The 46,581-nt window shown below is 43.3% G+C and carries 46 protein-coding genes; 26 read left to right on the top strand and 20 right to left on the bottom strand.

Annotation, left to right across the window (positions count from 1 at the left end; translation table 11 throughout):
- Positions 1-839: 839 nt before the first annotated feature.
- The gene (locus tag BCU75_RS17020) at positions 840-1,904 is read right to left on the bottom strand and encodes a bifunctional transcriptional activator/DNA repair enzyme AdaA (protein WP_102474529.1); all 1,065 of its coding nucleotides are present in this window, start codon (positions 1,902-1,904) and stop codon (positions 840-842) included.
- A gap of 216 nt (positions 1,905-2,120) precedes the next feature.
- Here BCU75_RS17020 and BCU75_RS17015 point away from each other — a divergent pair, with 216 nt between their 5' ends.
- Positions 2,121-3,044: a DMT family transporter gene (locus BCU75_RS17015; RefSeq protein ID WP_102474528.1), complete on the top strand. Its 924-nt coding sequence runs from the start codon at positions 2,121-2,123 to the stop codon at positions 3,042-3,044.
- Between the two features lie 51 nt (positions 3,045-3,095).
- On the opposite strand, the gene BCU75_RS17010 is transcribed toward BCU75_RS17015, so the two are convergent.
- Complete coding sequence (locus tag BCU75_RS17010) at positions 3,096-3,434, bottom strand: hypothetical protein (protein ID WP_102474531.1); 339 nt, start codon at positions 3,432-3,434, stop codon at positions 3,096-3,098.
- 244 nt (positions 3,435-3,678) lie between these two features.
- Here BCU75_RS17010 and BCU75_RS17005 point away from each other — a divergent pair, with 244 nt between their 5' ends.
- The 5 genes from BCU75_RS17005 (at position 3,679) to BCU75_RS16985 (ending at position 6,910) form a co-directional block, all read left to right on the top strand.
- A complete protein-coding gene (locus BCU75_RS17005) occupies positions 3,679-4,512 on the top strand; it encodes an AraC family transcriptional regulator (RefSeq protein ID WP_102474530.1) in 834 nt (277 codons plus the stop codon).
- Between the two features lie 130 nt (positions 4,513-4,642).
- The gene (locus BCU75_RS17000; RefSeq protein ID WP_102474527.1) at positions 4,643-5,377 is read left to right on the top strand and encodes an AzlC family ABC transporter permease; all 735 of its coding nucleotides are present in this window, start codon (positions 4,643-4,645) and stop codon (positions 5,375-5,377) included.
- Positions 5,374-5,703 carry an AzlD domain-containing protein gene (locus BCU75_RS16995; protein WP_102474526.1) on the top strand — a complete coding sequence of 110 codons (330 nt, stop codon included), beginning with the start codon at positions 5,374-5,376 and terminating at the stop codon, positions 5,701-5,703. The genes BCU75_RS17000 and BCU75_RS16995 overlap by 4 nt, the downstream gene beginning before the upstream one ends.
- A 46-nt stretch (positions 5,704-5,749) precedes the next feature.
- A complete protein-coding gene (locus tag BCU75_RS16990; protein ID WP_102474525.1) occupies positions 5,750-6,055 on the top strand; it encodes an NIPSNAP family protein in 306 nt (101 codons plus the stop codon).
- 81 nt (positions 6,056-6,136) lie between these two features.
- Positions 6,137-6,910, top strand: a complete 774-nt coding sequence (locus tag BCU75_RS16985) for a ribonuclease H family protein (protein WP_102474524.1) — start codon at positions 6,137-6,139, stop codon at positions 6,908-6,910.
- 206 nt (positions 6,911-7,116) lie between these two features.
- Here BCU75_RS16985 and BCU75_RS16980 read toward each other — a convergent pair whose 3' ends face one another.
- Entirely contained in the window at positions 7,117-8,265 is a 1,149-nt protein-coding gene (locus BCU75_RS16980; RefSeq protein ID WP_076676883.1) for a glycosyltransferase, read from the bottom strand.
- 294 nt (positions 8,266-8,559) lie between these two features.
- On the opposite strand from BCU75_RS16980, the gene BCU75_RS16975 reads away from it, so the two are divergent.
- The 5 genes from BCU75_RS16975 (at position 8,560) to BCU75_RS16955 (ending at position 12,624) form a co-directional block, all read left to right on the top strand.
- On the top strand, positions 8,560-9,486 hold the full coding sequence (locus BCU75_RS16975) for a glycosyltransferase family 2 protein (RefSeq protein WP_102474523.1): 927 nt from the start codon (positions 8,560-8,562) through the stop codon (positions 9,484-9,486).
- Positions 9,487-9,502: 16 nt separating this feature from the next.
- Positions 9,503-10,939, top strand: coding sequence for a lipopolysaccharide biosynthesis protein (locus BCU75_RS16970; protein ID WP_102474522.1), 1,437 nt, complete (start codon positions 9,503-9,505; stop codon positions 10,937-10,939).
- A gap of 139 nt (positions 10,940-11,078) precedes the next feature.
- Positions 11,079-11,396: a hypothetical protein gene (locus BCU75_RS16965; protein ID WP_102474521.1), complete on the top strand. Its 318-nt coding sequence runs from the start codon at positions 11,079-11,081 to the stop codon at positions 11,394-11,396.
- 130 nt (positions 11,397-11,526) lie between these two features.
- Positions 11,527-12,141, top strand: coding sequence for a LysE family translocator (locus BCU75_RS16960; protein ID WP_102474520.1), 615 nt, complete (start codon positions 11,527-11,529; stop codon positions 12,139-12,141).
- A 48-nt stretch (positions 12,142-12,189) separates the two neighbouring features.
- Entirely contained in the window at positions 12,190-12,624 is a 435-nt protein-coding gene (locus BCU75_RS16955) for a GNAT family N-acetyltransferase (protein WP_102474519.1), read from the top strand.
- Positions 12,625-12,669: 45 nt separating this feature from the next.
- On the opposite strand, the gene BCU75_RS16950 is transcribed toward BCU75_RS16955, so the two are convergent.
- The 4 genes from BCU75_RS16950 to BCU75_RS16935 all read right to left on the bottom strand — a co-directional run bounded on the left by BCU75_RS16950 (position 12,670) and on the right by BCU75_RS16935 (position 15,957).
- Positions 12,670-13,137 (bottom strand): DUF3429 domain-containing protein, encoded by a 468-nt coding sequence (locus tag BCU75_RS16950; protein WP_102474518.1) that lies wholly within the window; start codon positions 13,135-13,137, stop codon positions 12,670-12,672.
- Positions 13,134-13,679 (bottom strand): glutathione peroxidase, encoded by a 546-nt coding sequence (locus BCU75_RS16945; RefSeq protein WP_102474517.1) that lies wholly within the window; start codon positions 13,677-13,679, stop codon positions 13,134-13,136. Before BCU75_RS16945 ends, BCU75_RS16950 begins: the two co-directional genes overlap by 4 nt.
- A gap of 97 nt (positions 13,680-13,776) precedes the next feature.
- Positions 13,777-15,099, bottom strand: coding sequence for an ABC1 kinase family protein (locus BCU75_RS16940; protein ID WP_102474516.1), 1,323 nt, complete (start codon positions 15,097-15,099; stop codon positions 13,777-13,779).
- Between the two features lie 471 nt (positions 15,100-15,570).
- Positions 15,571-15,957 (bottom strand): thiol-disulfide oxidoreductase DCC family protein, encoded by a 387-nt coding sequence (locus tag BCU75_RS16935; RefSeq protein ID WP_102474515.1) that lies wholly within the window; start codon positions 15,955-15,957, stop codon positions 15,571-15,573.
- A gap of 160 nt (positions 15,958-16,117) precedes the next feature.
- Between BCU75_RS16935 and BCU75_RS16930 the strand changes: the two genes are divergently transcribed.
- Both BCU75_RS16930 and soxR read left to right on the top strand, forming a co-directional pair.
- Positions 16,118-16,675 (top strand): DUF1439 domain-containing protein, encoded by a 558-nt coding sequence (locus BCU75_RS16930; protein ID WP_102474514.1) that lies wholly within the window; start codon positions 16,118-16,120, stop codon positions 16,673-16,675.
- 315 nt (positions 16,676-16,990) lie between these two features.
- On the top strand, positions 16,991-17,431 hold the full coding sequence (soxR, locus tag BCU75_RS16925) for a redox-sensitive transcriptional activator SoxR (RefSeq protein WP_076676861.1): 441 nt from the start codon (positions 16,991-16,993) through the stop codon (positions 17,429-17,431).
- A 32-nt stretch (positions 17,432-17,463) separates the two neighbouring features.
- Here soxR and BCU75_RS16920 read toward each other — a convergent pair whose 3' ends face one another.
- On the bottom strand, positions 17,464-18,234 hold the full coding sequence (locus BCU75_RS16920) for a carbohydrate deacetylase (protein ID WP_102474513.1): 771 nt from the start codon (positions 18,232-18,234) through the stop codon (positions 17,464-17,466).
- 76 nt (positions 18,235-18,310) lie between these two features.
- Complete coding sequence (locus BCU75_RS16915) at positions 18,311-19,651, bottom strand: 6-phospho-beta-glucosidase (protein WP_102474512.1); 1,341 nt, start codon at positions 19,649-19,651, stop codon at positions 18,311-18,313.
- A 102-nt stretch (positions 19,652-19,753) separates the two neighbouring features.
- On the opposite strand from BCU75_RS16915, the gene BCU75_RS16910 reads away from it, so the two are divergent.
- The 3 genes from BCU75_RS16910 to BCU75_RS16900 all read left to right on the top strand — a co-directional run bounded on the left by BCU75_RS16910 (position 19,754) and on the right by BCU75_RS16900 (position 21,613).
- Positions 19,754-20,638 carry a LysR substrate-binding domain-containing protein gene (locus tag BCU75_RS16910; protein WP_102474511.1) on the top strand — a complete coding sequence of 295 codons (885 nt, stop codon included), beginning with the start codon at positions 19,754-19,756 and terminating at the stop codon, positions 20,636-20,638.
- Positions 20,639-20,714: 76 nt separating this feature from the next.
- Positions 20,715-21,095 (top strand): VOC family protein, encoded by a 381-nt coding sequence (locus tag BCU75_RS16905; protein ID WP_076676853.1) that lies wholly within the window; start codon positions 20,715-20,717, stop codon positions 21,093-21,095.
- A 98-nt stretch (positions 21,096-21,193) separates the two neighbouring features.
- Positions 21,194-21,613: a globin gene (locus tag BCU75_RS16900; protein ID WP_102474510.1), complete on the top strand. Its 420-nt coding sequence runs from the start codon at positions 21,194-21,196 to the stop codon at positions 21,611-21,613.
- Positions 21,614-21,705: 92 nt separating this feature from the next.
- Here the strand turns inward: BCU75_RS16900 and BCU75_RS16895 are convergent, their stop codons facing one another.
- On the bottom strand, positions 21,706-22,473 hold the full coding sequence (locus BCU75_RS16895) for a hypothetical protein (protein WP_102474509.1): 768 nt from the start codon (positions 22,471-22,473) through the stop codon (positions 21,706-21,708).
- A 138-nt stretch (positions 22,474-22,611) separates the two neighbouring features.
- Between BCU75_RS16895 and BCU75_RS16890 the strand changes: the two genes are divergently transcribed.
- Entirely contained in the window at positions 22,612-23,001 is a 390-nt protein-coding gene (locus BCU75_RS16890; RefSeq protein WP_076676847.1) for a DUF4345 domain-containing protein, read from the top strand.
- A 9-nt stretch (positions 23,002-23,010) separates the two neighbouring features.
- Positions 23,011-24,513 carry an arylsulfatase gene (locus BCU75_RS16885; RefSeq protein ID WP_102474508.1) on the top strand — a complete coding sequence of 501 codons (1,503 nt, stop codon included), beginning with the start codon at positions 23,011-23,013 and terminating at the stop codon, positions 24,511-24,513.
- A 121-nt stretch (positions 24,514-24,634) separates the two neighbouring features.
- Here BCU75_RS16885 and BCU75_RS16880 read toward each other — a convergent pair whose 3' ends face one another.
- From BCU75_RS16880 to BCU75_RS16865, 4 genes are all read right to left on the bottom strand, one after another.
- Positions 24,635-25,666 (bottom strand): LacI family DNA-binding transcriptional regulator, encoded by a 1,032-nt coding sequence (locus tag BCU75_RS16880; protein WP_076676843.1) that lies wholly within the window; start codon positions 25,664-25,666, stop codon positions 24,635-24,637.
- Between the two features lie 296 nt (positions 25,667-25,962).
- Positions 25,963-27,039, bottom strand: a complete 1,077-nt coding sequence (locus tag BCU75_RS16875) for a porin (protein WP_102474507.1) — start codon at positions 27,037-27,039, stop codon at positions 25,963-25,965.
- A gap of 199 nt (positions 27,040-27,238) precedes the next feature.
- Positions 27,239-28,255 carry a nuclear transport factor 2 family protein gene (locus BCU75_RS16870; protein WP_102464394.1) on the bottom strand — a complete coding sequence of 339 codons (1,017 nt, stop codon included), beginning with the start codon at positions 28,253-28,255 and terminating at the stop codon, positions 27,239-27,241.
- 162 nt (positions 28,256-28,417) lie between these two features.
- Positions 28,418-29,713, bottom strand: coding sequence for an MFS transporter (locus tag BCU75_RS16865; RefSeq protein ID WP_102474506.1), 1,296 nt, complete (start codon positions 29,711-29,713; stop codon positions 28,418-28,420).
- Positions 29,714-30,061: 348 nt separating this feature from the next.
- Between BCU75_RS16865 and BCU75_RS16860 the strand changes: the two genes are divergently transcribed.
- Positions 30,062-31,603: a sodium:solute symporter family transporter gene (locus tag BCU75_RS16860; RefSeq protein WP_102474505.1), complete on the top strand. Its 1,542-nt coding sequence runs from the start codon at positions 30,062-30,064 to the stop codon at positions 31,601-31,603.
- Positions 31,604-31,646: 43 nt separating this feature from the next.
- A complete protein-coding gene (locus BCU75_RS16855; RefSeq protein ID WP_102474504.1) occupies positions 31,647-33,017 on the top strand; it encodes an L-serine ammonia-lyase in 1,371 nt (456 codons plus the stop codon).
- A gap of 131 nt (positions 33,018-33,148) precedes the next feature.
- On the opposite strand, the gene BCU75_RS16850 is transcribed toward BCU75_RS16855, so the two are convergent.
- Positions 33,149-33,634 carry an Lrp/AsnC family transcriptional regulator gene (locus tag BCU75_RS16850; protein WP_102474503.1) on the bottom strand — a complete coding sequence of 162 codons (486 nt, stop codon included), beginning with the start codon at positions 33,632-33,634 and terminating at the stop codon, positions 33,149-33,151.
- Between the two features lie 120 nt (positions 33,635-33,754).
- Between BCU75_RS16850 and BCU75_RS16845 the strand changes: the two genes are divergently transcribed.
- Entirely contained in the window at positions 33,755-34,354 is a 600-nt protein-coding gene (locus tag BCU75_RS16845) for a LysE family translocator (protein WP_076676830.1), read from the top strand.
- Positions 34,355-34,542: 188 nt separating this feature from the next.
- Here the strand turns inward: BCU75_RS16845 and ahpF are convergent, their stop codons facing one another.
- Both ahpF and ahpC read right to left on the bottom strand, forming a co-directional pair.
- A complete protein-coding gene (gene ahpF / locus BCU75_RS16840; RefSeq protein WP_102474502.1) occupies positions 34,543-36,135 on the bottom strand; it encodes an alkyl hydroperoxide reductase subunit F in 1,593 nt (530 codons plus the stop codon).
- Between the two features lie 227 nt (positions 36,136-36,362).
- Positions 36,363-36,920: an alkyl hydroperoxide reductase subunit C gene (ahpC, locus tag BCU75_RS16835; protein WP_004736364.1), complete on the bottom strand. Its 558-nt coding sequence runs from the start codon at positions 36,918-36,920 to the stop codon at positions 36,363-36,365.
- A 485-nt stretch (positions 36,921-37,405) separates the two neighbouring features.
- On the opposite strand from ahpC, the gene BCU75_RS16830 reads away from it, so the two are divergent.
- Positions 37,406-37,897, top strand: coding sequence for a VOC family protein (locus tag BCU75_RS16830; protein ID WP_102474501.1), 492 nt, complete (start codon positions 37,406-37,408; stop codon positions 37,895-37,897).
- A gap of 136 nt (positions 37,898-38,033) precedes the next feature.
- On the opposite strand, the gene BCU75_RS16825 is transcribed toward BCU75_RS16830, so the two are convergent.
- On the bottom strand, positions 38,034-39,248 hold the full coding sequence (locus tag BCU75_RS16825; protein ID WP_102474500.1) for a 4Fe-4S binding protein: 1,215 nt from the start codon (positions 39,246-39,248) through the stop codon (positions 38,034-38,036).
- 358 nt (positions 39,249-39,606) lie between these two features.
- Here BCU75_RS16825 and BCU75_RS16820 point away from each other — a divergent pair, with 358 nt between their 5' ends.
- The gene (locus tag BCU75_RS16820) at positions 39,607-40,059 is read left to right on the top strand and encodes a septal ring lytic transglycosylase RlpA family protein (RefSeq protein WP_102474499.1); all 453 of its coding nucleotides are present in this window, start codon (positions 39,607-39,609) and stop codon (positions 40,057-40,059) included.
- Between the two features lie 93 nt (positions 40,060-40,152).
- Here BCU75_RS16820 and BCU75_RS16815 read toward each other — a convergent pair whose 3' ends face one another.
- The gene (locus BCU75_RS16815; protein ID WP_102474498.1) at positions 40,153-41,769 is read right to left on the bottom strand and encodes an endonuclease; all 1,617 of its coding nucleotides are present in this window, start codon (positions 41,767-41,769) and stop codon (positions 40,153-40,155) included.
- Positions 41,770-42,739: 970 nt separating this feature from the next.
- On the opposite strand from BCU75_RS16815, the gene nrtS reads away from it, so the two are divergent.
- The 3 genes from nrtS to BCU75_RS16800 are packed head-to-tail and all read left to right on the top strand — an operon-like array spanning position 42,740 to position 44,680.
- Positions 42,740-42,979, top strand: coding sequence for a nitrate/nitrite transporter NrtS (gene nrtS / locus BCU75_RS16810; protein ID WP_102474497.1), 240 nt, complete (start codon positions 42,740-42,742; stop codon positions 42,977-42,979).
- Positions 42,980-42,981: 2 nt separating this feature from the next.
- Complete coding sequence (locus tag BCU75_RS16805) at positions 42,982-43,896, top strand: methyl-accepting chemotaxis protein (protein ID WP_102474496.1); 915 nt, start codon at positions 42,982-42,984, stop codon at positions 43,894-43,896.
- A gap of 52 nt (positions 43,897-43,948) precedes the next feature.
- Positions 43,949-44,680: an EAL domain-containing protein gene (locus BCU75_RS16800; RefSeq protein ID WP_102474495.1), complete on the top strand. Its 732-nt coding sequence runs from the start codon at positions 43,949-43,951 to the stop codon at positions 44,678-44,680.
- Positions 44,681-44,813: 133 nt separating this feature from the next.
- Here BCU75_RS16800 and BCU75_RS16795 read toward each other — a convergent pair.
- A partial coding sequence (locus BCU75_RS16795) for a VolA/Pla-1 family phospholipase (protein WP_102474494.1) occupies positions 44,814-46,581 on the bottom strand: 1,768 nt, incomplete at its 5' end.

Here is a 46,581-nt window from a genome sequence, read left to right as displayed (position 1 = left end):
AACTAGGTTTGCGACAGAACCTCAAAACATAAACTGACATCGGAGTGTGTACGCATAACTACATCTGATGGTCGTTCATTTCACATAAATGTTAGAGCTGACTTAAATAAGCAATACATTAGTATTAGTAAAACAAAGCACGATATTGAGCGGTACAGTGCTCTATGTAAAGAGGAATCATTTGTTTATGACACCTCCAAACGAAGTGGCAACATTAAAGTTTACGTTAAAACGCCACGACAAATAGCAAGAGTCATTGACGCTTTCTTTCATGAAGGGTTATGAGTTTAAACTATAGATGAATAGGTATCCAGCCATTGGATCTTTGCGCATTACGCAATGAAAGATTAAGGTTGCCTGAACCATCAAAGCTGGATATGGAGCTAAGTGATTTTGCCATCCTCTGGCTAATTCGTGTTTTGTTAGTGCTTGTAGTGATACGCTGAACTTGTCACTACATTAGAGGCTTTGCAATACCTCAAATTATCCGTTACATGCTAATTTAGCGAAGTCTGTATCTCATTCCTGTCCAGAAACGCGTTACAGAGCTGAGCCTTGCACGATTTATAAGACCTCAGTTAGCTGATATTTATGTGGTAATTTTACAACGCTTGATTTCAATATCGGTTAAAATTTGCAGGCTTTTGGTGCAATCTTATGCGAATTAATACTGCAATTTTTTTCTTAACTATTTGAAAGTGCCTTTGAGTTATGCTGACTTATGTTGCAAGCATCACATAAAAGAAGCCGCTCTTAATGAGCGGCTTTTTGCTATCTGAAGCTTTTTAGCGGCGACTTCTCGGTGCTATTTCAGATGGGTCTTCAGTTCGTTGTAGATCTTACTTGTCTCGTGCCAATCGCTCTTTATCTAACAGGGCTCGTTTACGTTCCAATCCCCAACGGTATCCACCTAGCTCGCCATTGCTTCTCAGAACGCGATGGCAAGGTATCAGCACGCCAATTCGGTTTTTACCACAAGCTGATGCTACCGCTCGAACGGCTTTTGGTTTGTCGATCTCATCGGCTACTTCACTGTAGCTCACAATATCGCCTTCTTTGATGCTCAATAAAAACTGCCATACCTTAATCTGAAATGCAGTACCTCGAATATCCAGTGGCAAATCAGGCCTTGGGGCGCCTTGATTGATGTGCTGATCGAGTGCTTCTATCCAGAAATCCAACTCGGGCGTATCTTGTGAAGCCGAAATTGTTAGCTCAGCTTTTGGGAATTCGCTACTTAGCTGCTCTAATAGCGCAGGTTCATCGTTACCAAATTGAACGAAGCAGACGCCTTTATCGGTCGCAGCCATCATCATGAAACCGAGTGAGGTTTGGCGGCATGCATAATTGATCGTTTCGCCAGCGCCTCCTGCTCGATAGGCTTTTGGTGCCATGCCGATGTTGCGAGTTGCTTCTCCATAGACACGGCTGATTGAGCCAAACCCAGAGGCGTAGATGGCATCGGTTACGCCGTCCCCTTGTTTTAGAGAGCTCTTGAAGTGACGCATTCGAACGGCATCTTGATACGCTTTAGGCGACACTCCGAATGCTTCTTTGAACAGCCTTTGTAATCGTGAGGGAGATAACTCCGCAATTTCACCTAAGCTAGAAAGTGTGAGTTTCGCATCAGCGTGCGTTTCAATGTGGCGCGCAACTTCTACCAATTTTTCCACTCGAGAGTTTCCCGGAAAAGGGTGGCAGCGTTTGCATGGCCTGAAGCCTGCCAACATCGCCATTTCAATGCTTTCAAAGAACCTCAAGTTCTCAGGTTTTGCAGGCCTCGCAGAACATGATGGCAAGCAATAAACACCCGTAGTGATAACACCATAGAAAAATTGCCCTTCGAAAGATTTGTCTCTGACGGCTATCGCTTTTCTCATTTCGAGTTCTGGTGGCATTGGCATGGCTTAATCTCTACTTAGTTACTGGTCTATCATTATCTAACCGCATGTTCGGTGATGGTTCCATCCGTTTCTTGCTGACTAATTTTATTATAAGCACTTGAGGCTCAATAGCGCTTGGATTGAACAATATAGATATAACGCAAAAATCGGATGTTTTGTATTTCTGTGGGTCGCTAAGATTGATCACATACCAATTATTAGAGAGTGAACTGAACCATGACATCGACTATTAATATTTCAATGAACGCTCGTGTGTGGGCAATGCTGATTCTTCTTTCCATGTTATGGGGGGGATCATTCTTCTTCGTTGGTGTTGTGGTTACCGATCTTCCTCCGTTAACTATAGTCGTGCTCAGAGTAGGAATTGCCGCCATCACTTTGTGGATTATTGCTTTGATGATAGGGCTTCGCCCGCCTAAAGAGTTGCGTGTTTGGGGAGCTTTTTTAGGAATGGGTTTACTCAATAATGTCGTCCCGTTTGCGCTTATCGTATGGGGGCAAACTCAAATCGCGTCTGGGTTAGCATCGATCCTTAACGCAGCGACACCGATCTTCGCGGTTGTGGTGGCAGGAATACTATTACCTGATGAGCGTGTAACACCGCTAAAACTTGTGGGTGTCGGCATTGGTTTTGTTGGTGTGGTTGTGATGATAGGGTTGCCTGCTCTGAGCGGAGGTGGCAGTTTAATTGCTCAGTTAGCTATCATCGCGGCTGCTTTGTCATACGCTTTTGCAGGCGTGTACGGTCGTCGATTCAAAACTATGAAGATCAATCCGATTATCACAGCGGCAGGGCAAGTGACAGCATCAACGATGGTTTTAACCCCTGTTGCGTTAATGGTGGATGGTCCACTTGATGTGGTAGCAATGAGCGGAGATACATGGGCGGCTATCGCTGGGCTTGCAGTTTTATCGACAGCGGTCGCTTATGTTCTGTACTTTAAAATTCTAGAACTGGCAGGTGCGACCAATGTGCTACTCGTTACTTTGTTAGTGCCTGTTTCCGCCATCTTGCTTGGTTCTCTATTCCTCAATGAGTCTTTAGAAGTGATTCACTTTGTTGGCATGTTGTTGATCGCTATTGGCTTGTCGGCCATCGATGGAAGATTGTGGCGCCGTATTAAACTGGCGAAGGTTTGAGTGGTATATCGTCTCCAATCTTCACTACAAAGCCGTTTTTAGTAAACGGCTTTAATTCGCAGGCAACACAACAGCAGACGCTTCTTCCTCTGAATTTTCTTTGTCTTCTACTTGTTCAGCAACCCAATCAATCGTCTTTGTTAGATAAAGCTTATTGGTTTCGGTATCACACCAACTTTTTGATAATCCTCTTCGATTAAATTCACTTCCAATCGCGGCGAGTGTTTGGTTGCTCGATCTTCCGTAATACAAGGTGTCGCACAGTTGCAAGTTGGACATCGATTGCGGGTATGTGTTAACCGACGATGAGTTCATGCTCAGTGCTTTCGATTGATTGTGCGTACAGCCAGTGAGGCTTAATAAAAAGAGCAATGCTAAGGTTTTCTTCATCATTTTTTAACGGTTGCCAATGGTTGGTGCGAATTATGAGCATGATTAAGCCTTTGATTTGTCAATTTTTCGCCAAGTGCTTACAGAGCAAGATCTTGCTCGCAATTAGAAAGTGCTATCGAGCGGTTTAATTCCACGGCCAAAAACGTATTAACGACTAAATGCGCAATTTTGTACAAAAGCTGAAAGAGCCTATAGAGTAGACTGATAAGTCGCTCGACAATTAAAAGGCTTGTGGATGGTTATGGATAACAAAAAGCGTTCTAAAGAGAAAGCCGAATATAAGATCACAGAAGAGCTCGGTGGTCTTGAAATCCTCAATGCAGAATACGAAAAGCAGAATTTTTCACGTCACAGCCATGAGGGTTACACACTCGGTGTGATTGAGCAGGGTGCTCAGCGCTTCTATCGAACGGGAGGGCATCATGTCGCACCTCAAGATGCAATCATTCTGGTCAACGCTGATGAAGTTCATAGCGGACACTCTGCCACTGAAGGTGGTTGGGCGTATCGTGCAATGTATCCACTTCCAGATCAACTTGCCAAGATCACGCAAGAACTTAACTTACCAAATTATGGTGCACCTTATTTCCCAAGAGCGGTGGTTGAAGATCCTGAACTCGCTAATCAGCTCAGATTAGTTTTCAACACGATTGATGAATCAGATAATCGCCTGCTAAGAGAAACTTTGATGTACGGGATGTTGGTTAAACTGATTAGCCGACATGGTAAATCTCCGCTTAATCCTCATTTCGATGGGAAGGCTCAACGCCAGCTTGTCTTGGTGAAAGAGTTTCTAGATGATTTTCCACAAGCCGATGTGTCTTTAGATGAGCTGTCTAAACTGGCGGCTTTGAGCCCGTTTCATTTAGTGCGCTCCTTTCAAAGAAAGTTTGGCCTTCCGCCGCATGCGTATCAAATCCAGTCTCGGTTAAGGCTTTCGCGTAAGTTACTAAAACAAGGGCACACCATTTCAGATACGGCTCAAGAGTGTGGCTTCCATGATCAAAGCCATTTTCATCGGCACTTCAAAAAGGCCAATGGCTACACGCCGGGGCAATACATCAAGATGCTCTAGGCTTGGCTAAATGCAGTCAAATGCAACTATATGCGATGAGCAGGGTTACAGAATTGAGCAAGTTTGTACAATCGAACCAACTCAACTCTTCTTACATTGAATAGCCAATGTGAAGAGAGAACAGAATTATATGGATAGTGAAAAAATGGAAAGACGAACACAGTTATGGAAGGGCGTTTTAGCAGCAATGCCATTGAGTATCGCGGTCATCCCTTGGGGAATACTAGCAGGCTCATACGCGATAGATGCCGGATTGAATCAACTTCAAGCGCAAGCCATGTCGGCCATTCTATTTGCTGGTTCAGCGCAACTTGTCGCAGCCGGTATGTTCAAAGCGGGCATTGGTTTAAGCACTATGTTGCTGACTACCTTATTCATCACGTCTAGGCACTTTCTGTATAGCGTATCGATGCGTGACAAAATCAGTCATCTTCCAGCTCGTTGGCGTCTGTTGCTTGGCTTTTGGCTTACAGACGAGCTGTTCGCGATTTGTAATGGGCAGTCTCAGAAAGAATTTAATCGTTGGTATGCTGCGGGTGTGGGCGGCGGTTTTTACCTCGTTTGGAACATCGCGAGCTTTGTCGGCATTGTCGCAGGTAGTCAAATTCCATCACTTAACGAGATTGGCCTCGATTTCGCGGTAGCCGCGACTTTCATTGCTTTGGTTTTTCCTTTGATTCGAACACTCCCTACGGTGGTGTGTGTTGTGGTGTCATTGGTTATCTCTGTGACAATGGCGGTCAATCAGATTGAAGGAGGGCTGATGATTGCTGCGATTTCTGGGATGTTAGCGGGCTTCATTAGTGAATCATTTGTTGAACGTAATAATGGTCAGAAGCGAGCTAGTGAAGGGGAGTCAGTATGATTTGGTTAACGATATTACTCATGACTGCGATTGTTTTCTTTAGTCGGTATCTGTTTTTAGAGCCTGCAATCCCGCTTCGATTAAATCAAACCACGCGTCGCCTGCTACGTTATTCAAGTCCAGCGGTGCTCACTGCTATTTGGGGACCAATTGTATTTGCACCAGAGCAGACATTTTGGCCAAGTTTCGAAAACCCGTATTTGATCGGCGCTCTTGTGACTGGTCTGTTGGTATGGAAAACAGGCAATGTGCTGTTAACGATCGGCGTCAGCATGGCGGTGTTTTTGTTCTATAACCTTGTCGCGGTTGATTTTCTTTTCTCTTGATCTTCAACTTAGGTTTTATGTTTCTCTCATGATTTAAGGGCTGTATATGATTACTTGTTATGTTCGATATGTGATTGATCCTAAGAAAACAAAGGAATTCGAAACCTACGCTAAAATGTGGATTCCTTTGGTCGCTAAATTTGGTGGCCAACACAATGGTTATTTCTTACCGTCAGAAGGGGCGAACAATATTGCTTTGGCATTGTTTACCTTTGAAAGTTTGGCGGCTTATGAAGAATATCGGATCAAATCATTGAGCGATGCGGAGTGTATTAAAGCATTTGAATTTGCAGATGAAGTTGATTGCATCGTGAGTTATGAACGAAGCTTTTTTAGGCCTGTTTTTGACTGATTGACCTTGCAACGTATGAAATGGTGGCATCTAATGTACTGATTCACTGTTTGTGTATTTAGGTTCTGGTAAGGAGTTAATTTGGCTAAGAAGTATTATGTGGTTTGGAAAGGTCGTACACCGGGTATTTTTACCACTTGGAATGAGTGTAAATCGCAAGTTGATGGTTTTGCTGGTGCGAGATATAAATCGTTTCCAACATTAGGCGAAGCTGAATCTGCTTTCGGTGGTAAAACGTCGTCAGTGTCAGGTTCTACGTCTGCTAAGTCAAGCTCTTCAGGTAAGGTGACTAAAGCGAAGGTTCCGCCGCTTTCGGAGCAGCAAATCACTGATATGCCTTTTGATATCAAGATTTTTACTGATGGCGGTTGTGAGCCAAATCCAGGTGAAGCCGGTACAGGCTTAGCGGTGTACCTGAACAACGATTTAACTGAGTTATGGTACGGCCTTTATCAGCCAATGGGTACGAACAATACCGCAGAACTGCAAGGTTTGAAGCAAGCATTTATAATTGCAAAAGAGAAACTGCAAGCTGGCTTGTCGGTTGCAATTTATAGTGACTCAAAATACTCGATTGACTGTATTACCAAGTGGGCAACGGGCTGGGAGAAAAAAGGCTGGACCAAGCCGGGTGGTGAGATCAAAAACCTCGACATCATTAAACCTGCGTATGCTCTCTACCAAGAACTGGCTTCGAAAATTACCATCTATCATGTGAATGGTCACGTTGGCATTGAAGGCAATGAATTGGCCGATAGAATGTCGATTGTGGCTATTTCATCGAAAGAACAAGAATTAGCTCAATATCGTGATATCGAAGATATTGAGTCTATTTTGGCAATGCGAGCAGGCTAGCTAGGCTTCTTAATGGGAAGTTACTGAAAACTGAAGGTGCCCTTTATCGGGCAGCTCTAAGTTGAGCGTTACATTTCAAGTTAATGTAACGCTCTGTTCTGTTCTGTTCTGTTCTCTTGCTTAGTGCTTAGTGCTTAGTGCTTAGTGCTTAGTGCTTAGTGCTTGTTTCTTAGTTGCTTAGATATAAGTTACGTTAGTATTAATTCCTAGTGAGCTGGGTCCTCTATCCAACGAGATAATTGCTGAGCTTGTTTTATCGAGTTAAAACTGTCTTTCACTCTTTGCCGTGCCTTTAATCCCATTGACGCTTTATCATTGCTGCTTAGCTGCGAAAAACGCTCAATCGCTTCTCTTAGTTCTTCGACGCTTTTTTCATTGACTAAAAAACCCGTTTCCGGAGTAACGATCTCTTTGCACCCCATGATGTTTGTTGTTATCACCGGTGTTCCGACGGCCATTGCTTCTTTTAGTACCAGAGGTCCGGTATCGACACATCCCGTTTGAGAAAAACAGAATGGGGCGATTAAACTGTCGTAGTGGGATAGATTCTCTTTCACCCAATCATGAGGTTTTGCTCCCAGGAACGTCACGTTTTGAGCTAACCCTTGCTGCTCAACTTGTGCGACTAGCTGCTCTTTTAACTCCCCAGTACCTACAATATCCAAATGAATGTCTAATGGCTGAGCAATGGGTGCAAGCGCTTCAATTAGGTGGTGAATCCCTTTTTGTTCAACTAAGCGTCCCAGAAAAACCAAGCGTAGTTGCTTTTCTTCGGTTTTGGGCTGCATAGGGAATTGTTTAGTGTTAACCCCACAATGAAGAAGTTTTACGTTGCCCTTCGCGAGTTCATTGAAATCTCTTTGCATGTCTTTGCACACGGCAACGACAAAGTCACTCGATGATATTTTGTGTTCGATGTCATAAGCGAACTCATAAACATCATGGCCATGTGCAACAAACGAGCAGGTAATGTTGAGTAGCTTGGCCGCGACAATGGCATGCGCAGCGGTGTGTTGACAAAAATGTGCATGAACATGGTTTATGTCTTTCTCCGCAAGTTGTAACGCCAACTTAAACCCGTAGGCGAACAGTGATTTTTTGGGCATGCTGGTTTGCTTGGAAACAAATGAAAGCGCTTTAACAAAACCTAGCCAGTTGATATTGATAATTTTGCCTGCTCGAACGTCCTTGCCTATTTTCACGATGTCATAGTCGAAAGCTTTTTCACTCTCTTCTACTTTGAAAGCCATTACACATACTTGATGTCCGCACGCCTTTACTGAATCCACTTCTGTTTGAATGAAGGTCTCGCTGAGTACAGGATAGGTCGGCGCTACAAATGCTACTTTTTTCATCTTTTGCTCCATTTATTGAGGCCACTATAAGGGAGCAAGCAAAATACGAACCAAGATGAAATGGTATTCAATGAGAGGCTTTTCACTGGTTCTCTTGTGATTGGCGTGTTGAGGCGGTTGGTTTTCTCAAAATGGTAATCAAATTGGATATTGGGGCTTTCTAGCCGAAGTGCTTGGTCGTCATTTTGAGAACATGTACGTAGGTTGTTGATATTAGGTCAATTTAATAGTGAGATATCTTCGGCACAGGATATGCAATGAAGCTGTACAACGTATAAGTTAGAGAGCGTCACTATGGCTAAAGTTAGTATTGTTATTCCTACCTATAATTGTTTGGACTATCTTCCGAAAGCAATCGGCAGCGTACTCAAGCAGACTCATCAAGACGTCGAATTGATCATTGTTGACGACAATAGTAACGATGGGACTTCAACTTATCTTGCTTCCATTCACGACGAACGCATCGTTAAACTCGCGACGTTAGGAGTGGGAGCTCCTCAAGCCCGGAATCTTGGAATTGAAAAGGCAACTGGCGAATTTATCGCTTTTTTAGACGCTGATGATTTTTGGTTCCCTGAGAAACTTGAGCGACAACTTGAGTTTCATCAACGACACTCTGAGTTGGCGATGAGTTTTACTAATTACCAACATCTGACGGAAGATTACCAAGCGATTGTTGACTGCTTCAGTTACTGGTCGCAATTTCAAAATAAAGATGAGTTATTCATCAATATTGAGAACCCTTTAGAGTTCATTATTGAAAACAACGTAATTGGCACATCAACGGTAATGGTAAAAGCGGACGTGTTCTCTCAAACCGACAGTTTTAATGCTGATATTAAGTATGGGGAAGATTGGGAGTTGTGGCTCAGAATGAGTGAAAACCACCAGATTGGCGTGCTGAACTCGGTACAGGTCGGTTATTTGATGAGATCGACCTCAGTGACTCAAACGGAAAGTCTTAAGTTAAGGAATTTACAGTCCATAGAATCGATTCTTCAACGTTACCAAAATGACAGCGAACGTTGGAATGTACCGACTTCTAGTTTTAAGGTAGCGAAGGCGAGAATATTAGAGGGTTACGCTGATTATTATCGCGGCTTACAACAGAATAGACAGGCCATTGCTTACAGTTTTCGCTCTTTGGTTATGGCTCCGCACAAGCGAACGTTACGACACCTAATAGGAGACTGTAAGAGTTTCCTAACGCCTGCATTGTAAGGAAGCGGTGACCACTATGGGTTCATTAAAACAGTCGGCCTATTACGCCATCGGCATCGTGATGATGAAAGGGATCTCATTAGTGATGATTCCGTACATTACTCATAGGATGACGTTAGCAGAATATGGTTCTCTCGAAGCGATTGTCTTGTTAGCCGACATTGGAACGATACTGTTCAGTTTTGGAATTGTTGAGGCAATGTATCGATATGTGGGCGTGGCTGAGAGAGAAGAAAAAAGAAAGCTTATCTCAAACTGTTTTACGCTGAGCGTTTTAGTCTGTGTACTCGGCGGTGCTTTAATTGCTCTCAGTATGCCGTTATTGATATTTATGCTTCCCGTAGAGTTTCAGCCGTACCAAATTCTCCTTCTTCTTATCCCTGTCATGCTCGACGGAGCGATTTCTATTCCGCTTACCTTAATGCGAATGAACGCGATGGCGAAACGTTTTTGCTTGCTCAATGTCTTGAAAGCCGGTGTTCAAGCCACGATGACTTTTGCGCTGCTTGAGGCTGGATATGGGATTGATGGCGTGTTGATCTCATCGGCGGTATCTAGCGTGTTACTCATGGTTTGTTTAGTGCGTTATCAGTGGCAAGAGATGGGAACCTTTGGCTGCTTCAAATACTCAGCCAAAATCCTAAAGTTTGGACTGCCTGCTTTGATGGGTGGGGCGTCAATGTACATGATCACAGGGTTAGACCGTTGGGTGATGGCGAGCTTTGTTGGGGTGGAAGAACTGGCGATTTATGCGGTCAGCGGCAAATTTGCATTGCTGCTTGGCTTGTTGCTACAGCCTTATGCGCTTTGGTGGTTCCCAAACCGTGTCGCTATGCTTCAACAACCGGGAGGTAGCAAAAAGTGTGCTGATAGTGCCTTAGTCGGAGTGAATTTCGCGATTGTTTTGGGCTCTTTGATGATTCTAACGGTGCCCGGTTTTATCGATTTGATTTTGCCAAGCAGCTATCAATATGCAGGTACCATCGTCGTCGCATTGCTTGCTATTAGTGTTATTAAGAACGCTGGTGATTATTTGAACTTAGGTTGTTTTAGTGGTGACTCAAGTCAATCACAAATGTGGGTCCAAGGTGGCTGCGCGGCTTTGGCGGCCGTTGGTTATTTAACGGTGACGCCAAATTACGGATTGTGGGGCGTAGTTGTCGTTCTGTGCGTTACTTACCTGATGCGATTACTACTCTTGTATTTTGTCAGCCAAACAATGGAACAATTACCTTATGATCATAGTAAGTGGATTGTTGCGCTTAGTATTGCCGTCTTTGCAATCGTTTGTGACCGACTGTTAGGGTTGGTTTTCGTTGATGTTCATGACTTTATTTTAGGAAGCTTTGTGGCAGTGATGACGCTTGTGGCCTTTATTAAATACTCGGTCATCATGATCCCTCAGGCGGTGCTTGATAGGTTCACGTCAAACAAACATTCACAGGTAAGTTGACATCACCTCCTATTCAGAACTCGAATATTTCTAAGTCAATGAATCAGAAGTCTTAGAAATTTCAAATAAAACACTGTTCATAATGTTTATGGTTAGATAGTATTCATAAGCTCGGTGAATATTAACTATGGAAAGAATTATGAATAAGTGGATTGTACTTTCAGCTCTGTTTTCGACCTTCTCTTACGGTGCCTTAGACCTTTCTAATTCTGATGTATCAGCGGGAGACTTTGATGTACCAGAAGCCATCTCGTTGGAACAACAAAACATCGTATGTGAAAGTGTTGTTTGTAATTCTGTCTCTGAACCTAAATCTGTTCCGGTTGTTGGCGATGTACCTGAACGCGAGCCGAATCAAACGTTAGAAACTCTCGCGAGTGCGATTTATATCGTCGGTGAGATTGGGGTTGCGGAGAATCTATCTACGCCAGAATACGAGCAATTCTTCGAAAACTAATTCAAAGGGTGTGGTAGAGGATTGGCACAGCTTTCAAGTGTTACTATAAAAGATTTTAAATGCTGTTATAAAAGGTAATATTGCGTCAAAAGATTCAATAACCTTGGCATATTGTAACTAGGAAGCCCCAATGGAAATATGGAAGTTACTGCTATTTATCCCTGCCTGTTTTGCGCTCAACATGACGCCGGGCCCGAACAATTTACTGTCAATGAATAACGCCAGATGTTATGGGTTTCAAACTGCTTTAGTCGCAGGGCTAGGAAGAATTGTCGCCTTTGCAGGCATGATTGCCTTGGCTGCATCAGGGTTGGCGGTTGTACTTTATACTTCTGAAACCTTGTTCTTTTTGATCAAGTTATTTGGTGCAATGTATTTGTTGTGGATTGCATTTAATTTATGGCGCTCACAAGCTAGCCCTATTGTAGGTGTTGAACGCAATAAAAATACGTTCGGTCTCGTAAAACAAGAGTTTGCTCTTGCCGCTGGAAACCCCAAAGCGATCCTCATCTTTACTGCCTTTTTACCTCAGTTTGTCGATGTGTCATTCAATGTAAACTCTCAGTTTTTTGTTTTAGGCAGTACATTTTTAGTGTTAGAAATACTCGCGATTTCTATTTATGCTGCTTTTGGTTTGTACCTACGAAATTGGTTTTCGAAGCCTCAAATGGCCAAGCGCTTCAATAAAGCCTGCTCGGTTTTCCTTGCGCTATCTGGTCTCAATTTATTACTGAGCCGTCAGTAGCTCTCATTTTGCTTGTTTAGTTTATCGTTAATCTTTTAAGGTCTATCTATGAATGTTGTTTGTGCGAAAAAGCAAGAACTGGCTGATATTCATCAATTAGAACTAGCCCTGTTTGGTGATCATGCCTATCCGTTGTTTTTCTTTCGTCAGGTATTTGATTGCTGGGGGAAGGGCTTGTTGATAGCAAAACAAGAGTCGAATGTCGCAGGCTATGTGTTGATGACGCCAACGGACAAACCACAAGAATATTGGATTCTGTCACTGGCCGTTGATGGTCAATTTAGAGGTATGGGAGTGGGACGTTCGTTGATGGAACAGGCGTTAGCGACATTGCCTGAAGACTCCAAGGTGTTACTTACCGTTGATCCAAATAATGCGTCGGCTTGTGCACTTTATTCGTCTATGGGTTTTGTCACCATCAAAGAAGAAGAAAACTACTTTGGGGACGATGAAGCAAGACTGGTAATGCAACTCATCATCTAGCTTCTATTCCATTTTTCTTTCTGGGCAACGCACCTAAGAACACTCTCATGTTAGCATCACGATACCGTGCATTAACACGACACTAGAGGTGAGCCGAGTTCTCATTTCAAAATAGCCTTCAGGGCCTTCGCTTTGATTTTCTTCTCTCATCGACCTTTCCGCTCGCCAAACCGTAGTATAGCCAATGATGAGGATCAGAGTGGTGAGAAACTCCTTTTGTTCCCCAAGTAGCACGGCTAACCACGCGACTAACACAATCACGTTACTTAGAATCAGAGCCTTATTGCTTGATTGGCTTTCGAAATTTTCGATGCCACTTCCCCACAAAATACCCGACAAAAAACTCAATATGACTACGCTGTAGGTGATGAAGAGTGTCTCGCCGCTTAAACTGAAAAAACGGCTATCTGTCAGCGCTAACAATAAGCCAAACAAGAAAGGAATTAATCCCATGTAGCCAAGTTTTGCCATGGTGTTACTTGTTTGAGTTGTCTCCATATAATCAGACCTCATAGCTGCTGCTCAATCGCATTTTTGAGTGTCGCACTCACTGGTGATGTGGAGCTAGGGAAGGTTGCCACCACTTTACCTTCTTTGCTGATTAGGAATTTGTAGAAGTTCCATTTGGGCGTCACACCTGCTTGCTGCTGTATTTCTGCAAACACAGGGTTAGCGCTACTGCCAGATAGTGATGCTCGCGCCATCATCGGAAAGGTAACACCATAGTCGAGGTAACAAATTTTGGCTGACTTCTCTTCGCTTCCTCTGTCTTGGCGAAAATCGTTGCTTGGAAAGCCGACAACCGTGAAACCTTGGTCTTTATAGGTTTGATGCAACTGCTCGAGTTGTTCGTATTGAGGGGTAAAACCACATTGGCTGGCGGTGTTGACGACCAAAAGGGTTTTACCTTGAAACTCTTCACACAGCTCTATCTCTTCGTTTGAATTTAACAAACGTTGTTTGCCGTCGAGTATCTTAGGGCAACTGGCTGCAAAAGCTACAGAGCTCGTTAGGCTCGCAATCAGGGCGGTGGAGTAAAGCAGTGAACGTTTCATAGGTTTGGCTCATTTTAGTTAGCGTAACTGTAAGTACTCTTGCGCAGCACGAAATGATCACTCTGCTAATCATTAACCGTCACTATTTATGGGCTAATTAAGTGGCATCGCTGATGAGATACGAAGCAACTAAACGACGTATATTTACTTTTGCCCCAAGGCGAGCGGCTAACAAGTACATGCCCCCAATTTTACGATGCAGGAACAGGGCATCGGCAGGTGGAGTATGCCAATACTCTTGTTCCATGCTGAGTATGGTTCCGGCCTCACGAAGACGTTGAGCTAAGCCACTGGCTTTGAAGTCGTACTCTTTATCAACAAGCATTGGCTCGCAAGCCATTGTTACTAAGTTAAGAATAGCTTGGCGCTGATCGGGGAGAATCGTCTCGCTAAAAAATCCAATTTGTTCTAATGCTTGATTGAGCCCTTTTTCATCGCTGTTTACCACAGAGGTAAAGGCCAAACGATAGCCATCACTGAAGCGATCGCTGTATTCACGCGTTGCCCCAAAATCCAGAAGCCCAATCTGGCGAGTTTTTTCAACGTAGAGGAAGTTGGCGAAGTTGGGGTCGGTTTGCACCATCTTAAAATCGAACAATTCCCTGAACATGAGTTCGAGCAAGCTGCGCATGACAAAATCACGAGTACTTTGATCGTAACCTTCTATTTGCTCTATCGAGACACCTTCAATGAAGTCCATCGCGAGCACTGATTCTGAAGACATTTGAGGGTGAATCTTAGGCACGACGAAGTGAGCGTGTTCTTTCAGTGCATTATGGTAACGTGTCGCGTAGTCAGCCTCACGAGCATAATCTGCTTCATCATGGAGCTGTTTCTTTGCTTCTTCTAAGAAGCCTTTGTAATCGACAGATTTGGGTATCAACCCAACGATGTTGAGCAATGTGCCTACGTTGTCCACATCACTGTCGATGCTTTTTCGAATGCCTGGATATTGGACTTTGATGGCAAGTTTGTCTCCCGCATCACTGTAGGCTTGGTGAACTTGTCCGATGGACGCACTGGCGATAGGTTTAAAGTTGAAGGAAAGGAATTCGGCTTTCCAGTTGATGCCGAGTGAGCTTTCTAACACTTGGTTGAGCTGCTTTGTTGGCAGTGGGTCGGCGTCTGAGCGTAGGCGAGAGAGAATGTCGGCGAGTTCAGGTTCGAGGACGTCGCCCGCGTCCATTGATAACATCTGCCCAAGCTTCATGGCAGCACCGCGCAGGTGGGCGAGTTGATCAGTCAGGCGTGCAATGTTCTGCGGGGTGAGTAATAAGTCTTTTGCTTTGGGCCTGTTGCCTTGTGCGAGTTGCTTGGTACCTTCCGTTATCACATTGCCCGCGACTCTTGTCGCCAGCGAGGCGAACTTGCTGAATCTGGAAATTCGATGTGTAGGAAGGTTTCTCTCTTTTGCCGGCATAAACTTCTCTCTTGGTTAACAAGACGTGTTGCGAAACTTCATTGCGCCAAGTAGCTGCGCCAAAATGAACTTAAAGTCATTACGAGCAGATATCGCATTTGGATGACTATCAATCAAAATAACGCCATTGATCTACTAGGGATACTGTAGCTTTGATTTTTAAGGAATAACGAACCAAATAGCGCAGTCGTGGACAAGGTCGAAGTTCTATAAAATGCTAACCTCGCGTTCCTTTAATTGTGTTATGTTGCATAGCTAGCGTGAATTAAATAGCTAGTATGAATTCAATAGCTAGTATGAATTCAATAGCTAGTACGAATGTAGAGATAAAAGAATAAGGGTATTAAATGAAATTTATTTGGTTAAAAGTCGCTGTCACAGTAATGGTTTTCGCTGCGTTATTTGGCCTAGTGTATTACAAGGTAGCAAGCGGTATGTCTTGACCTGAAATTTGAGATGGTTTTTCGTTTTCTATCTTGAACAGCTATTTCCGTTACAGCGTGATTTTCCTGTTAGCCAAAACGAGACCTTGTATCGATTTTTTGCAAATCGTAAGTAACACCAGTCAGCAAAAGGTTTGAACACAGGCCAACGTAATGGCGCATATAACCAACCTTTCCCCACCAGGTTCCAAGCTTTGTAAGTCACATCTAAGCCTAAAATCAATTCCCCGTTCTCATCTAATGCGTGCAAAATGGTGTTGGCCGCATCGGCATCAATCTGAGGGTAATCTGAAAAGGCTTCGCTGTAGATATCGATGGTTTGTATCTTTTTCTTAGTATCATGCTTGGCAAGCGCCGCCATCTCTTTAGCGCACAATGGACAGGTACCATCGTAAAATATCGTTAATTCAGTCATCACTTCATTATCCTTTTTATCAAACCTTTTCTTACGGTATCACTTATTAGGTGGATCATTTTGCTCAGTTATCCGACACTGTAATGGCGACGACTGTTCAACAATATTACCTCAAGGTCAAATCTGTTCCATGCCAATATATATTAAGAGTTTTTCCCCAATGACAACTAAGTTACTCAACCGTTTCATTATTGCCTTTACTGTCCTTATGCTGAATGGCTGTGTTAGCTACAGTATTACAGAGCAAGAGATGACGGAGTACCTGCAAGATTCAGTGATGCTAGAGCAAGAGGTTGGTGTCCAAAGTGTTATGTATGCACAAGTCGCTGTTGATGAACTAGAGGTTCAAATTGGTCGAACGGACAGCCAACGAGTTTCTGTTTTGGCCAATACCAATGCGAAAGTTCAGATATTTAACATGCCAAACATGGGGTTAGATTTAGACATTGAGTTCAGTGCTATTCCTGAATACGACAAAGAAAGTGGTGAAGTGTATTTGAAGTCGTTGCGCCTAGAACGCTTTGATGAAAAAGGGCGACAGCTTTCTCCTGAAGTCGAAAAACTGCTTAAACCTGCTGTATCCATGATTGGTTTTGCTTTGTCTCAGTCTCCAGTTTTTAAGTTAGATAGTAATAAGGTGCAAGAGTCGTTGATTAAATCTTCTGAGCCTAATCTGGTGATTAAAGATAATAAGTTGGTTATTGAGTTGTTTGACTAATTCGTTTTAAATTCGGACCTGCATTATGGCTATCTTTCGGGTAGCCATTTTTATGACCTCAGTTAATTATCACCTCACTTTATTGTCAATCACATAGCCATCAATAACATAGTTACTAATCATATAGTTACTCATTACATCGTTGCCAGTCACTTTATTAAAATCAGATCGTTACCATTCAAAATAGTGAACGCTTAAATCGTTGATGCTCTCATTCAAAGTTCTGCCTTCTTAATTGGTGAAGACAGTAAGCTGTGGTTATGATGAAGTTAAAGTGAACTTCATTTATTTGTGATTACCAAGGATAGGGTAACAATGAGAAACATCGTATATTTGACGATAGGGCAGTTATCGGAGCGCAGTGGTGTGGCTCCTTCGGCACTGCGCTTTTATGAAACCAAAGGGTTGATTGCTTCGATTCGCACTAACGGTAATCAACGTCGTTATCAGTCTGCGATGTTGAGACGAATTGCTTTGATACAAGTCGCGCAGTCGATAGGTTTTACGCTGGAAGAGATTACGGAAGAGTTATCTACCTTACCAATGAATCAAACTGCGACTAAGCGAGATTGGGAACGAGTTGCGAAGAAGTGGCAAGGACAACTCGACAGCAAGATGGCACAAATCCGTTCGTTACAAGAGAATCTAACCGGCTGTATCGGCTGTGGTTGTTTGAGCATGCAGAAGTGCCATTTACTGAACCCTGAAGACATCCTGCACGACCAAGGACAGGGCGCACAACGCATTGTCGATTAGTACCTGTTCCTTGGTTGTTTGTCGTTCTGAGTTTAACGAGTTCGTAATTCATCGAATCCAACACACTCGATGTGGTTGTCGCTGAGCCATTGTTTCAACGATTTACTGGTTAAGAGATTGTATTCTTCCACTCTCTTATCGTCATAACCAGATAGTGATTTCAGTTCTTCACTCACAGAAAACGATGGGTGACACATCAACTCTACGGTGCTGTTAGGCATGGTAGTTTGGTAGCTCAACAGAATATCTTGCAAGTTGCTCAGGGAGATTCCTTGATCAAAAAATCGCATATCAAAAGCGTCTGGTGTAGGCACCAAAAGTGAACCTTGCCCACTTATAATGTTGTCGATGCGCCTTACTGGCAAGCCGATAGTATTTGCTGTTTGAGTAAACGCCGCTTTGAGAGGTTTGAATACACCACCAAAATGATGGCTGTCGATATGATTGATCTTTAAACCGGCATTGATGGCAGCTTGATACTGCGCGTTAAGCTCCAGCACAACCTCATCTTCGACCACATCGGCTTTGTTAAATAAAACCGCCTTATCTAAGAAGTTACCTTGGTCATTCACCAAACTTGGTACTAACTCTGGTGCACTAAGAGGTTTGCCTGAAGTAACCGTAAAGTGCAAGCCAACTTCTGGAACCAAACCTTGATGGTAAAGATCGATGGCGTGTTGTGTGCCCGGTTGGTTCATCATGATGGTGGTTGATTTCACCACGCCTGCTTTGAAGCACTCAACAATGCCATGGTTTACCGTTTCAGTGAGACCGAAATCGTCGGCGTTCAGTATTAGTTTCATCGTGACCTCTGGTGACTAAAATGGATTGTGAACGATCTGGATTAACCTAATTTTGATTGGGCTCATGTACATAAAGTTACTGTTCATTTTGTGCCAATCGATGAGCAAACGCAGGCATGAAGTCTAGGTTCTCTCGAATCGTTTCTTGTAATGCTTCATCAATATGAGAACCACTATCGACGATAGGGTTCAGAATCAAAGCACGCTTAGCTAATGCAATATCCCCTGTCATGGCCGCTTTAACGGTTAAGGTTTCAAACTCTTTCATTTGTTGTATGAGACGAAGTGTATCGTTATCAAAGGGTTCGACGTTCAGTGGAAGAATCGCACTGTTGGTGATAACAGAGCTGACTTCTACCGCGCAGTCATCAGGAAGTCCTTGAATCGCACCATTGTTGCGTGTGTTGACGTGCATGATAGAACGCTTGTTGTTGTGAATACTGCTCATCAGTTCACAAGCTGCTTCAGAATAATGAGCTCCGCCTCTCTCTTCTAATAGTTGTGGTTTGGTATCTAGCATTGGGTCTCGATAAATTTCGAGCAGTTGCTGTTCCACTTTCGCAACCAGATCAGCACGATTTTCGCTCTTTTCCGACGCCGCAAACTCTTTGTCTAGAATATCTCGTGACTGATAGTAGTAACGTAGGTAAGCACACGGCACCAGATTCAATGATCGAATCAACTCGGCATCCCATTCAAATGGTGGGATGTTCTTGGGCATCATTTGGTCATTGCCACCGAGGAGTTGCTCAATCACTTCTTGGAGTTTGTCTTCGCCGTTATGAAGCACCTTTCGAGCCCACACAAGGTGATTTAAACCTGCGATTTGCATGGTGATGTCTTCGCGTTCAGCGCCAAGCATTTTTGCTGCACCACGTTCCATGTTCACGGGGATATTACACAAACCGACCGTTTTGATTGTTGAGTGCTTAATTAAGGCTTCGGTCACCATGCCTGATGGGTTAGTAAAATTGAGCAGCCATGCATTCGGGCAAAGTACTTCCATCTCTTTTGCGATTTCTAAAGCAATGGGTATGGTTCGACAAGCGTTAGAAAAACCACCTAACCCGTTAGTCTCTTGGCCTATCATGCGATATTTAAGTGCAATTCTTTCGTCGCATAATCTTGCTTCTAACCGACCTGCTCGAAATTGAGAACAGACAAAGTTTGCGTCAACGAGCGCCGCTTTTCGGTCTGTCGTAAGGTGTACCGTGATATCACAGTTGGTTTTTTTAATCATTCGCTGCGTTAAATCGGCAATCACTTGCGCTTTTTCCATGCCTTCTTCGATATCGACCAGCCAAAGATCGGAAATAGGTAATTCGTGATAGCGTTTTAGTAAGCCTTCGATGAGTTCAGGGGTGTAACTTGAGCCACCACCAATCACCGCGACTTTTAGTTTTTGTTTTTGCATCATTTTACTCACCATTATTATTTAGATTACATGGTTTAATCTATATGATGAATAAGTACACCGACAAACCACTATCGATGATTTATGTATTAGTGAGGTTAATCTATGGGCTTGTTTGAGAATCGCCAACAAACGCTGTCGCTGTTGCACACATTCAGTGTTTCGGCCAAGCATTTGAGTTTTACTCTTGCTGCCGAAGAACTATTTCTGACTCAAGGTGGGGTCAGTCATCGTATTAAAAAACTAGAACAACAATTGAAGTTCAACTTGTTTGTTCGTAAGACGAGAAAGCTTGAACTCACGCCCGAAGGGCAACGCGTTCTGGCTATGTTGAATGTCTCTTTCGAATCTATTTTTTCTGAGCTAGTGGACATTCAAACCGGAGAGCTGAGCGGGGAGTTGTACATCGCCACCTCGCCTTATTTTGCGTCCTCTTGGTTGATGCCTCGTTTGCCTGAGTTTAGAAAACTGTACCCAAATTTAAGCATCAAACTGCAAACCAAGCAGAACCAATCTGATTTTCAGTTTGAACCTTATGATGTGGCAATTTTCTACAGCGAAGGTCACTATCCGAATCATTATAGTGAGCGGCTATTTACAGGCTTGAGAGCGCCGGTTTGTAGCCCTGAATATGCTGAAAAATTCAATCTAGAAAAGGGAATGCAGCATTTAGAGCGCATTCAATTTATCCACAGTGGGGATGTTACGGCATGGCAACGTTGGTTACATGAAGCCCAAAGCGATGTGGATTGTACTTTGCAATGTGATTATTACAGCGATAACCGCTTGGCGATGGATGCTGCAATGCTATCAATGGGAGTGGCACTAGGGCGTCTAGAATTTATGAAGCCGCAGATTGACCAAGGTTTGTTAATTACCCCATTTATGAGTATGGAATCTGGCAAAGGGTATGACCTAGTGTGTCCTAAAGGAATGGATCAACGTACTAAGTTTCAAGTGTTTGCTCAATGGGTTAAGCAACAGTTGTGACCGAATAGCATGCCTAGACAAACGCGACTTATAGGTCTAGTTTAAATGGTTCTTTCAATAGCAGAAGAGGTTAGTTATGTTCAGCCATGTTTTTCTCGGTACTGAAAATATTGAACGCGCAAAGTCTTTCTATGATTCGATCATGGCGGTACTGGGCTACGGTGAAGGTTCTGTAGATCCTAAAGGACGTTGTATCTATGTGAGTAAGACGGGTGTTTTGGGTTTGACCAAGCCAATTGATGGTCAGCCAGCAACACACGGCAATGGTATGACGGTAGGTTTTCTTGCGTCTTCACCTGAAGCTGTCGATGAATGGCATCGCATCGGTGTTGAGAACGGTGGTACTAGCATTGAAGGTGGGCCGGGTATGAGAGGGACAGACGAACGTCGACTCTATATGGCTTATTTACGAGACCCTGATGGAAATAAGATCTGCGCCACTCACTTTATGCAATAGTGTGAGTATGATTGGATCGTGTTGATTCTTAAGATAAGTTGATCGCTAAGACAAGTTTATGACTAAGGATAACTTGATTATTGCTAGGGGCAGGCTAGATGACACCAAATGAATTGTTTTATGAAAGCTTTGAACGTTGCAGGATTGACCAAGAGTTCTTGGAGACTTTTCTGGAGGATTTTTGTGAGCATAATCCTAGGTTTTCAGAACGTTTTGAAAACATAGGGTTAGAGCAACAAACGAAAATGCTTAAAGCCTCAATCATCCTGATTTATAACTCTTCTGGCCTGTCAAGTGTACGAAACTCGGTGAAAAGGCTGGGTAAGCAACACAAAGACTTAGGGATGGATATCTCTGAACAAGAGCTCAATGAGTGGTTCAATTCATTGCTTAATACGGTTAAAAAGTACGACCCGCATTATAACGAGCAAGTTGAGCAAGCGTGGACAGAAACGCTTGATACTGGCCTCAAGATCATGAAGCAAGAGTGTGTTGTACCACATCCTGTGAGTCAGTAGGTAGGTCATCAAAAGTTCTGTGGAAAGTAGACTTCATTAAAAGGTAAGCCATGAACCAGGCTTACCTAAATTCTTAATCTATTGATTCCTAATCAAAAGTGAGCAGCCCAACCGATCAAGAAACCTTGCGAGGCTGTATCGTATTCGAAAGTACCTTTGTTTTCGTAATCAACCCAAGTAGATTTGTACGCGAGGTTCAGATCTGACCAACTGTTTATTTGATAACGTGCCCCAGTTAACAAGGACGAAGTAAAGTCAGTGTCGCTACCCATCCCTATGTCGATACTCGTATGCACTGTCCAATCTTTGTTAAGTTTTTTTGTCCAACGAACACCGATAAGGTAATCAACCCAATCTTCCTCTAAAGACCTAGAGTTCAGGGTTGTCCCATTACTTGTATAGAGCTTTGAATCAATGTCGTTGTCCCACCAACGTAGCCCAACCATGTAGTCAATATTACCGAAGTCATACTGATAGCGTTTAAAACCTTTTGCTTCTAACACACCTTGTCTGAGCTCTAGTTTGCCATTAAGAATTCCGGCACTGCCGATGATCGAATCGGACTTACCACTAAGCTTCATGTAACTGTAATCGATGTAGTAACCCCATTGATTGTCATAAATTCCTTCTAAACGAACCATCGCCGTCATATCGATATGATCCATGATGAACGAGGGATCGATATCAACGTCTGTAGAAAAGTTACCTATAGTGCTGTCACCGTGGATGTTGAGCGCGAGAGCGTAAATTTCGAAGCTGTGTTGCCATTGTACTGTGCTTGCTGGTTGAGTTGCTTGTTGAGCATTTACTGTCGAGCTAACCACCAACGCTGATGCAATTAGGTAATGCCATTTAGCCATATTGATATCCCTATCCCAAGTTTGTAAAACACACCATAAATGTATGTATTAATTATCCATTTTCTTTATATGCAACTTGTACATTTTTGATTGTAGACTATGTTTTTTATTAAAGAGGCAAATTTAAAGAGTGAGGGTATGAAACAACAGAGTGCTTTCTTATTAGTCGCCGTTTTGGGCTTAACGCCGATTGCTTTGTCTTATGGTTATGCTCCGGTTATTTCACTGGATTACCTATTTGGTATCGATGCTAGTCCTATCAACGTGACTCATATATTTCGTGCAGTAATGGGGCTGTACTTGGCACTGGCTTTATTTTGGATTAGTGGTGCATTGATCAAGAAATATCGGCTGCCAGCGCTTTATAGCTTGGTGGTTTTTATGTTGGGTTTAGCTGCAGGTCGAGTCATCAGTTTAGTGTTGGATGGTATGCCTCACTGGTTACTTTTCGTCTATTTACTATTGGAGCTTGGCTTTGGCTTGGTAGGAATAAAAATGATTCACAATGAACAATCTGAAACAGTATAAGGACATTATATGAAAAGGATTTCCCATCTTCTTACTCTGAGTTTGTTGAGTGGCTTTTCACTCTCAGCATGGTCAGCCCAAGAGCAACCCAATATTTTTGTTATCTTTACCGATGATATTGGCATCTCAAATCTGAGCGCTTATCACAATGGTGTGATGAGCAGTGAAACACCAAATATCGACAGTATTGCCGAGAAGGGCATGCTACTCACTGATTACTATGCGCAACCATCTTGTACGGCGGGTCGCTCCGCATTCCTAACTGGTCAGCTTCCTGTTCGAACCGGAATGCACTCGGTTGGTTTACCTGGTGGTCCGGTTGGTTTAAGTGCGGATACGCCAACGCTTCCTGAAATGCTTAAAACGATGGGGTACGTGACTGGACAGTTTGGTAAGAACCACCTCGGTGATAGAGATGAATTTCTTCCAACAATGCATGGCTTTGATGAATACTGGGGTTGGTTGTATCACTTGAATGCGATGGAATACACCGAAGATCCAGATTGGCCTAAAGATGGATCGCTAGATGCATTTGCGCCTCGTAATGTGATTTACTCAAAATCCGATGGCAAGGGCGGACAAACCATTGAAGATGATGGTGCACTTTCGATTGAGCGTATGCGTACACTGGACGACGAAGTTAACAAGCACGCGATCAATTTCATCGAGAGAGCCGTTGAAGCGGATAAACCATTCTTTACTTGGTACTGCCCCTCTCGTGGCCACGTATGGACGCATCTTTCTCCTGAATACGAAGCTATGCTTGGTCAAAATGGTTGGGGACTTCAAGAAGTTGTCATGAAAGATCTTGACGATCATGTCGGTGAAATGATGGCCAAAATGGAAGAGTTAGGCATCGCTGAAAACACTATCATCATTTTTACTGCTGACAACGGCCCTGAAATCATGACGTGGCCGGATGGTGGTATGACACCATTTCGCGGTGAGAAAGGTACAACTTGGGAAGGCGGTGTAAGAGCGCCTGCATTGGTAAGTTGGCCGGGTAAAATTCCCGCGGGTAGTGTAGGAAATGGTACCTTTGACGGTATGGATTGGCTACCAACCTTGATTGCAGCTGCGGGTGGTCCATCGGATCTGAAAGAGAAGATGTTGGAAGGTCATGATGGCTTTAAAGCGCACCTTGATGGCTACAACCAAGTTGATATGTTGACGGAAAAAGGCGAATCAAACCGTAAAGAAATTTACTACTACGAACGAGACAAGCTACAAGCCGTCCGAGTTGGTGATTGGAAAGCACACTTCGTAGTTCAGAATCATGGTTGGAGTGGTCCTAAAGAAGAGCTTAACGCACCTTTGCTCTTTAACTTACGTCGTGATCCTTATGAAAGAGCGGCAGAAGAATCAGGTATGTACTTAAAGTGGATGGGACAGAAAATGTGGGCGTTTGGTCCTGCTCAAGCAGCGATTCAACAACATTTAGCCACATTTGAAGAGTGGCCTCCTGTTACGCCTGAAAGCTCCGCTCAAAACAGTGGTGGTGTCGGAAATTAAGTAGCTTTTGATTTAAAGTAATATGGGAAATACAGCCTCTTATAAAAACAAGTTGCTTAGAAAATAAAAAATCCCGTTACTCTGTCGCTAGAGTAACGGGATTTTTATATCTGGTTGTTTGCTAGTTAACTTTCAGCGTGGTGTTACGCTCTACAAATTGAACAGGAACCATTAGCTTTACTAAGCTAGTGTCTTGCTCTTGAATTTGGCTAACCACAATTTTTACTGATTCGCGCGCTAGGCGACGGAAATCCTGCTTAAACGTCGTCAGTTGGTAGTTGAGCCATTGAGTTTGTGGAATGTCATCAAAACCTATCACTTGTAGGTCTTCTGGAATTCGAAGTCCAAACTCCAAACGAGCCACATCCATGACTGCCATTGCAAGGTTATCTGTCGCACAGAACACGGCTTGCGGGTGAGAAGCTTCATTGAACATTGCACGGATGATTTCTAACGAATCAAGATAGTCGTAGTCAGCTTCAATCACACGAGCTTGTTTGCCCGTTAGGTCTTCAAATTCAGTGCAGAAACCGACCTGACGCTCGCCATTGGTAAATGTTGGAACATTACCTGTCACATAAGTTGCTGACTTTATTCCAAGCTTATGGAAGTGTTGGGCGGCAAATTGCCCCGCGGCGTAGTTATCACTCACCACATGGCTACTTTTGGTGCCTTCAACAACACGTGCGTATTGAACGATAGGGATGTCGAACTCTTCGCACTCTTCATAAAGTGACTTGTTGAATGTCGCAGAGGCCGCAATCACACCATCGACTCGATATTGGAAGATGTTTGGAATCGAATGGTTGTCATTGCCATCGACTTGCCAAGGAATCAATACCGCAGAGTAACCCTGTTTTTGAAGTTCAGTAGAGATAAGTTGCAGAGTCTTCATGTGGATAGGGTAGTCAGCGTCTGGGAAAACCAAACCAATCAATTTGGATTCGTTTGTCGTCAGGCTGCGTGCAAAGGCATTGGGACGATAATTCAACGACTTTGCTGCATCGAACACTTTTTGTTTAGTCTTTTCAGACACCGAACTGCCCGGCACAAATACGCGAGATACAGTTGATTGAGAAACGCCAGCAAGCTTAGCGACATCTTTTGAAGTGACGGTTTGTTTCGATGAAGTGGAGTGTTTTGGAGAGTTCATAGACCATACTTTGGAACCAAATTGACTGCGCACAGAATACCATAATTAGGTACGTACTCATAAAGTAATACTAAGGAATAGACTGAAAAATAAGGAATATTGATTATTCTAAATTTAATGTTGGGTATAACCCATTATTTGTATTAACTTAAAAGTGCACTTATCAAAAAGCTCTGCACAAGAGCAGAGCTTTAGATTACGAATTTACTCATAAAATGAGTGACATACCGCTAAGTTATTAGACTGTTAAGCCAAAAGCCAAAAGCCAAAAGCCAAAAGCCATTAACTGTTAGCTATTAGAAGTAGTAACGGATACCCGCAGCAAACTGGTCGTCATTGTTTTCGTAATGGTTACCCACTGATTTGTCGTTACCGTTATCGATTTGGTATTCCGTCCATACTAAGAACTTGTTTTTCTTAAAGTGGTACTCAAGACCAGGGATAATAAGCTGACGATCGTAGCCATTAGCATTGTCGTCTGTGTCCGTTAAGTAGTTAACGTTAAAGGTTGGACGCAGACCGTTTTCAAAGTGGTAATAAGTGAAGAATTCAGCACCACGGTGGTCGTAGAATTCAGCTTGGCTGGTGGTTTCCCAGTTTGAACCTTGGCTATAGGTGAAGCCAACAAATAGACCGTTGCTGGTGTAGTTCACACCTAACAAACCGATGCGCTGTGTATCACCATCTTTGATGCTTTTAACGCCAGCATCAACATCGTCGAATTCATTTTGATGGTAAGCCAAACCTATGGTTAAGCCATCCATCACAGTGTAAAGCGTTGACGCACCCATACCGTTTTTCAGCGTTGCTGTTAAGTTGTTAGCTAGGCCAACATCTTCACGAGTGGTTTGATAAGTGAAGCCGTATTTCCAGTTATCGCTAATGTTGTTGCGGTAAGTGATTGAATTTTCTGCACGACCTGTACCTGAAGCAATGCCCCAGTCAGACAGGTTGTAATAGCCTGAACCACGTGAACCAAATACACGGCCCATATCGGTAAACCAAGCTACGTCATAGAAGGTTGACCATTGCTTAGTACCCGCCGCAATCTTGCCGTATTTCTCGTGCTCTACGCCAGCGTATAGAAGTCGGTCGTAAATATTGTCGCCGTTAGCACCCGAGTTGTAACCCCATTCGGCATGGCCAAAGCCAGTCCAATCGTTGTCTAGCCCCATTTGGCCTTTAAGGCCGAAACGAGAACTACCGCTGTTCCATTCGCCGTTGTGATCGCCACCTTTATCTTGGTAACGAACGTCAAAGCGTCCATCTAAAGTAAGGCTGTCGCCCGCGTCATTGGTAAAAGTGTGTGCAGCAAAAGCTGAACCTGACGTAAGTGCCGTTAGGATCACTGCAGAAAGTATCGACTTGTTCATTATTATTCTCTTTATTCAGGCCGTAGAAAGCCGCCGTGCTTTCAAGCCCGTTATATAGGTAATGGTTTGGCAGGGTGTGCCCATCCGTGAGGCACAAGTTGGTTATCTTGGATGGAGCAAGTTGCCGAGGGCGAGAAGGAGCCCTCGGCAGTCATGTTTGCCTAGCGTAGGTAAGGACTAGGTAAACAATAGGACACGGTTACAGAGTTGGGTTCAAGATAGATGCAGTGCGTTCGAACACATCGACACCTTGTTGTTGTAGCCAGTAAGGAAGGTCGATAAGAACCCAGTTCTCAGACAGTTTGTCACCGTCGCGGTAGTAAACGTCAACCACTTGCATGTTGGCACGAACTTCACCGCCAGTCATACCTAGGAAACCGCCCGTTGGTGTGTTTGATAGATTTGGCCAACCGAAGAAACAAGAGAAGTTACCTTCAGCGAAACGACAAACGTGGCCGTTAAACTTCTTGTCTTTCAGGTTGTTACGGAAAGGAAGTTGGTGCTGTTGTTGGTAGCGAGGAATCGTGTAAGACGCGCCAATACCACATGGGCCGTACCAAATCATATCTTTTGACCAGCTCTTCGCTAGTACTTCTGGCGGGCAACCCATCGCGCCGCTGTCGTTAAGAGCAGACAGGTCATCAACCATTTTGTTGACTAGAGCCAGCGTTGCAACGCCTTCTTCTGGAGCCGCGTCTTCGAATAGCAGACCATCGTGGTTACGTGGGCCAGGGTATACGAAGTGCTTACCAGTTGATGGTGGAAGTGGGTAGCAACCCGCTTGATCCATCATGCCTAGAAGGTCTAGGAACAGGCCTGTCTTAGTGATTTTGCCATCAACAACACAGTTAAACTCCGCGTAGCGAACGTTCATGATCTTGCCAGTAGGGCGCATGCCTAGGTATTCAGCGTCGAACAGACCCATGAAGTGGCCCATGCTCATTACCCAAATTTCATCTGGGTTAACTTCGTTGTTACCACCGATGAAGATGTCTTGACGACGCTGCATGCGAGTCATTGACTTCATCATTGGCGCCCAGAATACGTCAGCCGCTGCTTGTGCGCCTTCTTGCTCGCGGAATGGGTAAACACCGCGCCACAAGTAATCTTCAGACGTGTGCGCTTTTAAAACTTCAGCAACGTTCTCGTGAGTTGCGTTTTCCATTGCGTCAAAGTAATCGCGAACGATGCGTTTAGCTTCTTGATATTTAGACATAGTAAATTCTCTTTTTTGTTGTCGAGCCAACATTCGGAACAGGACTCGATTTGGATTTTGTTACCGGCTGATTTCTCAGCCGGATTGATGTTTATTTCGTGTCTTTAGAGGTTTCGACTTTTAGAGGTTTTCAACTTTTAGAAGTCTTTAAATAAAGGGGGATTAAGCTTTTGCTGTTTCCGCTTTCTTGCTCTTGTCGAAAATGCCGCCTTTCAATGTTTCTGGTAGAGATAGCCACAGTAGACCAGCCAGAATCCATACGATTGGCGAGCCCCACATTGCTGTTGCAAGGTCGCTGCGCTCTTGGATGAATACCAACACCATTGGTGCCCACATGCCGATGATACGACCACCGTGGAACAGAGCTGCACCGAAGCTACGTAGGTGAGCTGGGAACAACTCAGAGAAGTAGCCACCCCACACTGCAGAAGCAGACAAACCGAAGTTGTAGATAAGACCTAGGATAGCCAGCATGTTTAGGCTGCCGATCATCACGTCGCTTGGTGCAACGAAGAAGACTGAAGCCATGACACCCGCAAGAATGAAGCCAAACGCGTTCACTTTACGGCCGTATTTGTCGGCGATTGCACCCCATACCCAAGCACCGAATAGAGAACCGAATGCTGAGATAGAGAAAATGATGCCGATAGTTGAACCGTCAAATTGGCGAACTTCTTTCAGGTACGTTGTCACGAAGCCTGAGAAGAATTGGTAGCCATAAAAGTTAAGGCCAGCCAGTAGTAGACAAGTGATGGTTAGCTTACGGTAAGGCGCGCTTAGCATTTCACCCCAAGAACCTTTCTTCGCTGGTTTATTCGATGCTTCAGCCGCGGCTTGATCTTCTTCACCGTAAGCGATCACTTTTTTGTCGCTAGGCAGGATGAAGATCATCAGTGCAGCAGCAACTAGAGGAGGAATACCACCCACCCACATTAGGCTCTGCCAAGGTGCATCTATGCTAGAAATGAACGCCGCGTATGCCCCCATTGCCATTAGAGCAACAGAGAACATAGAAGAAGCAAATGCCGTTAACTTACCGCGAACTGATGGCGTGAATAGGCCGATCATCAAGCTCACAGCGACGGTGAAGTAACCACCTAAAGAAATACCGATGATGAAACGCATTGCTGCCCACATCGCGTAGTCAGTAAACATCATATTGATGATGGTTGCGCCGCCGTTCAGTGCAGTGATGACAATAAGAGTCGATTTCTTACCAAAGTTTGATGCCACCCATGCACAGCTTAGAGCACCAATAAGTGCGCCAACCGACTGCCATGTATAGAACTGAGCGGTATCCGCTAAGTTAATACCATCATACGCATCAACGATGTATGGGCGTACGTAGTCAATAATTACAAAGTTATAACAATAGAAAAAGTAGCCAACTAGAATTGCAAGATAAGCGGCTACCCTTTGAATCATAGGAACTTCGCTCATGTGTCTTTTAGTAGTCATGACCGATAAACCTTTATTTTTTATAGGGTGTTTTTAGTTTTGATTATTGTGTAGTGGTTATTGAACTTCACCACACCATCTTCATTTCGGGATAGATAATAGAATTTTTGTGGTTATTAGATCCGTGATCAAAGTCAATTTTAAAATGAGTGCGTACCCGTTTTGTGTATTTTAGTGATCTTGATCTCATTAGATCGTGATTTTCGGTGTTTTCACGTGTTTAGAGCGTTTAATCATCTATCTTAGTGACAATAATCACACTTATTGTGGGTTTTTAAGGGAAAATATCCATTTTTGAGTACTATTGGCGGCGAATGAATTGCGAAATATAATAAACGGAATCTAGAAATGGTTACGTACTCAAGTTTTTTGGTTATTGCTTTATATGTACTAACCACACTATTTATCAGTTACTTAGTAAATAAGCGTTATAGCGTTGGTGGCGACTTCTCAACGGGTGGTAAACAATTTGGTTGGTTCACCGCAGGTGTGTCGATTCTTGCAACTTATATCAGTGCGATGACCTTCGTTGGCATGCCGGGCTGGGTTTACAGTTCGGGTATGGAGGCGATGAGCGTTCACCTCAACTACCCAGTCGTGATCTTTTTCACTGTGGTTTTTTTCGTTCCGGTGTTTTACAAACTTGGCCTGACTTCAATATATGAATACCTAGAGCACCGCTTTGGCGTTGTTGCTCGCACGATCAATTCCATCGTGTTCATTGTGGTTCAGTGTATTTCGGCTGGGGTGATCTTGTATGCGGTTGCATTAATCTTGGTGCAAGTGCTGCCAATTGGTATAGCCGAGGCGATCATCTACATCAGTTTATTTACCGCGGTGTATACCTATGCTGGTGGGATCTCGACGGTGATATGGACAGACATGTTGCAGTCGGCGGTGTTGATTATCGGCAGCATTGCCATTTTTGGATTATTGTTGATGAAAATTGATGCGGGTGAAGTGTTGTCGCCAGAGCATCTCAATATCATCAACCTAGACTTCGATTTGGGTGTGGATACCACACTATGGGCCGGCGTAGTCGCCGTGAGTTTCTTACACTTGAGTGTGTATGGTACTAACCAACTGATTATTCAGCGAACATTAGCAACTAAGTGTGTTAAAACAGCACAGAAATCGATGTTGCTTTGTGGTTACGGTGCGTTCTTTATTTATTTGTTTTTTGCCGTGATGGGCGTGCTGTTGAGTGTCTTTTATCAAGACCAGAGTTTTGAAAATAGTAACGAAGTGATTCTCGATTTTGTGTTTAATCATACCAACCCAATTATTGTTGGGTTGGTGATTTCCGCTCTTTCTGCAGCGGCAATGTCGACCTTGGATTCAACCTATAACTCAATGGCAACGGTCGCGACTTTCGATTTCTATAAACGTTTTTTCCGCCAAAAAGCATCCGATGCACATTATGAATCCGTAGCAAGAAAAATGAGTTTAGTTGCAGCAGCTTCGGTTGTTGTGCCTGCTTTATTGGCCGTTTCCAATGAATCAGTGCTCAAGACTATCGCTAGCCTGACTTCCATTTTTGTTGGTATTCGCCTTGGTTCTTTCATCCTGGGTTTGTTCTTTAAACGAGCTAACGAGAGCGGCGTAATTGCGGGCAGTATCGGTAGTGTGGTTGTGGTGTTCATTGCAAAATACTGTGGTATCTCTTGGCCTTGGTTCGCCTTAATCGGCACTGTGGTTTTCTTAGTGCTAGGTGTTGTCGTCAGTCGTTTCTGGGGAGAAGTTACCGAGCAACAAAACGAATTTATTGCCAAGCAAAAGCATTTGTTCGCTAAGCCTACCGCGAGTCATTACGGCTTGTTGGTATTTGCTGTTGTGACGATTGCAGCTTGTACTGTTATCCCTGATTGGCTTTATGCCGCTCTTTCTTAATGAGTAAATTTTCTCAACTGGCTAATTTTTAACAGGTAAATCTATGCTGTCCATTTTTGATATCTATAAAATTGGTGTTGGCCCGTCAAGCTCGCACACCAACGGCCCAATGATTGCGGGTTTCCATTTCACACAATTAATCGCCGATAGAATCGCAGAAGTCGTTCGTGTTCAAGTTGATTTATATGGCTCGTTATCGTTAACCGGGATAGGGCACCACACTGACAGAGCTACCATTCTAGGTTTGCTTGGCAATAAGCCAGACACCATTAAAATCACGAGCGCTAATGAAGCGATGCGCCTTGCTATCGATAGTGGTGAAATGCAGTTGAGTGGTAGCCACACCATTGGCTTTAATTACCAAACTGACATGCTATTTCATGAAGACAATCTGCCTTTGCATGAAAACGGTATGATGATTACCGCGTTTGACCAAAGCGGTAATGTGATTGTTGATGAAACCTATTATTCGATTGGTGGTGGTTTTATTGCGACCGCTGATGAACTGCAGAATGGCACCAAAACCCAATCGGTCGACGTCACTTTCCCATTCAAAAATGCCGATGAAATGCTGCGAAAAGCAGAAGAAAGCGGCATGAGCTTGGGTGGTATGATTCTGAAAAATGAAGCGGCTTTCCAAGGCGATGATGTTATTTCAGAAAAGGCCGATCAAATTTGGCGAGTAATGACTCGTTGCATGGAACGCGGCTTTGAAACAGAAGGTATCCTTGATGGCGGTTTGAACGTCACGCGTCGTGCTCCAAACTTGTTGAAGAAGCTTGAAGCTAATGCGGCCGTTGAAAATGACCCGATGGAAATCATGGATTGGATAAACTTGTTTGCATTTGCGGTAAGTGAAGAAAATGCAGCTGGCGGCCAAGTCGTAACGTCACCCACTAATGGTGCTGCAGGCGTAATTCCTGCCGTATTGATGTATTACCATCGCTTCATTAAAGAGCTCGATACCAAACAGCTAAAAGATTTCTTGGCAGTATCAGGTGCGATAGGCATTTTATACAAAACCAATGCCTCAATTTCTGGTGCAGAAGTAGGGTGCCAAGGTGAAGTGGGCGTGTCGTCCTCTATGGCGGCAGCAGGATTAACGGCGTTGCGCGGTGGCAGTAATGAACAAATCTGTATTGCGGCAGAAATCGCGATGGAGCACTCTTTGGGCATGACGTGTGACCCGATAGGCGGCTTGGTGCAAGTGCCATGCATAGAACGAAACGCAATGGGCGCGATGAAAGCGATTAATGCATCGCGTATGGCACTCAAACGCAACAGCAAGAGTTTGATCTCATTGGATAAGGTTATCGCGACTATGTATCAAACGGGTAAGGACATGAATAAGAAATACCGAGAAACCTCACTTGGCGGCTTAGCTCTGATTCATCTTGCTGCGCCGTGTGAGTAGTCATTTAGCAGATTAATTCGGCTCAATATTAAAGCCCAGCATCACTAGAGTTCAGAACTCTATGATGACTGGGCTTTTAAATCTCATTTTTCTGGAGAAAGACGACGAGTGCTTATCAAGCAAAAGTAAGATTACTCCCCAAGAGGAAGCTGATAGCTGTTTTTCAATTCTTTCACAGAGATATTCGATTGAATTGCACTCACGCCTTTTACTCGCCTGATTGAGCTAATACGCTCAAAGTACTCTTCCAAATCTTTAGCCAACACTTGGATCATGTAATCAGCACCACCTGCAATACAATGGCACATCGGAATCCAATCGGTCACCGCAACAAACTCTTCAAAAGGTTCTGTGTTTTCGACTTCATGATTTCCCAGGGTCACAAGGGTAAAGCCAGCGACATGAAAACCGAGCTTTTTACGGTTTAGCAGGGCGGCATATCCATCAATATACCCGGTCTCTTCCATACGTTTCCAACGACGCCAACATGGGGTTTCGCTAAGGTTGACCTTTTCAGCGAGCTTACTGTTGCTCATGCGTCCGTCTTGTTGGATATGTTCTAAGATGGCGATATCTGTGTCATCTAACACTTCTTTGGTGGATTCTTTCTGTTTCATGGCTATTTTAGAAAAGTCTTGCTCAAATTTGGATTAATATTAGCCTATATAGCAATTTAATTCCTAGTCGAATCTGTAAACTCTTCGCTTCAATAATTTACTTATTAGGAGTGAGAGGAAATGAGCTCTCAGTTAATGCTGGCGTTTTTGCTGTTTTCAATCTCGATCGCAATTACACCTGGGGCAGGCAATATTGCATTACTTGGGATTTCAAGTCGTTATGGGTTTGCCGCGACTTTACCTTTTATATCTGGAAACGCTTTTGGCATCATCATCGTACTGGCGGGTTCTAGTGTCGGTTTGGTGAGCTTATTTACCCTTTACCCAGATCTTTACAGTATTTTGAAATACGCAGGCGCAGCTTACTTGTTGTTTATGGCGTGGTCGATTGCCAACATGCAAATCGAAGAAAGCACGACCGACAACCGCTCGGGCTTTATGTCTGGCGTATTGGTGCAGGTGTTGAATCCTAAAGGTTGGATTGCATCATTAACCGTGTTCTCGCAATTCATTACCCCGAATGCAGACTACCTAATTCAAGTGGTGACCATTATTGCTGGTATGGTGATCACGGGCGTACCGTGCATGTTGGTGTGGGCGTATTGCGGCACTATGCTTAAAAAGCTACTGCAATCACCAAAGCAGATGATGGTTGTGAACCGTTGCTTGGGCGGAAGCTTGGCGATGGTGGTTGCCTTTATGCTTTATCAACCTGCATAAAGAGTCTCTACAAATAAAAAAACCACTCCTAAATCCATAGGAGTGGTGTCTAAATGCCGACTAAGTCGTTAGCAATAAAGTATCAAGCCAACAAATATTTAAGGAACTTGGGTTAAAAAGCTTTTAAGCCTAAAAGCTTTTTAAGTTTTAAGTTTTAAGTTTTAAGTTTTAAGTTTTAAGGTTAAAGATTAAGCGGTTTCAGTTTCTTTAACCGGAGCTGAATTACGGATTAAGTGGTCAAATGCACCTAAACTTGCTTTCGCACCTTCACCCATCGCAATGATGATCTGTTTGTAAGGCACGGTTGTTACGTCACCCGCTGCGAATACACCTTTCATCGATGTTGCGCCATGAGCGTTAATCTCAATCTCACCGCGTGGTGAAAGCTCAACTTTGGAACCCTTCAACCATTCACTGTTTGGCATCAGGCCAATTTGAACAAAGATGCCGGCAATGTCGATTTGCTTCAGTTCATCGGTGTTACGATCTTTGTATTCTAAAGCCGTTACTCGGTTGCCATCGCCAATTACTCGTGTTGTTTGTGCCATCTTGATGATTTCGATGTTCGGTGTCGCGTTCGCTTTGTCGATAAGCACTTGGTCGGCACGGAGCGTATCTGCAAATTCAAGTACGGTTACATGTTCAACAATACCCGCTAAGTCAATCGCCGCTTCGATACCTGAGTTACCACCGCCGATAACCGCTGTTTTCTTTCCTTTGAATAAAGGGCCGTCACAGTGTGGGCAATAAGCGACGCCTTTGTTGCGGTACTCTTGCTCACCCGGAACGTTCATTTCACGCCAGCGTGCACCCGTACTTGTGATGACTGTGCGAGCTCGCAATGTTGCGCCACTCTCTAGCTCAACGTGGATGTAGCCGTCTTTTGTGTCTTCTGCCGCAATGATGTTTGCTGCGCGCTGCTCAGTCATGACCTCAACACCGTACTCTTTTACGTGCTCTTCTAAGCTTGCGACTAACTTAGGACCGGTGGTTGCTTTTACTGAGATAAAGTTCTCAATCGCCATGGTATCCATCACTTGACCACCGAATCGGTCAGCAACCACACCGGTGCGAATGCCTTTACGTGCAGCGTAAATTGCCGCAGATGAACCCGCAGGGCCACCACCGACAACCAATACATCAAATGGTGCTTGTTCGTTTAGGTTAGCTGCTTTCTTTTCTGCAGCGCCTGAATCAACTTTGTTGAGGATTTCAGCCAGTGACATGCGGCCTTGACCAAACAACTCACCGTTAATAAATACGCTTGGTACTGCCATGATGTCGCGAGACTTCACTTCTTCTTGGAACGCTGCGCCATCAATCATGGTTGTTTTAATAAGCGGGTTAATCGCCGACATCATGTTGAATGCTTGAACCACTTCTGGACAGTTTTGGCACGATAGCGAGATAAAGATCTCTACATTAAGCTCTTGATCTAATTCTTTAATTTGCTCGATTACGTCAGCTTCAAGCTTGATTGGGTGACCACCACTATGAAGCAGTGCCAGTACCAGTGATGTAAACTCGTGACCCATTGGCAAGCCAGCGAAACCGATCGCTGTGCCTTTCTCTTGGTTCACTACCTGCATGATAGGGCGGCGAGTGCTTGCGCTATCATCTCGAATCACTTCAATTTTGTCGGTGAGAGAGGCGATATCATTCGCGAGATCTTGCAGTTTGTTCGCGGTGTCGCTGCTATCAAGGCTCAGCACTAACTGAACATTGGTTTTTAGGTTTTCTAGGTATGCTTTTAGCTGCTGCTTCATTGCTTGATCTAACATAATCGTGCCTGCTCTTAAATTCTGTGTCTTGGTATTGACCAATACCTTCTTGCTGAAAAAGGAAAATAAAAAGGGGGCGCAAGTCGGCAAATATTGTGGTGTTGATGGCTTGAAAGGGTGGCGCGCAACTGCCCTTTAGGAGGGAGGCCGAAGCGCGCCTGTAGAACCGTTTAACTGTTCTGCTTTATTTGTTCTTTCTTGGCTATTCTTGTTTAGCTAGGCTTAGATTAAATCTTGCCTACTAGGTCTAGAGATGGCGCTAGAGTCTCTTCGCCTTCTTTCCATTTAGCTGGGCAAACTTCACCTGGGTGAGCGGCTACGTATTGTGCTGCTTTAACCTTGCGTAGTAAGTCTTCAGCGTCACGGCCGATACCTTCAGCTGTAATTTCCATTGCTTGGATAACGCCTTCAGGGTCGATTAGGAAAGTTGCACGGTCTGCAAGGCCTTGACCTTCACGCATAACGTTGAAGTTGTTTGTGATGTTGCCTGTTTGGTCGCCTACCATGAAGTATTCGATAGTACCGATTTTGTCAGAAGTATCGTGCCATGCTTTGTGAGAGAAGTGAGTGTCAGTTGATACTGAGAAAACTTCTACGCCACGAGATTGAAGCTCTGCGTATTTGTCTTGCAAGTCAACGAGTTCAGTTGGACATACAAACGTGAAGTCTGCTGGGTAGAAAAAGAATACAGCCCACTTGCCTTTAACGTCTTGCTCTGTGATTTCTACGAATTCGCCGTTTTTGAATGCTGTTGCGTTGAATGGTTTGATTTCTGTGTTGATCATGATTCGACTCTCTTTCTAATTTGTAGTGTTTAACGCTATCCCGCGTCGATGGAGCTATATTGCATTCGCACCGAAAATTAGTGAAATCGGACATTTCTATAGATTCAATAGGTAAATCCTATCTTTGAAAGAAGAAGGTTATCGATAAAAGCTATCAACAGAAGTTATCGACAAAGCTTATCAACAAAAGCTATCAAACTGGGCAACTCTCCATTTGGGTAGCTATGCTCTTTAGGTTGTTCTCTATATTAGGCTTATCCCCATTAGCGTGAGCAGTTATGTCTAGTGTGAACATCTATGTAGACAGTGTTTCTTTAAGTGAGTTGGGATCTCATATGAGCCATTAAATAACAAAAAATTATCATTAATATAAATTATGATAATTTCATTTGATTATCACCTCACCCTATACTCTCTTCATCGAAACGAACTACCGAAGCTAGACTTCGAAACACACAGAATTAAAAACGAATTTGGAGCAAGTTATGAAAATGAATCACGTAGGCATCATGGTTGGCGACATGGACAAAGCCGTTGAGTTTTACACGAAAGCGCTAGGTCTAAGAATCGTAATGAACAACACTAAGGTGATGGAAGAGCGCGAATCAGCAATCGGTCGTATGTGTATCGCGGTATTTGGTGAAGGCTTTAAAGGCTTCAATATTGCTCACCTAGTAACTAGCGATGGTATCGGTGTAGAGCTATTCGAAATGAAAGAGCGCCAAGAGCGTCACGAAGTTGATTTCTCTCGCCTAGGCATCTTCCACTTCTGTCTACAGCTTCCAAAAGAACAGTTTCATTCAACAATCAAGCGTGTAGAAGAGTATGGCGGTAAGGTTCGTATGGACATCATGCGTTACCATCCAGAAGACGAACTAAAACAAGCACAAATGGTTTACCTAGAAGACCCGTTTGGCAATTTGTTCGAATTCTACTCGCACACATACGAAGATACGTACGCGACTGACTACGAGTAAGAGGCGCTGCCTACCTGTCATAAGGTAGAAAACCGAAACACCCCCTAAAGAGGATTGGTAGAGATGCCAATCCTCTTTTTGCGTTTGCGGTATGTGTGAATTGAAGTGTGCCTACTCTTAGAGCTTAGAGCTTAGATCAATAACTGAGGTAATCCATCATTTGAATTAATTGTATACGGATCTCATTGGCTGTTTGACTGTGCCAATAACCCGATGCAAAAGACAATAGAGGGATGCCGAACATAATTATTAGCACTAAGACGAGAAGGTACTTAGATGACAATTGCCAACCATTACGTGTTTTTAGCCCAAGAGCTTGTTTACTTGGACAAGCTGCAACACAACGTAAACAAGCTTGGCATTCATCCGTTCGAATTTGTTTAGCGGTATGAATAATAATATTAGAAGGGCATGCGCGAGTGCATTTGCTGCAATTCAGATTATCTTTTTCATTTAAACAATGTTTAGTATCTCGACGAATTTTAAATGGGCTAAACAGGCTTGCTATCCCGAGTAGTGCACCATAAGGACAAAAGTATCGGCAAAAAGCACGTTGCCGCCATGCCGACATCAATAGAATTGCCGCTAAAACACCAAGAGTGATCATTCCAGGCTCAACGAATACCCAAGCGGTTTTCACATCAGCGATTTTATGATAATTGCCATTGAGGTAATAAGTCAGGCTAGCTACAGGCATCCCTACCGAAATAAATGTAAAGAAAGCTAACAATAAGTACTTCATCATACGTAATGGCCAATCGAGCCATACTGGCGGTAAATACGCTTTCTTTACAAATTTTAATCGTAATTTATACAGATATTCCCCAGCCAAACCTAGCGGACAAATCCACCCACAAAATGCACGTTTACAAGCAATGCCAGTCACTAACACAGTTGCGAGCATAACTGCACCTGCTGGGTGAGTTTGATCCCAAAATCCAATAGAAAAGATCGCTTTAAGTTGAATGGCTGCAGCAATAGGCAGGAAAGCATCCGTAACATCGGGTCGCATGAAGCTTGGAGATATTTGATGAACAAGAAGCCATGTGTGAAGGGTGTATTGGATCGCCACTAAAAAAAATGAAAGTGCCATCGCGTGTTGGCTGATTTGACGCAAGACATTTGTCTTAGATGAAGCCGTGATCATGGCAGGTTTAAAGTAAAAAACGGAAGAGATGACAACCACCGCTAATGATAGCGCGATAAGCAGAGGCCAGTAGGCAGCACTAAGTACAGCAATGATGACAATGCAGGAAGTTATGATGCTACCGAGCTTTTTACCGCTAGTGTAGAGAACACAGATGCTATAAATCAATGCAAGCATTAAGGTAAAGGATTCAATAAAAGTCATGTAGCCACCGTTTAATTACAGAATGGCACTATAAATCGCATCGAAGAGTATGTCTGATGATTAATGAGCTAACTTACCTATTTTTGATTTGAGTTAATTTTCATCAAATTATCGCCTAACCATTAAGGGTAATTTTTGATTAAGTGATTTGGGATTATCTGAATTGTGTGAATAAGAAATCGCCAAATTTAAGACGTTGTTAAAGTTGACGTTTTGACGATAAAACCTTTCATGGAAATGACGGAAGAAAGTGTACTTCATGAAAACATTGGACACACATACCGGATGGTAGCCTTTGCTGAGCAGTGACTATACTCAGCATTAAATTGCGAACCAAAAAACAACGAAAATAGAGAAAATGCACAGATTAGCGCACCCAAATTACATGAAAAAACTCCATATTATCTTTACCGCTCTTATTCTTATGATATTAGCCGGATGCACCTCAACGTCGGCAGTCGGCGGATCAAAAACAAAGGACTATGCCAAGTCACATGCTCTTTCTGGTCAAGCTTCTTGGTATGGCGATAAATTCCATGGAAAACTCACGGCGAGTGGCGAGACGTATAACAAGAACGCCTATACAGCCGCTCATAAAACTTTGCCCTTTGGGACTATAGTGAAGGTGACAAATACCGCCAATAACAAATCTGTCGATGTGAAAATTAACGATCGAGGCCCTTATGTAAAAGGCCGAGTCATTGACCTTTCCCACAAGGCATTTTCTCAAGTTGGTGACGTCAAGAAAGGCGTAGCACAAGTCAAAATTGAGATCATTGATGACAGTAATACCTTTCGATACAAACATTAATCCTCTCTAATGCCTCTCAATAAAAAAGCCCAAACAAGGGGTTGGGCTCAATTCAATACTCATGAAACCATTGTCATGGTGATTCTTTTCCGATTAATTTCCCCAGATTTGGCTTACAAACTCTGGATGGTCAATAAACGGATTACGATTCCCTTGAAAATCATGTACCGCCTTATTTCGGTCGATTTCTTTTTGGCTGACTGGATCTTCAGAATGCCAACGCTTTAGCATAGTAAGTAGCCAAGGTTCAAAAACGGTTGTATTGGTTCCATCCAGAACGGCATCAGAGCTTGTAGAGTTCCCTTCCCAATTAGCGATTTCATTTTCATAGCGTGTCGCCATGTAAAAATATGCTCTTGCGAAATCACCTTTAAACTCATCAATTGGCTCAAACACCGTGCCCACATAACCAAGAGAGTTCGCTGCACTGCCTAACTTAGAACCATTGCTTGATGTGTATGTCGCACTGCTCACCTCACCAAATGGCCAGTTACTACGTTTCGAGTTTACGTAGCCGTCAGTGGCAAATAAATGGTGACCGTCAGAATTCATTGGCTCGACTTTCCCACCAAACCAGCTTTTCGGGAATGAGTGCTCACGGTTGTAGCAATCACCTTCTTTGCTGTATTGACCACATTGATCGGCCACCTTAGTAAATTGGATTGAATCTGAGCTTGAAGGTTTCTCCGAATACATATCGAGAATCGACCCATCAGTGTCATAGTATGCGTCTAGGTCAGCCTCAGACACCAATCTCCAAATAGCGGTGTAACCCTGGCTACTATGATTATCAATAATTTGACACAAGGCCGTTTTTAACGCAAAGCCCACTTTGCCTTCAGCGTCTTTGTAATACTCACCTAACACTGGAGGTTCAGTTGGTGGTGTAGTTGAGCCACCAATCGTAAATTCTGTACTCTGACTTGCTTTGAAATCACCACCAGATGCCACAACGGTTCCGTTTACCGACAAACTGTATGAACCATTCCCCAGACTGCAGCACATACCATCGCCATAAGAGTCTGAGACTTCTAGGGTGTAGCTACCATCCGCTAAACACATTTCCACTTCATTGATGGTGTTACTTTGATAGTCTGAACCAGAATAAAGAGTTTGAGAAACTGAGTTTTTGAGAGACCAACTGGTTTCAGAACCATAGTTATCCGCCACTAGCGTGAGTGCGGCACTTGTGTCATTGCAGCTTTGTGTTGGAGGAGTCTCCGTAGGCTGAAAGTTATCTAAATACACTACTTCCGAACCATCAAAACCTGCATCATCATAAAATCGTATGCCCACAACGATATCTTTAGTGCTCGTAGCGCTGTACGAGTGAGTCAATGCTTGCCACTGATTCGTTAAACCATTATTCGAGTAGCCTAAATAGCCATCAACAAAAAGGCGAGCTTTCACGTTACCTTCCGTGTGATAAACATCGACAGAGAAATCATAAGTTTTCCCTTGTTCAACACTTATCGTTTGAAGAACATCGGTATTACTTTGAGTACTTGTATTCACTGTTACTTGTGCAGAGAAACTGCCGTTATTTACAGGGTCGGTAGAGGGTGAAAGTACAATGCCGGAGTCAATCACACTCCATCCAGATGGTACGTTTCCTTCCCAGTTTTCGAAACTTCCATTTTGCATTTGCGCATGTGCACTTGCTGAACAAAGTAATGCAACGCCACTTAGTTTTATTATTCTATTTATCATATAACCTTCTGTTTAATTGGATAAAAACCAACTAATCTTAGAAAGTAATCAAAAGATGAATGGCGATATACATCACATTTATAAATGTAAACATTATCACTTTTATTAATATGTGTGATGTAAAGCAATGCAGTATTGGTTTGTTAAATGCTTTTACGCGCTAGATTATAGAAAAAAGGTTCATCTCGGCTTTCAGGGCAAAGCTGCGATGAACCAAAAGTACGCACTTATCCACAAGCCCTGCCTATAGTAAATGCAACCTCTACTAAAGTTCGAACCCACCTTTACTTAACTAACTGAAAATTATGCATATAATTGAGTTTGGTTCTAATTTCTAGTTGAAAACCGTGCAAGCACATATTGTTTCCGATTCAGGTACTTTGAGAGAAAAGTGCCACGAGTAAAGTTTCAGGTCTATGAAGACTCTGGACAATTCTGTTTCAGTGACTTTACTAAATTAATAAATCATCAATAACTAAAAGTATGGACAAAGTCGCTGAGCTTAGTGTCCAGTCTCACTAGAGCAGATCAATTAAGTCAAAAGCTGAACAATGAACTGTGAGGCCAGCGAAGACTAGCTCACAATGGGGCAAAGGCGTGTTTGCTATAGTCGGTTCACATAACCCCTGCCAACTGAACTGACAGAGGAAATATGACAAACTTTATTGGAATCGATCAAACTATATTATCTTTCGGTAAGTGTTTTGTATTTTGGTAAGGCCTCACCATTAGTCTAAATTCTCATTAATTAGTGTAATTGACATTTACTTACATCGAGTTACGCAACAAAGCCTCAATGCGAAAGAACACTTCTAATGCACATAGAACTTTTAGAGATTGAATATACTCAATTAACCTTACGTAAGTTGCAGTTGAACACCACTATCAATTTGAACAATCGTTCAATAATGTATATGATTCACCAAAACAATATTAACCTAAACAATATTCATCTAAACAGAGGTTGCAGATGTCTTTAGCTCAGTTTATTAAAACCGCAGGCGAACCTACGATACTGAAACGCTCACTCAAGGTTTCTCTCATAGTTGGCACCATTCTTATGTTCATTAATCACGGTGACAAATTGCTCTCCAGCAACATTGACGCAACGCTGATCATTAAGATCTTAATGACTTACTGCGTACCCTTTAGTGTGTCTACCCAAGCCAGCGTTTCTGCAACTCTTCAATCCCGAAAGAAGGCCGTCTAATAATGATATTTTCGTTTAAAAAACCGTCATCGGATATTGTCGAAGTTCATACCAGCCATCTTGCAGAACTGAACAAAATCTCTGAAAAGTACTCTCTATTCAAACAGAATGATCCCACCAACTATGCGAAGAAAATTCACGTCAATGCGGCCAATGTTCATAAAGCGTCACGAAGTCGTGCTGAGTCGATTGAACAGAGCTATGAGTTAGTGAATCACTTTATCGAGCAGTCAGAAAGTATTAACAAGCTGTCTTGTGAGAGTCATCAATACTCCAGTCAAACGGCAGAAACTGCGGCTAATACCATCAACAAGCTGGAGGCTTTGGAAGAGCAGGTATTGGTTTCTAAAGAAAAGATTTGCCAATTTAGCGAATTGCTCGAATCACTGGATGAGATTAACAAGAACGTCACCCAATTGGTGGATTCGATTAAAGGTATCGCTGCACAAACAAACCTGTTGGCGCTTAATGCCGCGATTGAAGCCGCTCGAGCTGGGGAGCACGGTCGCGGTTTTGCAGTAGTCGCAGACGAAGTTCGTCAACTTGCGAACACGGCGAATCAGTCCGCTGAGAGCATCGATACTGAAATGGCGTCGATTTCAAAGATATCAGACAGCATTTTCAACAAACAAAAAGAGGTTGAGGACGTCATTATTCTCAGCTCAGAAGTAACCAAAGACACCATGCATAACATGCAGAACTTGATGACCATGTCGCTTGATAGCAAAACATCGTCTAAAACCATTATGGACGCCATTGAAGCTCAACTGTCTGACTCCAACACGGTTAAGCAAAACATGGAAGCCCTAGTTGAAGACACCAAGCTATCAATAAGCCTCTCGGGCAACAACCATGAACTCGCGGAACGGATCGTCAACTCTTTATCTCATCTGCAACTGAATGATAAAACGGGCTAGCAAAGAAATGCTTAACTACGATAGCGTGTAAGCAAACAAGGAAAATTGCGACATGAACCAAAGCCAAACACCACTTGAAACAGGGACTGCTGTTTCACTGAGTGATATCTTAAGTGAGCGTTCACTATATTCATATGTTCAGTCTATTAGAGATCTTAAACGCCAGACCACTTATGGATATGAGGTTTTAGTTCGTGGTCCTTCAGACTCCTTGTGGCATCGGCCCGATCAGTTGTTTATCGCTGCTCAATCGCAACAGCTCAGCAGGCAATTGGAAATTGTCATCCTCGAAGTTCATCTTGAAAACATTGCCGCCCATACATCTATAGGATGTTACACCGTTAATCTTGCTCCTAACCTGTTGTTAGATAAGACTGTATTTCAGATATTAAACCGCTACGCACTGGCTGGAAGAATTAAGATTGAGCTCACTGAACACTTACCGATACGAGACTGGCAACCAATAAAACAGCGAATGGCTCAATTGAGAAAGAAAGGCTATCAGTTCTGGCTTGACGATGTTGGCTGCGGATTTTTTGATTTGGCGCTGATCGATGAAGTCAAACCTGAGGTAGTCAAACTTTGCATCAAAATCATCAGCAGGCTTACGTTTGATCCAACTCTAGTCGATGAAATAAAAGCGGTCGTCAAAGCGGTTCATGACTACGGTGGCGCTGTTTTAGCTGAAGGGATTGAGGAGCACGTACAGCTCGATATGGCGGAGCAACTGAGCATCGATCTAGCACAAGGCTATCTTTTTGATAAGCCACAGCCACTTATTTGAGTCACAAAACCCAGCCTAGTGGCTAAACTCACTCATCCACTCATCCACTCATCCACTCATCCACTCATCCACTCATACCTCATCCATTACAACACTACCTACAGTTCTACTTTTTGCGCGTCTAGCTTGATAATTAATCCAATACCGCTCGGTCTTTTATCTCAGATAATGAATCATTAAGAAGGAATTCTATTGTCTGTCTCATCATTTCTTTATGATGAGGTAAGTCACTATTATCAGGTAGAGGGTTGCCAAATGTACTGTGTTTTGCCCTCGGATCAAATATGACTAGTACCGCTTCCGGTGTCTTTATTTTTGAGTTGGCTTTATTGATAAACTGGAGACCTAATTTATTTGATATTGGCTCAGTGCCAGTAAACGGAGACCAACTGACTGAATTTGGAACGGCATAATCATTACTCACTTCGGTAACAAATACCGGCGTTGAAAGGGTGCCATCATCGGCAATGAAATCACTAACATTATTAAAGGGATCAACACTATCGAAGGCATTTTGCATTGCGTACGCGAATGCGTTAAAACCTTTTGAAACAGCTTCATTTGATTGAGGGGATGCTTGCTTTTCAAAGTCAGCGTAGCACTGACCATGGGCAGATATCCGCTCTTCATCATTTGCTTCACTACTCAATTTTTTGATTTTACAGTGGTTATCTGCGTAATCTTTATAAGATGAAAACATCTGATAAGCAATACGGTGCTTTGTAGGTGGGCGATAGAAATCCGAACCTAATACAATTCCGGAAAGGTGACCGGCACTGCTTCGTATCGAAAGAGAAGAAAATTGATAAAGTTGTTTTGAAAAATCATTGTCCAAGCTGTCATTAGATCTCGCTATTGCGCCAAAGCTAATGATCCCCCCTAAAGAAAACCCAAGCATTTTAACTTTTGAACCATGCTTAGGATCAAAGCCTTCCAGTGGAGTGTCATTTAATAGCCCTGTTTGAGCGCTAATCGTTAAACTTGCTCTTAGCCCTATAATATCAAGGTAGGTTTGTCTGAAGTTATCTCTTAGCACAGGGAATGAGGAGAGGTTTATATAGTTAAATATGTCGGTATTTCCAGATTGAGCCGGACTTAACGCACGCTCACCGTGATGCAGTGTATCGATAGCAATAACAGCCAGTCCAGCATTGGCCACCTCGTATAGATTATTAAATACGTTTTCTTTTACATTGGATGCCCCGTGTTGAAAAATAACGATATCCTTTATTTGCCCATCTTTAGGCGTAATGAGTATAAATGGTACGTCGTTAACTTCTGTAATATGAGGGATTGGAGAGTATCGAGTAAGTAACCTTTCTGGGTCTAATTGCTGTCCATTGTTTAAGTTAAGCGAGCTACCAACTAGCTTCATCTGTTCCGAAAATGATGTCATCAGAGCAGAAGTATCAACAGGGTCGTTTTTAAACGTTCCTGAACGGAGCTGTTCACGTATATTCTCGGACTCACTTGGGTCTAGAAGTGCTTGTTGAATTTTTAATGTGCTGGGCATTGCAGATGTCATTGGTTGAGTGTCCCAGTCATCTCCCTTTTGTAGGTAATAGGGTAATTTCACTGTTCCTCTAGTCACATTTACCTTGGCGCCGGATTCTTGATACCACTGCTTAATAGTGCTTTTCATATCCTTATATTGATTGTATGGATTAAGCTTAATATTGTTATCATTGGTAAGAGCAGTCAAAAAATCCTCTGTCGCAGAGAATTTCATGGTATACGCGCTAGATAAATCTAATGATTCAGATTGGTATATCTCGTTTAGTGGGCGATTATTTGCGTAGCTATATTCTGTTAAACGTTTTACCGCGTCGACAACATTTCCAACTGACGCCGTAGAAAATACGCTAGCTAATATAACTGTATGTAGTGGCATAGTGAATTTG

Source organism: Vibrio splendidus (assembly GCF_002873455.1).
In the GTDB taxonomy this organism is placed as follows: domain Bacteria; phylum Pseudomonadota; class Gammaproteobacteria; order Enterobacterales; family Vibrionaceae; genus Vibrio; species Vibrio splendidus_J.
The sequence above is the reverse complement of the archived record's forward strand: the minus strand, read 5'-3'. Positions and strand labels throughout refer to the sequence as shown.

What these genes read in the sequence shown, in the direction of transcription:
- BCU75_RS16895 (WP_102474509.1), bottom strand. Translation starts at nt 22,473, where the DNA reads ATGGCTAAATGGCATTACCTAATTGCATCAGCGTTGGTGGTTAGCTCG.
- BCU75_RS16905 (WP_076676853.1), top strand. Translation starts at nt 20,715, where the DNA reads ATGTTCAGCCATGTTTTTCTCGGTACTGAAAATATTGAACGCGCAAAG.
- ahpF (WP_102474502.1), bottom strand. Translation starts at nt 36,135, where the DNA reads ATGTTAGATCAAGCAATGAAGCAGCAGCTAAAAGCATACCTAGAAAAC.
- BCU75_RS16815 (WP_102474498.1), bottom strand. Translation starts at nt 41,769, where the DNA reads ATGATAAATAGAATAATAAAACTAAGTGGCGTTGCATTACTTTGTTCA.
- BCU75_RS16825 (WP_102474500.1), bottom strand. Translation starts at nt 39,248, where the DNA reads ATGACTTTTATTGAATCCTTTACCTTAATGCTTGCATTGATTTATAGC.
- ahpC (WP_004736364.1), bottom strand. Translation starts at nt 36,920, where the DNA reads ATGATCAACACAGAAATCAAACCATTCAACGCAACAGCATTCAAAAAC.
- BCU75_RS16885 (WP_102474508.1), top strand. Translation starts at nt 23,011, where the DNA reads ATGAAAAGGATTTCCCATCTTCTTACTCTGAGTTTGTTGAGTGGCTTT.
- BCU75_RS16900 (WP_102474510.1), top strand. Translation starts at nt 21,194, where the DNA reads ATGACACCAAATGAATTGTTTTATGAAAGCTTTGAACGTTGCAGGATT.
- BCU75_RS16880 (WP_076676843.1), bottom strand. Translation starts at nt 25,666, where the DNA reads ATGAACTCTCCAAAACACTCCACTTCATCGAAACAAACCGTCACTTCA.
- BCU75_RS16800 (WP_102474495.1), top strand. Translation starts at nt 43,949, where the DNA reads ATGAACCAAAGCCAAACACCACTTGAAACAGGGACTGCTGTTTCACTG.
- BCU75_RS16805 (WP_102474496.1), top strand. Translation starts at nt 42,982, where the DNA reads ATGATATTTTCGTTTAAAAAACCGTCATCGGATATTGTCGAAGTTCAT.
- BCU75_RS16920 (WP_102474513.1), bottom strand. Translation starts at nt 18,234, where the DNA reads ATGAAACTAATACTGAACGCCGACGATTTCGGTCTCACTGAAACGGTA.
- BCU75_RS16830 (WP_102474501.1), top strand. Translation starts at nt 37,406, where the DNA reads ATGAAAATGAATCACGTAGGCATCATGGTTGGCGACATGGACAAAGCC.
- BCU75_RS16860 (WP_102474505.1), top strand. Translation starts at nt 30,062, where the DNA reads ATGGTTACGTACTCAAGTTTTTTGGTTATTGCTTTATATGTACTAACC.
- BCU75_RS16995 (WP_102474526.1), top strand. Translation starts at nt 5,374, where the DNA reads ATGATTTGGTTAACGATATTACTCATGACTGCGATTGTTTTCTTTAGT.
- BCU75_RS16935 (WP_102474515.1), bottom strand. Translation starts at nt 15,957, where the DNA reads ATGACTGAATTAACGATATTTTACGATGGTACCTGTCCATTGTGCGCT.
- BCU75_RS16975 (WP_102474523.1), top strand. Translation starts at nt 8,560, where the DNA reads ATGGCTAAAGTTAGTATTGTTATTCCTACCTATAATTGTTTGGACTAT.
- BCU75_RS16910 (WP_102474511.1), top strand. Translation starts at nt 19,754, where the DNA reads ATGGGCTTGTTTGAGAATCGCCAACAAACGCTGTCGCTGTTGCACACA.
- BCU75_RS16915 (WP_102474512.1), bottom strand. Translation starts at nt 19,651, where the DNA reads ATGATGCAAAAACAAAAACTAAAAGTCGCGGTGATTGGTGGTGGCTCA.
- nrtS (WP_102474497.1), top strand. Translation starts at nt 42,740, where the DNA reads ATGTCTTTAGCTCAGTTTATTAAAACCGCAGGCGAACCTACGATACTG.
- BCU75_RS16870 (WP_102464394.1), bottom strand. Translation starts at nt 28,255, where the DNA reads ATGTCTAAATATCAAGAAGCTAAACGCATCGTTCGCGATTACTTTGAC.
- BCU75_RS16875 (WP_102474507.1), bottom strand. Translation starts at nt 27,039, where the DNA reads ATGAACAAGTCGATACTTTCTGCAGTGATCCTAACGGCACTTACGTCA.
- BCU75_RS16930 (WP_102474514.1), top strand. Translation starts at nt 16,118, where the DNA reads ATGACAACTAAGTTACTCAACCGTTTCATTATTGCCTTTACTGTCCTT.
- BCU75_RS16965 (WP_102474521.1), top strand. Translation starts at nt 11,079, where the DNA reads ATGAATAAGTGGATTGTACTTTCAGCTCTGTTTTCGACCTTCTCTTAC.
- BCU75_RS16940 (WP_102474516.1), bottom strand. Translation starts at nt 15,099, where the DNA reads ATGCCGGCAAAAGAGAGAAACCTTCCTACACATCGAATTTCCAGATTC.
- BCU75_RS17005 (WP_102474530.1), top strand. Translation starts at nt 3,679, where the DNA reads ATGGATAACAAAAAGCGTTCTAAAGAGAAAGCCGAATATAAGATCACA.
- BCU75_RS16890 (WP_076676847.1), top strand. Translation starts at nt 22,612, where the DNA reads ATGAAACAACAGAGTGCTTTCTTATTAGTCGCCGTTTTGGGCTTAACG.
- BCU75_RS16865 (WP_102474506.1), bottom strand. Translation starts at nt 29,713, where the DNA reads ATGACTACTAAAAGACACATGAGCGAAGTTCCTATGATTCAAAGGGTA.
- BCU75_RS16950 (WP_102474518.1), bottom strand. Translation starts at nt 13,137, where the DNA reads ATGAGGTCTGATTATATGGAGACAACTCAAACAAGTAACACCATGGCA.
- BCU75_RS16980 (WP_076676883.1), bottom strand. Translation starts at nt 8,265, where the DNA reads ATGAAAAAAGTAGCATTTGTAGCGCCGACCTATCCTGTACTCAGCGAG.
- BCU75_RS16820 (WP_102474499.1), top strand. Translation starts at nt 39,607, where the DNA reads ATGCACAGATTAGCGCACCCAAATTACATGAAAAAACTCCATATTATC.
- BCU75_RS16855 (WP_102474504.1), top strand. Translation starts at nt 31,647, where the DNA reads ATGCTGTCCATTTTTGATATCTATAAAATTGGTGTTGGCCCGTCAAGC.
- BCU75_RS16970 (WP_102474522.1), top strand. Translation starts at nt 9,503, where the DNA reads ATGGGTTCATTAAAACAGTCGGCCTATTACGCCATCGGCATCGTGATG.
- BCU75_RS17000 (WP_102474527.1), top strand. Translation starts at nt 4,643, where the DNA reads ATGGATAGTGAAAAAATGGAAAGACGAACACAGTTATGGAAGGGCGTT.
- BCU75_RS16845 (WP_076676830.1), top strand. Translation starts at nt 33,755, where the DNA reads ATGAGCTCTCAGTTAATGCTGGCGTTTTTGCTGTTTTCAATCTCGATC.
- soxR (WP_076676861.1), top strand. Translation starts at nt 16,991, where the DNA reads ATGAGAAACATCGTATATTTGACGATAGGGCAGTTATCGGAGCGCAGT.
- BCU75_RS17020 (WP_102474529.1), bottom strand. Translation starts at nt 1,904, where the DNA reads ATGCCAATGCCACCAGAACTCGAAATGAGAAAAGCGATAGCCGTCAGA.
- BCU75_RS16850 (WP_102474503.1), bottom strand. Translation starts at nt 33,634, where the DNA reads ATGAAACAGAAAGAATCCACCAAAGAAGTGTTAGATGACACAGATATC.
- BCU75_RS16960 (WP_102474520.1), top strand. Translation starts at nt 11,527, where the DNA reads ATGGAAATATGGAAGTTACTGCTATTTATCCCTGCCTGTTTTGCGCTC.
- BCU75_RS17015 (WP_102474528.1), top strand. Translation starts at nt 2,121, where the DNA reads ATGACATCGACTATTAATATTTCAATGAACGCTCGTGTGTGGGCAATG.
- BCU75_RS16990 (WP_102474525.1), top strand. Translation starts at nt 5,750, where the DNA reads ATGATTACTTGTTATGTTCGATATGTGATTGATCCTAAGAAAACAAAG.
- BCU75_RS16955 (WP_102474519.1), top strand. Translation starts at nt 12,190, where the DNA reads ATGAATGTTGTTTGTGCGAAAAAGCAAGAACTGGCTGATATTCATCAA.
- BCU75_RS17010 (WP_102474531.1), bottom strand. Translation starts at nt 3,434, where the DNA reads ATGAAGAAAACCTTAGCATTGCTCTTTTTATTAAGCCTCACTGGCTGT.
- BCU75_RS16945 (WP_102474517.1), bottom strand. Translation starts at nt 13,679, where the DNA reads ATGAAACGTTCACTGCTTTACTCCACCGCCCTGATTGCGAGCCTAACG.